52 protein-coding genes, 4 tRNA genes and 1 pseudogene (1 of these 57 only partly in view) are annotated in these 57671 nt (G+C 52.6%); 20 read left to right on the forward strand and 37 right to left on the reverse strand.

The genetic code is table 11. The features are described 5' to 3' along the window. Positions 1-5 precede the first annotated feature (5 nt). The 9 genes from NA986_RS09390 (at position 6) to NA986_RS09430 (ending at position 6001) form a co-directional block, all read left to right on the forward strand. Positions 6-82 (forward strand) — tRNA-Arg (locus NA986_RS09390). A gap of 61 nt (positions 83-143) precedes the next feature. After that, positions 144-220: transfer RNA gene (locus NA986_RS09395), tRNA-Arg, on the forward strand. Between the two features lie 62 nt (positions 221-282). After that, a tRNA-Arg gene (locus tag NA986_RS09400) sits at positions 283-359 on the forward strand. 193 nt (positions 360-552) lie between these two features. Then, positions 553-629 (forward strand) — tRNA-Arg (locus NA986_RS09405). 369 nt (positions 630-998) lie between these two features. Further along, positions 999-1565: a fructose-1-phosphate/6-phosphogluconate phosphatase gene (yqaB, locus tag NA986_RS09410; RefSeq protein ID WP_000271296.1), complete on the forward strand. Its 567-nt coding sequence runs from the start codon at positions 999-1001 to the stop codon at positions 1563-1565. Continuing rightward, a complete protein-coding gene (locus NA986_RS09415) occupies positions 1562-1987 on the forward strand; it encodes a YqaA family protein (protein ID WP_001279499.1) in 426 nt (141 codons plus the stop codon). Before yqaB ends, NA986_RS09415 begins: the two co-directional genes overlap by 4 nt. Before the next feature lie 76 nt (positions 1988-2063). Next, positions 2064-3620 (forward strand): glutamate--cysteine ligase, encoded by a 1557-nt coding sequence (gene gshA / locus NA986_RS09420; RefSeq protein ID WP_000611821.1) that lies wholly within the window; start codon positions 2064-2066, stop codon positions 3618-3620. Between the two features lie 149 nt (positions 3621-3769). Then, entirely contained in the window at positions 3770-4285 is a 516-nt protein-coding gene (gene luxS / locus NA986_RS09425) for an S-ribosylhomocysteine lyase (protein ID WP_001130194.1), read from the forward strand. A 345-nt stretch (positions 4286-4630) separates the two neighbouring features. After that, positions 4631-6001 carry a carbohydrate porin gene (locus NA986_RS09430; RefSeq protein ID WP_023216124.1) on the forward strand — a complete coding sequence of 457 codons (1371 nt, stop codon included), beginning with the start codon at positions 4631-4633 and terminating at the stop codon, positions 5999-6001. 48 nt (positions 6002-6049) lie between these two features. On the opposite strand, the gene emrB is transcribed toward NA986_RS09430, so the two are convergent. The 12 genes from emrB to NA986_RS09490 all read right to left on the reverse strand — a co-directional run bounded on the left by emrB (position 6050) and on the right by NA986_RS09490 (position 19401). Beyond that, positions 6050-7588 (reverse strand): multidrug efflux MFS transporter permease subunit EmrB, encoded by a 1539-nt coding sequence (emrB, locus tag NA986_RS09435; RefSeq protein ID WP_001187297.1) that lies wholly within the window; start codon positions 7586-7588, stop codon positions 6050-6052. Positions 7589-7604: 16 nt separating this feature from the next. Beyond that, a complete protein-coding gene (gene emrA, locus NA986_RS09440) occupies positions 7605-8777 on the reverse strand; it encodes a multidrug efflux MFS transporter periplasmic adaptor subunit EmrA (protein ID WP_001275602.1) in 1173 nt (390 codons plus the stop codon). A gap of 126 nt (positions 8778-8903) precedes the next feature. Further along, positions 8904-9434, reverse strand: coding sequence for a transcriptional repressor MprA (mprA, locus tag NA986_RS09445; RefSeq protein ID WP_000378431.1), 531 nt, complete (start codon positions 9432-9434; stop codon positions 8904-8906). Between the two features lie 496 nt (positions 9435-9930). After that, positions 9931-11115 carry an MFS transporter gene (locus NA986_RS09450; protein WP_000165769.1) on the reverse strand — a complete coding sequence of 395 codons (1185 nt, stop codon included), beginning with the start codon at positions 11113-11115 and terminating at the stop codon, positions 9931-9933. A gap of 164 nt (positions 11116-11279) precedes the next feature. Beyond that, positions 11280-12275, reverse strand: a complete 996-nt coding sequence (proX, locus tag NA986_RS09455) for a glycine betaine/L-proline ABC transporter substrate-binding protein ProX (protein ID WP_023216125.1) — start codon at positions 12273-12275, stop codon at positions 11280-11282. Positions 12276-12344: 69 nt separating this feature from the next. Next, positions 12345-13409: a glycine betaine/L-proline ABC transporter permease ProW gene (gene proW, locus NA986_RS09460; protein ID WP_000775021.1), complete on the reverse strand. Its 1065-nt coding sequence runs from the start codon at positions 13407-13409 to the stop codon at positions 12345-12347. Further along, positions 13402-14604, reverse strand: coding sequence for a glycine betaine/L-proline ABC transporter ATP-binding protein ProV (gene proV / locus NA986_RS09465; RefSeq protein ID WP_000985529.1), 1203 nt, complete (start codon positions 14602-14604; stop codon positions 13402-13404). Before proV ends, proW begins: the two co-directional genes overlap by 8 nt. Positions 14605-14958: 354 nt before the next feature. Further along, positions 14959-15918: a class 1b ribonucleoside-diphosphate reductase subunit beta gene (gene nrdF, locus NA986_RS09470; RefSeq protein WP_000777901.1), complete on the reverse strand. Its 960-nt coding sequence runs from the start codon at positions 15916-15918 to the stop codon at positions 14959-14961. A 10-nt stretch (positions 15919-15928) separates the two neighbouring features. Continuing rightward, complete coding sequence (gene nrdE / locus NA986_RS09475; protein WP_024147168.1) at positions 15929-18073, reverse strand: class 1b ribonucleoside-diphosphate reductase subunit alpha; 2145 nt, start codon at positions 18071-18073, stop codon at positions 15929-15931. Beyond that, positions 18046-18456 carry a class Ib ribonucleoside-diphosphate reductase assembly flavoprotein NrdI gene (nrdI, locus tag NA986_RS09480; RefSeq protein WP_001275401.1) on the reverse strand — a complete coding sequence of 137 codons (411 nt, stop codon included), beginning with the start codon at positions 18454-18456 and terminating at the stop codon, positions 18046-18048. Before nrdI ends, nrdE begins: the two co-directional genes overlap by 28 nt. Next, positions 18453-18698 carry a glutaredoxin-like protein NrdH gene (nrdH, locus tag NA986_RS09485; RefSeq protein WP_000028870.1) on the reverse strand — a complete coding sequence of 82 codons (246 nt, stop codon included), beginning with the start codon at positions 18696-18698 and terminating at the stop codon, positions 18453-18455. Before nrdH ends, nrdI begins: the two co-directional genes overlap by 4 nt. Before the next feature lie 271 nt (positions 18699-18969). After that, positions 18970-19401, reverse strand: a complete 432-nt coding sequence (locus NA986_RS09490) for a carboxymuconolactone decarboxylase family protein (RefSeq protein WP_023193597.1) — start codon at positions 19399-19401, stop codon at positions 18970-18972. A gap of 88 nt (positions 19402-19489) precedes the next feature. Between NA986_RS09490 and NA986_RS09495 the strand changes: the two genes are divergently transcribed. Then, positions 19490-20824 (forward strand): PLP-dependent aminotransferase family protein, encoded by a 1335-nt coding sequence (locus NA986_RS09495; RefSeq protein WP_001138466.1) that lies wholly within the window; start codon positions 19490-19492, stop codon positions 20822-20824. Positions 20825-20907: 83 nt separating this feature from the next. On the opposite strand, the gene NA986_RS09500 is transcribed toward NA986_RS09495, so the two are convergent. Then, positions 20908-21234 carry a DUF883 domain-containing protein gene (locus NA986_RS09500; protein ID WP_001519557.1) on the reverse strand — a complete coding sequence of 109 codons (327 nt, stop codon included), beginning with the start codon at positions 21232-21234 and terminating at the stop codon, positions 20908-20910. Positions 21235-21395: 161 nt separating this feature from the next. Here NA986_RS09500 and NA986_RS09505 point away from each other — a divergent pair, with 161 nt between their 5' ends. After that, positions 21396-21746 carry a DUF2002 family protein gene (locus NA986_RS09505; RefSeq protein ID WP_000281305.1) on the forward strand — a complete coding sequence of 117 codons (351 nt, stop codon included), beginning with the start codon at positions 21396-21398 and terminating at the stop codon, positions 21744-21746. Between the two features lie 34 nt (positions 21747-21780). Here the strand turns inward: NA986_RS09505 and alaE are convergent, their stop codons facing one another. Then, positions 21781-22230, reverse strand: a complete 450-nt coding sequence (gene alaE / locus NA986_RS09510; RefSeq protein WP_023216127.1) for an L-alanine exporter AlaE — start codon at positions 22228-22230, stop codon at positions 21781-21783. Positions 22231-23128: 898 nt separating this feature from the next. On the opposite strand from alaE, the gene stpA reads away from it, so the two are divergent. Continuing rightward, positions 23129-23530: a DNA-binding protein StpA gene (gene stpA / locus NA986_RS09515; protein ID WP_001051100.1), complete on the forward strand. Its 402-nt coding sequence runs from the start codon at positions 23129-23131 to the stop codon at positions 23528-23530. 89 nt (positions 23531-23619) lie between these two features. Here stpA and NA986_RS09520 read toward each other — a convergent pair whose 3' ends face one another. The 3 genes from NA986_RS09520 to NA986_RS09530 all read right to left on the reverse strand — a co-directional run bounded on the left by NA986_RS09520 (position 23620) and on the right by NA986_RS09530 (position 24714). Next, positions 23620-23799, reverse strand: a complete 180-nt coding sequence (locus NA986_RS09520) for a hypothetical protein (RefSeq protein WP_061383880.1) — start codon at positions 23797-23799, stop codon at positions 23620-23622. 78 nt (positions 23800-23877) lie between these two features. Then, on the reverse strand, positions 23878-24405 hold the full coding sequence (locus tag NA986_RS09525) for a rhodanese family protein (RefSeq protein ID WP_000022010.1): 528 nt from the start codon (positions 24403-24405) through the stop codon (positions 23878-23880). 9 nt (positions 24406-24414) lie between these two features. Beyond that, positions 24415-24714 (reverse strand): ArsR/SmtB family transcription factor, encoded by a 300-nt coding sequence (locus NA986_RS09530; RefSeq protein WP_000137432.1) that lies wholly within the window; start codon positions 24712-24714, stop codon positions 24415-24417. A 182-nt stretch (positions 24715-24896) separates the two neighbouring features. On the opposite strand from NA986_RS09530, the gene NA986_RS09535 reads away from it, so the two are divergent. Both NA986_RS09535 and lysM read left to right on the forward strand, forming a co-directional pair. After that, positions 24897-25055: a YqaE/Pmp3 family membrane protein gene (locus NA986_RS09535; protein ID WP_000508175.1), complete on the forward strand. Its 159-nt coding sequence runs from the start codon at positions 24897-24899 to the stop codon at positions 25053-25055. 99 nt (positions 25056-25154) lie between these two features. After that, the gene (gene lysM, locus NA986_RS09540; protein ID WP_000522406.1) at positions 25155-25604 is read left to right on the forward strand and encodes a peptidoglycan-binding protein LysM; all 450 of its coding nucleotides are present in this window, start codon (positions 25155-25157) and stop codon (positions 25602-25604) included. 21 nt (positions 25605-25625) lie between these two features. Here lysM and csiR read toward each other — a convergent pair whose 3' ends face one another. From csiR to NA986_RS09585, 9 genes are all read right to left on the reverse strand, one after another. After that, entirely contained in the window at positions 25626-26303 is a 678-nt protein-coding gene (csiR, locus tag NA986_RS09545; RefSeq protein WP_000126152.1) for a DNA-binding transcriptional regulator CsiR, read from the reverse strand. 41 nt (positions 26304-26344) lie between these two features. Then, positions 26345-27745 (reverse strand): GABA permease, encoded by a 1401-nt coding sequence (gene gabP, locus NA986_RS09550; RefSeq protein WP_000531282.1) that lies wholly within the window; start codon positions 27743-27745, stop codon positions 26345-26347. A 129-nt stretch (positions 27746-27874) separates the two neighbouring features. Further along, entirely contained in the window at positions 27875-29158 is a 1284-nt protein-coding gene (gene gabT / locus NA986_RS09555; RefSeq protein WP_001095558.1) for a 4-aminobutyrate--2-oxoglutarate transaminase, read from the reverse strand. A 14-nt stretch (positions 29159-29172) separates the two neighbouring features. Then, complete coding sequence (gene gabD / locus NA986_RS09560) at positions 29173-30621, reverse strand: NADP-dependent succinate-semialdehyde dehydrogenase (RefSeq protein ID WP_023216129.1); 1449 nt, start codon at positions 30619-30621, stop codon at positions 29173-29175. Between the two features lie 21 nt (positions 30622-30642). Then, positions 30643-31911, reverse strand: a complete 1269-nt coding sequence (gene lhgO / locus NA986_RS09565) for an L-2-hydroxyglutarate oxidase (RefSeq protein ID WP_000271918.1) — start codon at positions 31909-31911, stop codon at positions 30643-30645. A gap of 25 nt (positions 31912-31936) precedes the next feature. After that, entirely contained in the window at positions 31937-32914 is a 978-nt protein-coding gene (gene glaH / locus NA986_RS09570; RefSeq protein WP_000993096.1) for a glutarate dioxygenase GlaH, read from the reverse strand. 302 nt (positions 32915-33216) lie between these two features. Continuing rightward, positions 33217-34731 (reverse strand): tripartite tricarboxylate transporter permease, encoded by a 1515-nt coding sequence (locus tag NA986_RS09575; protein WP_000382034.1) that lies wholly within the window; start codon positions 34729-34731, stop codon positions 33217-33219. Positions 34732-34741: 10 nt separating this feature from the next. Further along, a complete protein-coding gene (locus NA986_RS09580) occupies positions 34742-35176 on the reverse strand; it encodes a tripartite tricarboxylate transporter TctB family protein (RefSeq protein ID WP_001574835.1) in 435 nt (144 codons plus the stop codon). A gap of 11 nt (positions 35177-35187) precedes the next feature. Continuing rightward, on the reverse strand, positions 35188-36165 hold the full coding sequence (locus NA986_RS09585) for a Bug family tripartite tricarboxylate transporter substrate binding protein (RefSeq protein ID WP_000744413.1): 978 nt from the start codon (positions 36163-36165) through the stop codon (positions 35188-35190). 154 nt (positions 36166-36319) lie between these two features. Between NA986_RS09585 and tctD the strand changes: the two genes are divergently transcribed. From tctD to NA986_RS09600, 3 genes are all read left to right on the forward strand, one after another. Beyond that, positions 36320-36994, forward strand: a complete 675-nt coding sequence (gene tctD / locus NA986_RS09590; protein WP_001237934.1) for a transcriptional regulator TctD — start codon at positions 36320-36322, stop codon at positions 36992-36994. Next, positions 36981-38396 carry a sensor histidine kinase gene (locus tag NA986_RS09595; protein ID WP_023216131.1) on the forward strand — a complete coding sequence of 472 codons (1416 nt, stop codon included), beginning with the start codon at positions 36981-36983 and terminating at the stop codon, positions 38394-38396. Before tctD ends, NA986_RS09595 begins: the two co-directional genes overlap by 14 nt. A gap of 132 nt (positions 38397-38528) precedes the next feature. Further along, on the forward strand, positions 38529-39542 hold the full coding sequence (locus NA986_RS09600; RefSeq protein WP_001059354.1) for a HoxN/HupN/NixA family nickel/cobalt transporter: 1014 nt from the start codon (positions 38529-38531) through the stop codon (positions 39540-39542). Positions 39543-40261: 719 nt separating this feature from the next. Here the strand turns inward: NA986_RS09600 and NA986_RS09605 are convergent. Then, positions 40262-41158, reverse strand: coding sequence for an antimicrobial resistance protein Mig-14 (locus NA986_RS09605; RefSeq protein WP_000701504.1), 897 nt, complete (start codon positions 41156-41158; stop codon positions 40262-40264). Positions 41159-41451: 293 nt separating this feature from the next. Further along, a complete protein-coding gene (locus tag NA986_RS09610) occupies positions 41452-42381 on the reverse strand; it encodes a VirK family antimicrobial peptide resistance protein (RefSeq protein WP_070793838.1) in 930 nt (309 codons plus the stop codon). Positions 42382-42898: 517 nt separating this feature from the next. On the opposite strand from NA986_RS09610, the gene pipB2 reads away from it, so the two are divergent. The 3 genes from pipB2 (at position 42899) to NA986_RS09625 (ending at position 47163) form a co-directional block, all read left to right on the forward strand. Then, positions 42899-43951: a type III secretion system effector PipB2 gene (gene pipB2, locus NA986_RS09615; protein ID WP_023216134.1), complete on the forward strand. Its 1053-nt coding sequence runs from the start codon at positions 42899-42901 to the stop codon at positions 43949-43951. A 174-nt stretch (positions 43952-44125) separates the two neighbouring features. Further along, a complete protein-coding gene (locus NA986_RS09620; protein WP_077248411.1) occupies positions 44126-44458 on the forward strand; it encodes a hypothetical protein in 333 nt (110 codons plus the stop codon). A 530-nt stretch (positions 44459-44988) separates the two neighbouring features. Continuing rightward, entirely contained in the window at positions 44989-47163 is a 2175-nt protein-coding gene (locus NA986_RS09625; protein WP_001747679.1) for a TonB-dependent siderophore receptor, read from the forward strand. A gap of 41 nt (positions 47164-47204) precedes the next feature. Here NA986_RS09625 and NA986_RS09630 read toward each other — a convergent pair whose 3' ends face one another. From NA986_RS09630 to NA986_RS09670, 9 genes and pseudogenes are all read right to left on the reverse strand, one after another. Beyond that, positions 47205-48140, reverse strand: a complete 936-nt coding sequence (locus NA986_RS09630) for an alpha/beta hydrolase (protein ID WP_023216136.1) — start codon at positions 48138-48140, stop codon at positions 47205-47207. A 31-nt stretch (positions 48141-48171) separates the two neighbouring features. Beyond that, the gene (locus NA986_RS09635; RefSeq protein WP_023216137.1) at positions 48172-49416 is read right to left on the reverse strand and encodes an esterase family protein; all 1245 of its coding nucleotides are present in this window, start codon (positions 49414-49416) and stop codon (positions 48172-48174) included. Positions 49417-49525: 109 nt separating this feature from the next. After that, positions 49526-53182, reverse strand: coding sequence for a salmochelin/enterobactin export ABC transporter IroC (gene iroC / locus NA986_RS09640; RefSeq protein WP_070793839.1), 3657 nt, complete (start codon positions 53180-53182; stop codon positions 49526-49528). 80 nt (positions 53183-53262) lie between these two features. Beyond that, on the reverse strand, positions 53263-54378 hold the full coding sequence (iroB, locus tag NA986_RS09645) for a salmochelin biosynthesis C-glycosyltransferase IroB (protein ID WP_023216370.1): 1116 nt from the start codon (positions 54376-54378) through the stop codon (positions 53263-53265). 575 nt (positions 54379-54953) lie between these two features. Next, positions 54954-55820: pseudogene (locus tag NA986_RS09650) on the reverse strand (phage tail protein); the annotation flags it as partial. After that, positions 55817-56422: a phage tail protein I gene (locus NA986_RS09655; protein WP_065348320.1), complete on the reverse strand. Its 606-nt coding sequence runs from the start codon at positions 56420-56422 to the stop codon at positions 55817-55819. The pseudogene NA986_RS09650 and the gene NA986_RS09655, both read right to left, overlap by 4 nt. Continuing rightward, a complete protein-coding gene (locus tag NA986_RS09660; protein ID WP_000268275.1) occupies positions 56415-57323 on the reverse strand; it encodes a baseplate assembly protein in 909 nt (302 codons plus the stop codon). Before NA986_RS09660 ends, NA986_RS09655 begins: the two co-directional genes overlap by 8 nt. Beyond that, positions 57310-57669, reverse strand: coding sequence for a GPW/gp25 family protein (locus NA986_RS09665; RefSeq protein WP_065348319.1), 360 nt, complete (start codon positions 57667-57669; stop codon positions 57310-57312). The genes NA986_RS09660 and NA986_RS09665 overlap by 14 nt, the downstream gene beginning before the upstream one ends. Further along, positions 57666-57671, reverse strand: partial view of a phage baseplate assembly protein V gene (locus NA986_RS09670; protein ID WP_065348318.1) — the 3' end only. It continues 573 nt past the right edge of the window; 6 of the gene's 579 nt are visible here — the last part of the coding sequence; its start codon lies off the right edge, out of view — the gene reads right to left on this strand; it ends in the stop codon at positions 57666-57668. Before NA986_RS09670 ends, NA986_RS09665 begins: the two co-directional genes overlap by 4 nt.

A 57671-nucleotide genomic window follows, 5' to 3' on the forward strand; every position in this document is an offset into this window, starting at 1 on the left:
CCGTTGCATCCGTAGCTCAGCTGGATAGAGTACTCGGCTACGAACCGAGCGGTCGGAGGTTCGAATCCTCCCGGATGCACCATCTCTTACTTGATACGGCTTTCCCGCGGTATCAAAATCTGCAGTAAAGTAAGTTTCCCGATGCATCCGTAGCTCAGCTGGATAGAGTACTCGGCTACGAACCGAGCGGTCGGAGGTTCGAATCCTCCCGGATGCACCATCTCTTACTTGATACGGCTTTCACCGCGGTATCAATATCGGCAGTAAAGCAAGTTTTCCGATGCATCCGTAGCTCAGCTGGATAGAGTACTCGGCTACGAACCGAGCGGTCGGAGGTTCGAATCCTCCCGGATGCACCATATTCTCCGTACTTTCAGTGATGAAGATACGGATAAGATAGCGGTAATCACCGCTGGCACCAGGAAGGATAACGTTGCGTCAGCAACGGCCCGAAGGGCGAGCCGTAAGGCGAGTAATCCTCCCGGATGCACCATCTTATTTAGTGTGGCAGTAAATGCGACATCAAATCTTGTAGTAAACATCATTTCCAATGCATCCGTAGCTCAGCTGGATAGAGTACTCGGCTACGAACCGAGCGGTCGGAGGTTCGAATCCTCCCGGATGCACCATATTCTCCGTACTTTCAGCGATAAAGATGCGGATAAGATAGCGGTAATCACCGCAGGCACCAGGAAGGATAACGTTGCGTCAGCAACGGCCCGAAGGGCGAGCCGTAAGGCGAGTAATCCTCCCGGATGCACCATATTCTCCGTACTTTCAGCGATGAAGATGCAGATAAGATAGCGGTAATCACCGCTGGCATCAGAAGGATAACGTTGCGTCAGCAACGGCCCATAAGGCGAATAATCCTCCCGGATACGTCACTGCCCTGCAATCGCTTTTCCCCTTATCCTGAATATACCTCTTCATCTCTATTAGCGACAAAATCAACCAATTGCGATAAAGTACTGTCTGGTTATTCGGTTTGCGAGAACACGATGTACGCACGTTATGCTGGTTTGATTTTTGATATGGACGGTACTCTCCTGGATACCGAACCCACGCATCGCAAAGCGTGGCGTGAGGTTTTGGGGCGCTATGGTCTTCGTTTTGATGAACAGGCAATGGTCGCGCTTAACGGTTCGCCAACCTGGCTTATCGCCCAGTCAATCATTGAGCTTAACCATGCCGATCTTGATCCCCTGTCACTGGCGCGTGAGAAAACCGACGCGGTAAAAAGCATCCTGCTGGACTGCGTAGAACCGCTGCCGCTGGTTGAGGTGGTCAAAGCGTGGCATGGGCGGCGTCCCATGTCGGTCGGTACCGGTAGCGAAAGCGCTATCGCGGAAGCCCTGTTAGCGCATCTGGGGCTGCGTCGTTATTTTGATGCGGTTGTGGCGGCAGATCACGTACAGCATCACAAACCCGCGCCTGACACCTTCCTACTGTGCGCCCAGCGGATGGGCGTCATGCCGACGCAGTGCGTGGTATTTGAAGATGCCGATTTTGGTTTACAGGCGGCGCGGGCGGCGGGAATGGATGCCGTGGATGTTCGACTATTGTGAGTGACGGACTGTCGCTCCTGTCTCTGTTTGCCAGTAGTTTTCTCAGCGCGACGCTGTTACCCGGTAATTCTGAGGTGGTTTTGGTTGCTATGCTGGTCTCCGGCGTCAGCCATCCCTGGGTCTTAGTCTTAACAGCAACAATGGGTAATAGCCTTGGAGGGGTAACTAACGTTATTCTTGGGCGTTTCTTTCCGCTGCGCAAAACGTCGCGCTGGCAGGAAAAAGCGACTGGCTGGCTAAAGCGTTATGGCGCAGCCACACTATTATTAAGCTGGATGCCGGTCATCGGTGATTTGTTGTGCCTGTTAGCGGGATGGATGCGCATCCCGTGGGGGCGGACGATCTTTTTTTTGTGTCTTGGTAAGGCGCTGCGCTATGTTGCGCTCGCAGCGGCGACGGTTCAGGGCATGATGTGGTGGTAATAATTGTAGGTTTGGCATGTATGGCCGCCATTACAGTTATGCTTATTAAAACGATTTGGACAGGCGGGAGGTCAATTTGATCCCGGACGTATCACAGGCTCTGGCCTGGCTGGAAAAACATCCTCAGGCGTTAAAGGGGATACAGCGCGGGTTAGAGCGCGAAACGCTGCGTGTCAATGCTGATGGCACGCTGGCGACAACAGGTCATCCTGAAGCGTTAGGTTCAGCGCTGACCCATAAATGGATTACCACGGATTTTGCGGAAGCCCTACTGGAGTTTATTACGCCAGTCGATGGCGATATCCAGCATATGCTCACTTTTATGCGCGATCTCCATCGGTATACGGCCAGGAAACTGGGCGATGAGCGGATGTGGCCATTAAGTATGCCCTGCTATATTGCGGAAGGGCAGGACATAGAGCTGGCGCAGTACGGCACATCTAATACCGGGCGCTTTAAGACGCTCTATCGCGAAGGGCTGAAAAATCGTTATGGCGCTTTGATGCAAACCATCTCCGGCGTACATTACAATTTTTCATTACCGATGGCGTTCTGGCAGGCGAAATGCGGCGTTACGGAAGGCGAAGCGGCAAAAGAAAAAATTTCTGCCGGCTATTTTCGTCTGATTCGCAACTATTACCGTTTTGGCTGGGTCATCCCCTATCTGTTTGGCGCGTCTCCGGCCATTTGTTCCTCTTTCCTGCAAGGAAAGCCAACCACATTACCGTTTGAAAAAACGGACTGCGGTATGTACTACCTGCCGTATGCGACGTCGCTGCGTTTGAGTGATTTGGGCTATACCAATAAGTCGCAAAGCAATCTCGGAATTACGTTTAACGATTTGCATGAGTATGTGGCAGGTCTGAAGCGGGCGATTAAAACCCCTTCCGAAGAGTACGCGCGGATTGGTGTGGAAAAAGACGGTAAGCGGCTACAGATTAACAGCAACGTTCTGCAAATTGAAAATGAGCTGTACGCGCCCATTCGTCCCAAGCGCGTGACGCGCAGCGGCGAATCGCCTTCTGACGCGCTTCTGCGTGGTGGTATTGAGTATATTGAAGTTCGTTCTCTCGATATTAATCCGTTCTCACCGATCGGCGTAGACGAGCAACAGGTGCGCTTCCTCGATCTGTTTATGGTCTGGTGCGTATTGGCCGATGCGCCGGAAATGAGTAGCGATGAGCTGTTATGTACGCGTACTAATTGGAATCGCGTTATTCTGGAAGGGCGTAAGCCGGGCCTGACGTTAGGCATTGGCTGTGAAACTGCGCAGTTCCCGCTGCCCAAAGTCGGGAAAGATCTCTTCCGCGATCTGAAACGCGTGGCGCAAACGCTGGACAGTATCCACGGGGGAGAGGAGTATCAAAAGGTGTGTGACGAGTTGGTCGCCTGCTTTGATAATCCTGAACTGACATTCTCCGCCCGGATCCTACGGTCTATGATTGATGAAGGCATTGGCGGCACCGGGAAAGCGTTCGGTGAGGCTTACCGTAATCTGTTACGCGAAGAGCCGCTGGAGATTTTACAGGAAGAAGAGTTTATTGCTGAACGTGACGCTTCAGTACGTCGTCAGCAGGAGATTGAGGCGGCGGATACCGAGCCGTTTGCCGCGTGGCTTGCAAAACACGCCTGACCCAAAAGAAAAAGGCCACTCACGGAGTGGCCAAAATTTCATCGCTGAAAACAGGGATGATGATAACAAATGCGCGTCTTTCATATACTCAGACTCGCCCCGGAACAAAGAGTTCAGTTTATTTTTAAAAAATTATCGGAGGTGACTAAATGCCATTATTAGATAGCTTCGCAGTCGATCATACCCGGATGCAAGCGCCGGCGGTCCGGGTTGCAAAAACGATGAACACCCCGCATGGCGACGCAATCACCGTGTTTGATCTGCGTTTTTGCATTCCGAACAAAGAAGTGATGCCGGAAAAAGGGATTCATACGCTTGAGCATCTGTTTGCTGGCTTTATGCGCGACCACCTCAACGGTAACGGCGTTGAGATTATCGATATCTCGCCGATGGGCTGCCGCACCGGCTTTTACATGAGCCTGATTGGCACGCCGGACGAGCAGCGTGTTGCCGACGCCTGGAAAGCGGCGATGGCGGATGTGCTGAAAGTGCAGGATCAAAACCAGATCCCGGAGCTGAACGTTTACCAGTGCGGTACGTATCAGATGCACTCGCTCAGTGAAGCGCAGGACATTGCCCGTCATATTCTGGAGCGTGATGTGCGCGTGAATAGCAATAAAGAGCTGGCGCTGCCGAAAGAAAAACTGCAGGAACTGCATATTTAGTCTTATTGGTAAGCGTTTCCAGTATTTAAATTAACCCCGGTTTATGGCCGGGGTTTTTTATTGCTTAATATAATTTGCGTTTATTATATTTGCGGCGAGAATACATTTTAAATTAAGTAATGCCTGGCCTGTTAAATAATAAAATGTGATCTGGCAAACAGAAAAGGCGGATAACTCACGATGCCAGAGTGTATTGATCACATAAACTAAAAATCATAAATAATTAATAGAAAAACATAATGGAATGCGCCAGATATCCAGGTAATAACAAGACTCTACTAATAGCCGGTCGATGGGGTTTTTAGCAAATCTTATCTGGTATACATCAAACTTAAGGGATAAAAAATGAAGGCTAAATATTTGGCGCTGATGATCGGTGCTTGCTTTTCTCATAACCTTTGGGCAGCGAATAATATCACTATTGAGCAGCGTCTGGCTGAACTGGAGCAACGTGTTGTTAATGCTGAAAAACGGGCATCCGATGCCGAGGCGCAAATTCGCTCGTTGAAACAGCAGCAGGTCGCCGCTACGCCGACGGTGAATGTCCAGTCTGCCGAGCCCATTGCAGCAGGTAAAACGCCGCCGAAGCTGACCTTATCCGGATTCAGCGATATTAAGTTCTATGGCGATGTCGAATTTAATATGGATGCGGCAAGCCGTTCCGGTAGTCTGACATCGACGAGAACGTCAGCGAATAAAGATTGGGCACCAGGAACCAATGAACGCTGGGATATTAACGGACGCCTGTTGCTGGGCTTTGATGGCTACCAGCGGCTGGACAACGGTAATTTTGCCGGGTTCTCTGTACAGCCTCTGGCGGACCTGACCGGAAAAATGAACCTTGATGATGCCGTTTTCTTCTTTGGTCGTGAGAATGACTGGAAAATTAAGGTTGGTCGTTTTGAAGCCTACGATATGTTCCCGCTGAATCAGGATACCTTTATTGAATATTCGGGGAATACAGCGAACGATCTTTACAGTGACGGTTACGGCTATATCTATATGATGAAAGAAGGACGGGGACGTAGCGACAGTGGGGGTAACTTCCTGCTGAGTAAAACCATCGACAACTGGTATTTCGAAGTTAACACATTGCTGGAAAATGGCAGTACGTTATATACCGAGAAGCAGTACCACGGAATGGATTTAACCAACGATAAAAACGTGGCTTACGTCCGTCCGGTTATTGCCTGGCAAAACGGGCGTTTTTCAACGGCGATAGCGATGGAAAGTAACGTCGTTAACAACGCCTATGGCTATTATGAGAATGGGAAGTGGATCGATCAGTCAGATCGTACGGGCTATGGTTTTACCATGACCTGGAATGGTCAAAAAACTGACCCGGAAGATGGCGCGGTGATTAACCTGAATACCGCTTATATGGATGCGACCGATGAGACAGATTTTACCGCTGGGGTGAATGCGCTGTGGCATCGATTTGAACTGGGTTATATCTATGCGCATAACAAAATCGAAGCCTTCAATGCTACTAATATCGATGCCGTTTGTGAGGACGATTGCTGGATCACCGATCCCGGCAATTATGACATTCACACTATTCATGCCTCATATTTATTCCCCAACGTGATGGATATGAAAAACTTTAACATCTACCTCGGTGCCTATGCTTCATGGGTAGAGTCCAATCCGAATAATGGCGATAACAGTGAAGATGCGCGTTACGGCGGGCGTCTGAGATTCAAATATTTCTTCTGATTGTTGGTCTACTAAAAAAGGGATCCGCAGATCCCTTTTATCAGATAGTTAGTGCGCGCCGCCACCGCCGCCGCCCGCACCGAAGGGCGGTTTGGCGAACCACACCAGGCCGAGCAGCACCAGGAAGATCCCCGCCGACATCCAGAAGATTTCGTTGGCGGAAATAATCAGCCCCTGATTCGTGATTTGCTGGGCTATCCAGCCTGACGCCTGTTGGTGCGTCATCCCTAAGCCTTCCAGTTTATCGTACATAGCCTGAGCGTTTGGATTATACGCCGTAATCGACTCCGTGAGCTGAGCATGGTGTAGCGACTCACGATCGGTCCACATAGTGGTGGTAATCGAGGTGCCGATGGAGCCTGCCAGCGTTCGCGTGAAGTTCGACAGGCTTGATGCCGCCGCCAGCCGTTCTGGCGGTAACCCGGAGAGCGTAATGGTGGTCAGCGGCATAAAGAAGCAGGCGACGGCAAATCCCTGAATAAACTGCGGCCATGCGGAAGCGCCGAAATCCATACCCGGTTCGAACGTCCAGGCGCGCCAGTAAAAACAGACGGCGTACATAATGAAGCTGAACGTGACCAGCCTGCGCATATCCAGTTTATGCGCGAAGCGTCCGATAATCGGCGACAAAATTACCGGAATAATGCCGACTGGCGCCGACGCCAGACCTGCCCACGTTGCGGTATAGCCGTACACCTCTTGCAAAAGCTGCGGCAGTAGAACAATGGCGCCGAAATAGAGCATATAGGCAAGGCTGATGCACAAGCAGCCAATCGTGAAGTTACGCGATTTAAAAAGAGAAAGATCGACGATAGGGTGATCGTCGGTCAGTTCCCAGACGATCAGGAAACTGATGGCGATGACGGCGACCACGGTCAGGATGATAATTTCCTGTGAGGAGAACCAGTCCAGCTCTTTACCGCGATCGAGCATAATTTGCAGGCTGCCGATGCCAATCACCAGTAACGCCAGCCCGACGGCGTCAATACGTCGCCGTTCGGTATGCGTTTCACGTCCGCGCAGCGTGTGTAACGTCATCAGGACGACGGCGATGCCAATCGGCACGTTGATGAAGAAAATCCATCCCCAGTGGTAATTATCACTGATATAGCCCCCCAGAATCGGGCCGCAAATCGGCGCGACAATGACGGTCATTGACCAGAGCGCCAGCGCAATGGAGCGCTTTGCAGGCGGATAGTTATTCAGCAACAGGCTTTGCGAGAGCGGAATCAGCGGCCCGGCGACCACGCCCTGCACCACGCGGAAGAAGATCAGCATATTCAGGCTGCTGGATACGCCACAGGCCCAGGAGGCCGCGGCAAAGGCGACCGTCGACCACATGAACAGTTTGACTTCGCCAAAACGTTTCGCCAGCCAGCCGGTTAAGGGAATCGAGATAGCGTTCGCCACCCCGAAAGAGGTGATAACCCATGTCCCCTGGCTTAGGGAAGAACCCAGGTTCCCGGCGATGGTCGGAATCGCCACGTTGGCAATGGTGGAGTCCAGCACCTGCATGAATGTCGCCAGCGACAGCGCGATCGTCATGATGACGAGCTGCGCGCCCTCCAGCGGTTTTTGCTGTTGCATCACACGCACCTCAGGATTAACCCGCGTTAGCCTGTACGATGTCGTCGATCAGTTTATTGACCGGCGCGAGATTAATTTCGCGTGCGTTACTTTCGGCAACCGGCGTCGTTCGTACCTGGCTGGCCAGTACCTGACCGTCGCGATTAGCGGTATCCACGGTGACCAGCGTCGATAAACCAATACGCAGCGGATGTTGTTCTAACTGGCGGGCGTCCAGTTCGACGCGTACCGGCAGACGTTGAACCACTTTAATCCAGTTACCCGTCGCATTTTGCGCGGGCAGCAGGGAGAAGGCGCTGCCTGTTCCCATATCCAGACCGACGACTTTACCGGTGTATTTTACGTCGTCGCCATAAATGTCAGTAATAATCGTCACTGGCTGCCCAATGCGCATATTCGCTAATTGGGTCTCTTTAAAGTTAGCGTCCACCCACAGATCGGTTGCAGGCACGACGGCCATCAGCGGCGTGGTGGGGCTGATTTGCGCGCCAGGCTGGACGGCGCGGCGGGAGACATAACCGGTCATTGGGCTGACGATGCGAGTACGCTCCAGCGCCAGCCAGGCGTTACGCACTTCGGTCGCCGCTTGTTGAACCGCGGGCTGATCTTCCAGATTACTGTTGAGTATCATTGCCTGGTTGGCATTGTACTGTTGAATGGCGACATCCAGCTGTGCCTGCGCGCTGGCGACGGCATCGCGGGCGTGTTGCAGCTCTTCACGGCCAATAAGATTGGCGTTACCCAGCGGCACACGACGGTTAAGGTCGCTTTGCGCTTGCGCCAGGGCGGTTTTTTGCACGTCGATATTCGCCTGCAACTGCTTGCTGTTAATCATCAACTGGTGCGTCTGGCGCACGCTGGAGGCCAGCGCCGTTTTGGCTTTTTCAAACGCTTGTTTGGCGTCAGTCTGATCGAGCGTGACCAGGACATCGCCCTCTTTTACAAAGTCGGTGTTATCAGCCCAGACTTTCGTCACGCTGCCTGACACCTGCGCCATGATTTGAACCTGGTTCCCTGCCACGTAAGCATCATCTGTCTCTTCAATATGACGCAATACTAAAAACCAATAAATTCCATATGCCACGGCAATAATAACAAAGAGCAAGGTAAGAAGTAGCAGCGCTGTTTTGCGTTTGCCTTTCTTCTTAGCCGGTTGCTGCGGGGTTTGGATCTCCGCATTTGCGCTCATGTTGTTCTCCACGATCTTATTATTCACATCGGCTGAGCCGACCTGTTGTCAGAAAGGCCAGCAGTAACGCGTGCCGGCCTGTCCGCTTTCCTGTTATTAATCTGGATTTTTGAGCGGGTCGGCGCTTTAGCGCAGCGCCTCAAGAACAGTGCCTTCCTGCTCCATTTGATCAAGACGCGTCAGGAGTTTACGAGTGATGTGCTCAAGTTGATCTTTTTCGGCAGTGCTAAGTGATGACCAGAGTTGATGCAGACAATGATGCTGAGGCGGAAGCACTTCTTGCAAAAATGCCTGACCTTTCTCCGTTAATTGCAGATGCAGGCAACGGCGGTCGTTATCGCTCTCACGACGCTCAATCCAGCCGCGTTTTTCCAGCTCATCTGCAATGCGTGTCGCATTGGTGCGAGATGAACCCAGCGCGCAGCTTAATTCAGACGGCTGAATACTGTGGTTTTCCTGAGACTCCAGCGTAATCAACGCCATAAACAACGTCTCGTTAATCCCTTGAGCCTTCAGCATCTTATTGCGGTTTTCCAGGAGCTTGCCTTGCATGTGCATACAAAGACGAGTCAAAAGAATTTCCTGATAAGGAAAGTCTTCGTGACGGCTGGCGCGAAATTTTAGCATTTGTTCAATGGGCGTAAACGAACTATCCATTTGGGCATGACCTCATTAATTTCAGCCGATATAGTAACGACAGTGACAAATAAAGTAAATGTATTATTAATACAAAATCATTCTTTCAGGCTATAAAGCAACCAATGATACGCAGACTGAGACGCCAGCGGGAACATTGGGCCCGGTAAAGCGCCGCCTGCGGCAAATCCAGGAATGACGAGAAAAGCGTGAGTGCCTGCATGAAAAAATCAGGAGAGAACGATAAGCGGGAGGGGCGAAAGCCGGGTAAACGGCCTTACAACCCGATGCAAAAGCCACCGGAATATCACGGATAGCTATCGGTGAACGACCTTCGAATCCTTGAACGGGCGCTATTGGCCTGGGAGCAGATGGGGATGCAGGGCTTTCCATAGAATTATATTATTCTTCACCGGTATAAAAATAACCATGATAAATGAATAGCATAACCTTAACAGACTGGGGAGCTCCTTAACACCCTAAGGAGCTTAAACAAAGGTAAACGCTCACTATCCGCTTAATTTACGGCTTCCTGTCGGTGAAAACCTCGCCACCAGACCAGTAAATTAAGTAAGGCTACCGTGACACCCGCCAGACAAACGCCGGCCCAGCCGGCATGTTGCCAGGCGGAGGCGGAAATCAGCGACCCCGCGGCGCCACCGATAAAGTAGCTGGTCATATAGCCGGCGGTGAGCCGGTTACGCGCATCCGGATGCAAACGATAGATGACCGTCTGATTGGTGATATGTACCCCCTGAACGGTGAGGTCCAGTACCAGAATGCCAATAATCAGCGCCAGTACCGAGGTGTGCCCAAGCCAGATAGCCAGCCAGGAGAGTAACAGCAGCAGTAAGCCGAACGTGGTGGTGAGGTGAGATTTACCTTTATCGGCAAATCCGCCAGCCGGACGCGCGCCTAAAGCGCCGGCGGCCCCCGCCAGGCCAAACAGGCCAATCATCCCCTCGGAATAGCTAAACGGCGGCGCGGCGAGCAAAAAGGCCATTGACGTCCAGAGGATGCTGAAATTAGCAAAGGTCAGACAGCCCAGCAGCGCGCGGGTACGCAGCAGCTTATCGTGAATAAACAGGCTGAATACAGAACCCAACAGCTGCGGGTAGTTAAGATGGGTGTCGGATTTGAGCTTTGGCAGTCCGCGCCACAACGCGACGGCCATCAGCGCCATCAGCGCCGACGCTACCCAAAATACGGTGCGCCAACCGCCGAGGTTTGCCAGCAGTCCGGCGACCGTTCGCGCCAGCAGGATCCCCAGCAACAGGCCGCTCATAATGGTGCCGACCACTTTACCGCGGGTGGCGGGCGTCGCAAGCGTGGCGGCCAGCGGAACCAGAATCTGCGCCACCACGGAGAACAGTCCGGTTAAGGCCGTTCCGAGTATCATCATGCTAAGCGACTGACTGCTGGCGGTGATCAGCATTCCGCCAGCCGCCAGCAACGTCATGGAGACAATCAGCGTTCGGCGTTCAAACATGTCGCCGAGCGGCACCAGAAACAACAGGCCAGCGGCATAGCCCAACTGCGCGGCGGTAACGATAAACCCTGCGGAGCTGGCGGAAAGCGAAAAGTGATGCGCGATGGTATCAAGCAGCGGCTGGGCATAGTAGTTGCTGGCGACCGCCAGACCCGTGGCCACAGACATTAAAACGATCAGCGCCGGGCTAAGCCCATGAGTGGGTTTCGTCATTATGGTAATCGTGATTCAGATAATTATTTCCTGGGAAAACAATCATAGCGGATGTTGATGAATAAAGGGGAACAGTGACGTGATGAATCGTGCGCTTTGAGGAGAGATTGCGTTGGCCGGATAGCGGCGCATGAACTGCGCCTTATCCGGCATAAAAAACGATCTTATTTCTGCGCGGCCAGCGCTTCTTTCACCCAGCCGTCAAACTGCTGCTGGTGGGCGTTGATCCAGCCGTCTACGTGGCCCTGAACATCGGCTTCAGACGATTTACCGGCATGCATCATGGCGTTCTGCGCGTTGATATCCGCCAGCGGCAGCTTCATGATGGCGAACAGTTTCGCCGCCGCCGGGTTTTTCTCCGCCCATGCCTTATTGGCGACAATATGCATGGTATTAACCGGGAACCCATAGTTCGCGCCGTTCGGCAGTTTAGTATCAATATTTTTCTGTTCGCCCGGCAGAGAGGGGAACGGCACCTGTAGCCAGACGACATCTTTACCCGGCTTCATTACGTCGCTCACCCAGTACGGGGTCCAGGTGTAATACAGCACCGGCTTGCCTTCTTTAAAACGGGTAATGGTATCAGCCATCATCGCCGCATAGTTACCGTGGCTGACCTCAACGGTTTTTTGCAGATCAAACGCTTTATTCTGGTGATTGATCACGGCTTCGCAGCCCCAGCCCGGCGAGCAGCCCATCATGTCCGCTTTTCCGTCGCCATTGGTATCGAAGATTTTGGCGATTTTCGGATCTTTTAGCTGAGCGATATTGGTGATGTTGTACTGCTCGGCGGTTTTTTTATCGATCAGATAGCCCTGCGCAGCGCCGGAGACGAAGACGCCCTCGCGGTAAAACTTTTTGTCTCCGCCTGCTGCGGCATACATATCATCATGCAGCGGCTGCCAGTTCACGGCGGTAAACGTCGCATCGCCAGAGGCGATAGAGGTGTAGCCTACGTTGTAATCGACTTCACTCGGCTTATTTACGGTATAACCCAACTTTTCCAGCGCCCGGCTGACCAGTAACGTCTGGAAGGACTCTTCAGAAATCGTGCTTTGGATAGGTTGGACGGTAATGCCTTTGCCAGGCAGGTCGGCAGCGAAAGCGCTGGCGGTGACAAGGGTGGCAAACGCTGAGGCAAATATCACAGTATGTCGCATCGTTGTTCCTTTAATTATGGTAGGGAGTTGTAAGCCCGGTAAGCGCAGCGTCACCGGGCGTCAGGAGAGTTACTTAACGAAAGGGCGGGTGATTAGCCCAACAGGACCGGTGGTATACCAGCGACGGTTACCGCGGCTACGCGAGTCGCGCCCGACGGCCTGCGTCAGACGGTCCAGAATAATGGCGAGAATCACAATGCCGACGCCGCCCACGGTTGCCAGCCCCATATCAAGACGACCAATGCCGCGTAGTACCATCTGGCCAAGCCCACCGACCGCAATCATCGAGGCGATGACGACCATTGAGAGAGCCAGCATCAGCGTCTGATTAACGCCTGCCATAATGGTGGGCATCGCCAGCGGTAGTTGCACTTTGAACAACATTTGGCGCGGGCTGGCGCCGAACGAGCGCGACGCTTCAATTAAGTCGGCAGGCACCTGGTTAATGCCCAGGATCGTCAGGCGTATAATCGGCGGTAGAGCAAAAATAATCGTCACCACGACGCCCGGCACGTTACCGATGCCGAATAACATGACAATCGGCACCAGATAGACAAACGCGGGCGTGGTCTGCATCGCATCCAGCAGCGGACGAACTATTTTGGCCGCGCGCGGGCTGCGCGCCAGCCAGATTCCCATCGGTAATCCGATCACGACGCAGAACAACAGGGCGGTCAATACCAGCGCCAGGGTAATCATCGCCTGCGACCAGGCGCCGATCGCGCCGATGGCGATCAGCGATATCAGCGTTGCGATCCCCATGCCCACGCCGGAAACCTGCCAGGCAATCAGCGCAAAGAGAATAATCGCCACAGGGGCGGGCATTCCCAGCAGCAGTTGCTGAAAGCCGTTGAGGATGTAATCCACCGGCACACGAATCCCCTGAAAAAGGGGACGGAAATGGGTGACGACCCAGTCGATTCCCTCTGTGACCCAGCTATCCAGCGGGATCAGCGTCTTATGGAACGGGTCCAGAAGAGAAAAGTGTTCAGGGGCTGGCGCGGGCGCGCTGTTCAACCAGTCGGTACTGCCGCCGTCCGTGGCTACGCCTGCCGGTGTTCCCCAGGCATCAGCCGTTTGCGTCGTCGTATCGGCCACCTGTGCGGTATCCCACGGATTCGTTTGATCAGCCATTGTTACCCCCCTCGCGATCTAAAGCCTGTAGCAACATACGTTTTGAAATAATGCCAACATACTGGTGTTCTTCATCGACAACCGGCACCGCGCAGGGCGCCTGGCCGACGTGAGAGAGCAACTCGCTGAGTGGGGTTTGCGCATCAACGACTAAAGGGTCGTCGATAAGCGCCGCTTCAATCCCTTGCGCCTGGCTTAATGCCGCTTTTAATGAGTCGATGGACACGACGCCCACGAATTTATTGCCACGCTCAATGACGTAACCATATTCACGGTCTTCGTCCTGTAATAATTTCAGTGCCGAACGGGGACCGAAACCTGGCGTTTTACGAATTAAGCCGACCGGACTGCGACGGGCAATATCTTTGGCGCTAAAGACCTGACTAATATCCACGCCACGGAAGAACGTGCGGACATAATCATTTGCCGGATTATTCAGGATCTCATCCGGCGTACCAACCTGTACGACCTCGCCATTTTGCATAATGGCAATCCTGTCGCCAATACGCATAGCCTCATCAAGATCGTGGGAAATAAAGACAATGGTGCGCTGATGTTTCGCCTGTAATTTCACCAGCTCATCCTGCATTTCGGTACGAATTAATGGATCGAGGGCGGAAAACGCTTCATCCATTAATAAGATATCAGGGTTGATTGCCAGCGCGCGGGCAAGCCCAACACGCTGACGCATCCCACCGGAAAGTTCATCCGGGTAGGCGTGAGCGTAATTCTCAAGCCCCACCTGACGCAAGGCGTCCAGCGCTTTTTCGCGACGCTCTTGCGCCGCGATGCCCGCTAATTCCATACCGAATGCCGTATTATCCAGCACGGTCATATGCGGCATGAGCGCAAATGACTGGAAGACCATCGCAATCTTTTTCCTGCGCACCTCGCGAAGCTCAGCGTCTGATATTTTGGCAATATCAACGCCGTCGATCAGTACCTGTCCGCGGGTGGGTTCAATCAGGCGATTGAGAAGGCGTACCATTGTGGATTTACCCGAACCGGATAATCCCATGATGACAAATATCTCGCCTTCTTCAATGGCCAGACTGGCGTCTTTAACGCCAAGCGATAGCCCCGTTTTTTCCAGTATTTGCTCTTTCGATAGTCCCTTTTCAATATATTTGAAGGCACGCTGCGGATGCTCTCCAAATATTTTATACAGATTCTTCACTTCTAATTTAATTGCCATGCAATAGAATGATTCCTGTTATTTACTTATGTCGATATGTTACCTGATAGAAATAGTTACCTTTTTCTACCCTAACATACTCAGAATCTGAGACAACCCTGAATTTGCTTCTGGCATGAATATTGCCAGGTGCTATTGGCTGTGATTTCCCATGATATAAGGGCTGAACGCGAATGGGGAGAGAGAGATATTTTTTGAGACAACCAGCAAAAATCCACCTGAATTGGAGGAATCCAGGTGAATAATGTCACTCGTATTGAGTGTAGGACATGTTGTAATATTTGCGCGATTTAACCCGGTATTGCTTGTAATAAAGGCATGGAAAATGTAACGTTATTTCCCATGCCCGCAAGGTTAAAAATTCCAGTCTTCGTCTTCGGTTTCGACTGTTTTCCCCATCACATAAGATGAACCTGATCCGGAAAAGAAATCATGATTTTCGTCGGCATTCGGCGAGAGCGCGGCAAGGATTGCGGGATTCACGTCTGCCATCTCCGGCGGAAATAACGCCTCATAACCCAGGTTCATTAAGGCTTTATTGGCGTTGTAGCACAAGAAGGCTTTGACGTCGTTAACCCAGCCGGTTTCCGCATATAACGCTTCTGTGTAGCAGATTTCGTTGTCGTACAGTTCCATCAACAAATCCAGCGCGAAAAGCTTTAACTCTTCACGCTCGATTGCCGATAGTTTTTGTAGCGCTATCTGATATTTATAGCCAATATAATAACCGTGAACCGCTTCATCGCGAATGATTAAACGAATCAGGTCGGCAGTGTTCGTGAGCTTACCGCGGCTGGAGAAATACATCGGCAGCCAGAAGCCGGAATAGAACAGAAAAGACTCTAAAAAGACGCTGGCAATCTTTTTCTTTAGCGGTTCATCGCTGACGTAATGAGCCAAAATAATCTGCGCCTTACGCTGAAGCGGCGGGTTTTCTTCGCTCCAGGCGTAGGCGGCATCAACCTCTTTCGTCTGGCACAGCGTGGAAAAAATAGAACTGTAAGAGCGGGCGTGTACCGCTTCCATAAAGCTGATGTTCGACAGCACTGCCTCTTCATGCGGCGTGATGGCATCTGCCATTAACGACGGCGCGCCTGCGATGTTCTGGATAGTGTCGAGCAGCGTAAGACCCGTAAACACGCGAATAGTGAGCTGCTGTTCGGCGGCGCTCAGCGTCTGCCAGGCCGGAATATCATTCGACAACGGCACTTTTTCCGGCAGCCAGAAGTTACTGGTCAGCCGGTTCCACACCTCCAGATCTTTGTCGTCCTGGATCTTGTTCCAGTTGATGGCGCTAATACGAGATAATTTCATATGGCTTTCCTTATAGCGCGCAGGATACGCAGCCTTCAATTTCAGTACCTTCCAGCGCCAATTGGCGAAGCCGGATGTAATACAGTGACTTAATACCTTTTCGCCAGGCATAGATCTGCGCTTTGTTGATATCGCGGGTCGTGGCGGTATCGGGGAAAAACAAGGTGAGCGACAGCCCTTGATCGACGTGGCGCGTGGCCTCGGCATAGGTATCAATAATTTTTTCCGGACCGATATCGTAAGCATCCTGATACATGTCCAGATTTTCATTGGTCATAAACGGCGCGGGGTAATACACACGCCCGGTTTTGCCCTCTTTGCGAATCTCAATTTTGGCCACAATCGGATGAATGCTGGAGGTCGCATGATTAATGTAAGAAATCGAACCGGTCGGCGGCACCGCCTGTAAATTTTGGTTATAGATGCCATAGCGCATCACATCGTCGCGCAGCTTTAGCCACATTTCTCGTGTGGGCAGCGTAATGCCGCTGCGGGCAAATAGCGCCCTGACTTTCGCTGTTTTCGGTTGCCAGTCGTCCTGTAAATACTGCGTAAAATAGTCGCCGCTGGCATAGCGCGACTGCGCAAATCCGGCGAAGGTTTTGCCGCGTTCGCGGGCCAGCCGCATTGAAGTATGCACGGCATGCCAGGTAATGGTGTAAAAATAGAAATTGGTGAAATCCAACGCCTCCGGCGAACCGTAGGCAATGCCTTCTCTCGCCAGATAGCCATGCAGATTCATCTGGCCCAGACCGATGGCATGAGAGGCGGCATTACCGGCGGCTATTGAGGGCACGCTGCGTATATGGCTCATGTCCGACACCGCCGTCAGGCCGCGAATAGCGGTTTCTACGGTACGGCCAATGTCCGGTGAATCCATGACGTGAGCGATATTCAGCGAGCCGAGATTGCAGGAGATGTCATGCCCGATGTGGGTATAGTCAAGGTTATCGTCGTAACGGGAGGCGCTATTGACCTGTAAAATTTCTGAGCACAGGTTGCTCATATTAATGCGACCAGCAATGGGATTCGCGCGGTTTACCGTATCTTCAAACATGATGTAGGGATACCCGGATTCGAACTGAATCTCCGCCAGTGTTTGAAAAAAGTCACGGGCGTTAATATAGGTTTTACGCACGTGCGGATCGGCAATTAATTCATCGTACCGTTCGCTAATGGCGATATCGCCAAACGGTTTGCCGTAGCGTCGTTGTACGTCATAGGGCGAAAAGAGCGCCATTTTCGCGTTTTCTTTCGCCAGCCGGAAGGTGATATCCGGGATCACCACGCCGAGAGAGAGCGTTTTGATCCGGATTTTTTCGTCAGCGTTTTCCCGTTTGGTATCCAGAAAACGCAGAATATCCGGGTGGTGCGCATGGAGATAAACCGCGCCGGCCCCCTGGCGCGCGCCAAGCTGGTTGGCATACGAAAACGCGTCTTCCAGCATTTTCATCACCGGGATCACGCCGGAAGACTGATTCTCAATGCGTTTGATCGGCGCGCCCGCCTCGCGCAGATTGGAGAGTAAAAACGCGACGCCGCCGCCGCGTTTGGAGAGTTGCAGCGCCGAATTCACCGCCCGCCCGATCGACTCCATGTTGTCTTCGATACGGAGCAGGAAGCAGGAGACCAGTTCCCCACGCTGCTGTTTGCCGCAATTTAAAAAAGTCGGGGTAGCGGGCTGAAAGCGACCAGAAAGCATTTCATCGGTCAGTTGGGTGGCCAGCGTTTCGTCACCCTGCGCCAGCGTCAACGCCACTATTGTCACCCGATCTTCAAAGTGTTCCAGATAACGTTTGCCGTCGAAGGTTTTCAGCGTGTAACTGGTATAAAACTTCCAGGCACCAAGAAACGTCTGGAAGCGAAAGCCGCTGGCGTGGGCGTGCTCGAACAGGCGGAAGACGAAGGCGCGGTCGTAACGCGCGAGGACGGCGTCATCGTAATACCCTTCCCGAACCAGCGTCTCCAGACGTTCATGCTGGCTGGCAAACGTCACGGAATGCGGGCGGACGTGGGCGGCAAAAAAGGCGTCGATCGCCTGCTGGTCCTTGTCGAACTGAATATGGCCTGCTTTATCATAAAGATTCAGCATCGCGTTCAGGGCGTGGTAATCCATGGTTTCCTGCATTACGCGCTCCGGGGTAGTTGTTGCCAAAATTCATTTACTCCTTTTCGGACGTTATCGATGTCGCGTTGTGTGCCCATGAGCTCAAAGCGGTACAGCCAGGGTACGCCGCATTTTTGTGCTATCACATCGCCAGCGCATCCCCAGGCATCGCCGAAATTGCGATTACCGGAGGCAATGACGCCGCGAATGCGCGCCCGGTTGTGTTCATCATTTAAAAAGCGGATCACCTGTCGCGGCACCGCACCGGCCATCCCGCCGCCGCCGTATGACGGCACAACCAGAATGTACGGTTCGTCTACCTGAATTCGCTCCCGTTCATTGAGCGGAATACGCGTGGCAGGCAGCCCCAGACGCTGCATAAAACGGTGCGTATTTTCAGAGCTGCTGGAGAAGTAGACGAGCGCGCTCATGCGTTTGCCGCGTGGGGTGTCGGGTGCAGACGGTTAATCATGTCCGGGCGGAAGCCAGACCAGCTCAAATCGCCCGCCATCACCACCGGTAATTGACGAAATCCTTGCGCCCGGAGCGTATCCGCTGCATCCGGCACCAGATCGACGTTCACCATCTCAAATTCAAATCCACGGCTTTCCATCGCCCGCTTTGTGGCGTGGCACTGAACACAGTTATTGCGAGTGTAAATAGTAATGCTCATGATTCGTATTTCCATTTAAAATGAGAAAACGGCGCGATGAAACGCGTCGGATTGTCGTGTGTTGATACAGGAAATACTAGATGTAGTTGAATTAAGATTCAACCATACAAGATATGGGAATTTTCGATTGATTTTAACGCCGCTGATGAACGCAGCGGGGTAGGGGCGGCATGGCTAATTTTTGCCGGATGGCGGCGTGAACGCCCGATCCGGCCTGCAGGTTGACGCATAACAGAGTTGGCTGACATCTGCGCCATCCGGCAACAATGCGTCACATTCGCATACCGATCGCCAGACGGTTAAAGCAGTTCATTAAACCGATGGCGAAGGTCAGATCGCTGATTTCACGCGCGCTGAAATGATTGAGCAGCGGCAGGTAAACATTATCTTCGGCGTGGGTTTCAGCAATGTGCGTCACCGATTCCGCCCAGGCTAACGCCGCGCACTCTTGCTCGCTGAAATGGTGGCTTACCCGCCATCCTGCCAGCGCATCTAATTTAGCTTGATTTACGCCAGCCTTACGCAGCGCTTTACTGTGCATCTCCAGGCAAAATGCACAGCCATTTATTTGCGAAACACGCAGGTAAATCAGCTCCATCAGAGTGAGGTCAAGCGTGCTCTTTTCCAGCGCGTTTTTCGCCTGCACCAGAGCGCTATAAACCTCCGGGCTCAGTTCATAATAGGGTTGGCGTAACGTCGTCATCATGTTTCTCCTCGTGTTGATGACGAGCACTGTAGCACTATAATGGTCTGTAAAAGAGAGCCATATTTTTACAGAAAAAGCAGACCATATGCCGCGCTATCAGCACATCGCTCGTCAGTTAAAAACGGCCATTGAGCAAGGAGAACTCGCTCCAGGAACGCGTTTGCCTTCCAGCCGAACGTGGGCGCAGGAACTGGGTGTTTCTCGCGCCACGGTGGAAAATGCCTATGGCGAGCTGGTGGCGCAGGGCTGGCTGGAGCGACGTGGCCAGGCAGGCACGTTTGTGAGCAACGCTCTACGGTTTGAGACGGCGCCGCCGATACCCGCCGTTTTTGCCGGAGAAAGTCCGGAGCCGAAACCCTTTCAGATGGGGTTACCGGCGCTGGATCTCTTTCCGCGCGAGAAGTGGGCGCGAGTGATGGGGCGTCGGTTGCGCACGCAGACACGCTTCGATCTGGCATTAGGCGACGTCTGCGGCGAGGCGATTTTGCGCCAGGCGATAGTCGATTACCTGCGGGTTTCGCGTAGCATTGAATGTCTGCCGGAACAGGTATTTATTACCTCCGGATATGCGGATTCTATGCGGCTAATCCTGCGTACATTGTCTGTGCCGGGAGACAGCATGTGGGTGGAAGATCCCGGCTTTCCGTTAATTCGCCCGGTGATAACGCAGGAGGGGATTACGCTGGCGCCGATTCCGGTCGATGCCGATGGGCTGAATGTCGCGGCGGGGATGCGGGATTGCCCGCAGGGACGCTTTGCATTGGTGACGCCCGCCCATCAAAGTCCGTTGGGGGTGGCGCTGTCGTTAACTCGCCGACGGCAACTTCTGGCATGGGCGGCGAATGTGCAGGCCTGGATTATTGAAGATGACTACGACAGCGAATTTCGTTATCACGGTAAACCGCTTCCGCCGCTCAAGAGTCTGGATGCCCCGCAGCGAGTGATTTACGCCGGAACGTTCAGTAAGTCGCTCTTTCCGGCATTACGTACCGCATGGCTGGTGGTGCCGATAAAGCAGATTGAGCATTTCCGCCAGCAGGCGTCGCTGATGCCCTGTAGCGTACCGTTGTTATGGCAGCACACGCTGGCTGATTTTATCCGTGATGGCCATTTCTGGCGGCATCTGAAAAAGATGCGTCAACATTATGCTCAGCGACGGTTATGGATTGAAGAGGCGCTGGCAGAACAGGGATTTGTCGTGACATTACAGAAAGGCGGTATTCAATTGGTTATTGAGGTTGAAGGTGATGATAAAGCGCAGGTAGCAAAAGCGAATCAGGCCGGACTGGCGGTACAGGCGCTAAGCCGTTGGCGAGTGGTTTCGTCAGGAAAGGGGGGCATTTTACTGTCGTTTACCAATATTACTTCCGCTGGCATGGCGAAACAGGTCGCATGGCAGCTTCGACAGGCGATACAGTAACCGTTTCGCCGAATGGCGCGACCTGGGCCTGCGGCAATGATGCAGGCCCAATAAAGTATGTCGCCATCCGGCAGCGCACGTCGTTAGCGACGCAGGCTAAGCAGCGCCCCGATAAAAATCCCTACCGCTGCGGCGGTTCCTACGCTACACCAGGGTTTTTCACGCACAAACGTATCCGCGCACCCCATCGCATCACAGGCGGCTTGTTTTACGCGAGTACGACCCTGCATCCGCGCCCGGGTCTCTTTCAGCAACGCCTGTGCTTTACGTCGCGCAGCCTCGGCTTCGTCTTTCGCATCGCTTCCCCAGGATTTAAGGACATCTTCCAGACTGTCGGCTAATCGATTGACATCATTCTGAATATCCTGAACACCATCATCGACGTCGTTTCGGTTCGGTTTGTTAAGCATATGATCCTCCATTGATTTCGATGTAGCTTTCAGTGTAGTTCATATTTTTACCTGCTGAGGCTTGTTACGGCGATATCATGCGTTTCTGGACTTTTCTGAAAGCGTTGATAACGCGCTATCGGGTAAGGTAAGCCCGCAGTAAAAGAGAATGAGGATAAAATATGTATTTACGACCTGACGAGGTGGCGCGGGTACTGGAAAAGGCAGGGTTTACCGTCGATGTGGTGACGAATAAGACGTATGGTTATCGACGCGGCGAGAATTATGTTTATGTTAACCGCGAGGCGCGTATGGGGCGTACCGCGCTGATCATTCATCCCAGATTAAAAGACCGTAGCTCATCACTGGCTGACCCGGCTTCGGATATTAAAACCTGCGATCACTACCAAAATTTTCCGCTCTATTTAGGCGGCGAGACCCACGAACATTACGGTATTCCCCACGGCTTTAGCTCCCGAATAGCGTTAGAACGTTATCTGAATGGGCTTTTTGGCGACGAAAAAACCGACTAAAAGCGCGACTGGCAATGCCAGTCGCGACGCTAACTTACGCCTTAGCCTGATGATAGCTGCTCACTTTAAACAGGCGGCGACAATAATCCAGGAAGTAGCCATAAACCGCGCCCATTAACATTGAAACAACAATGTTTGAACTCACGGCGGCCACTATCTGATGCGAGCCGGCACCGACGGTCAGCAAGATGATAATATAAACGGGTGACTGAAAGGTGACATAAGCCAATACATCCGCCAGGTTTTTGGCCCATCCCGCCGGGCTTGCCTTACGCGCGACGCGCATAATCAGATCGCGGTAAACGCCGTATGGCCATGCAATCAAAATGTTGACAGGTATCGCCACCAGCCTGGAAGAAAGCGACTGCTCAAAGCTCATTCCGGAGAGGAATATCTCGATCAACATGTTCACAACAGAACAGTAAACAACCATCGCAAACGTGTCTGCTACGGCATGACGCAAGCGTGACTGTGGAGAGAACATGTTAATGCTCCTTGTAGCGTATCGATCAGAATGAGGTGATGGTTGGTAGTGAAATCATAAAGCACTTTTGTCTTTGCATAGAGTATATCCCTATATAATAACTATCAACTAGTGTAATATTTTTATTTATAGGCTTTTTGTCGATAAAATACTCTGTGATTGTTTATTTTTTGCTCGCGGCGAGATTTTCGTTGTTGTTAGTCATTAATTACTTTTAAATCAATGCATTATAATGCATTGTTTTTCTGGCGATTTTCAGCCACATTCCAAATGTTGTCAGATGCGATGTATTCTCGGCTAACGGCACGCGCTCTACTTTTCTCAGCATAATTATAGCTATTGCAGGGTCATTTTTAGCATAAAGCTCTGATGATAATTTTTGAATGGTTAATCTATTATTGTGATGAAATATTCACTTCTGTATAAGGTCAGCCACCGTGAGGGTCACCGCGGTTACTGAGATACGCAATACGCTATATACGCTATGGATTTCGAGTTGCTTAAAGGCGGCAAGGGAGTGAATCCCCAGGAGCATAGATAACGATGTGACTGGGGGGAGCGACAAATCTGCGGGGAGCAGATTTGAACGTCGCGTGCGACGACCCGTCAGGGCGAGGCCCATGGATGAGCCGGGTAATCCGTAGCCAACACATAAGCAACTTGAAGAATGAAGGGTATAAACAGCCGAACGGGAAACCTACAGATATACCGTAGGCAGAATAACCTGAAACACACAGGGGGTAATGAATATAACCTTCTGGTTAACAGATTAATATAATTAATCGAGTTATACTGAGTATATCTGTATGAACTTTAAGATCTGGAAATATAATCAATAATCGCATACAATACCGCCTGTAATAGTTTTTGTTTTCTGCGTTAAAAGGTTTTTATTGATATGAATTTGATGTTACAGAACTTAAATAATATCCGCACGCTGCGCGCTATGGCTCGCGAATTCTCCATTGACGTTCTTGAAGAAATGCTCGAAAAATTCAGGGTTGTCACTAAAGAAAGACGCGAAGAAGAAGAATTGCAGCAACGCCAGCTTGCCGAGAAGCAGGAGAAAATTAATGCCTTTCTGGAGCTGATGAAAGCAGACGGTATTAACCCGGAAGAGTTATTTGCCATGGATTCAGCAATGCCGCGTTCTGCTAAAAAGCGCCAGCCGCGTCCGGCAAAATATCGTTTTACTGATTTCAATGGCGAAGAAAAAACCTGGACCGGACAAGGTCGTACGCCTAAACCGATTGCCCAGGCGCTGGCGGCGGGGAAATCTCTGGATGATTTCTTAATCTAATCACGGATAGCTTTTAACAGATGGCGCTTCGTTTCCTGTCTCTATTAATCGGGACTCCGGGAACGTTGCGCCATGCTCATTCTGATAAATCAGCACACGCCAAAATCGCCCTCTTCGCAATAGGGGGTGACATCTGCCGCTTTGAGGATCAATTTTTCGCCCGGCTCATTACCGACCTGTACCGCGACAATATGATCCTCGTTGACTTCAATCACTTTCAGTTTCGGCCCCCCCATTCGGGGCTGTACAAAATCGCCTGGTGTGAACATCACGCCCTCCTGTTGAACAATGCTATAAACCTGCCTTCAGTCTACTACACACTTACCGACGCGTGGTGAAGGTACCGCTTAATGAGTACGGGTATTCCAGGGCATTTTTTCCAGTAGTCGCGCCATTCCGCAGAAGCCGGTTATGCCTGCCAGCATTAACCCGGCCCCGACAAAACCGCTAATGAGGAAAAAGCCGCCGTGGACCGTATAGCCCAGAATTACCCCAAGCAACGTCAACCCGCCGGCGGCGATTTGCACCTGACGCATCAGCGGCAACGGTTGCGATTTGTCTTCTGTGACGGGCAATCCTGCCGCTTTCCATCCATCGATACCGCCTTCCAGTAGACTGACCTGAGCAGGGGCGGCAATGGCCTGTAGTTTTGCTGCATTGCTGCTGGTTCGTTTACCTGACTGACAGTGAAAAATAATCTGTTCCGCTCGCAGGTTGGCGGGCAAATCGCCCTGTTCAAGCCGGGAGAGCGGCGCCAGTTGCGCATGTGGAATATGCTCGCGCAGATATTCATCGGCGTCGCGCACATCAATCAGTTTCGCGCCTTGCGCTATCAACGCTTGCGCCTCACGGGGGGAAACTATCCCAATGGACATCGTGCCTCCTTATGGACAATAGAGATTCTTTAACGTGGCGATAATCGTATTAACCGCCTCATTTTTAATGAAATAGTGAATGCGCTGGGCATCGCGTTGACTATCAATCAGTCCTTCTTCCCGCATCCGCGCCAGATGTTGCGACGTCGCGGAGGGGCTTAGCCCGGTAATGCGCGCCAGTTCGCCTGCGCTGGTTTTTGGCGAACCGCAAAGCATACATAAAATCAGTAATCTTTTTGGGTGGCTCATCGCTTTGAGCAGGGCCGCCGCCTGTTCTGCGCTGGCCTGAAGTTGTTCAAGCTCTGTCATAGTTATTTAAGCATTTTCTAAATTTAGTTAATTCTAAAATAAACGTCAACCTAATGCCAGCGTAAAGAGCGTAAAGGAGGGTAAAAGCGCGGTGCGTGACTGGCAGGCTCAGGTAAACTGACTATGCTTAGAGATAAAATCTCTTTTTAAACAATGACTAATTTTGCTTGTATGGAGTGTATATGGGTTTCTGGAGAATTGTATTTACGATTATTTTGCCTCCGCTCGGCGTACTTTTAGGAAAAGGGTTCGGTTGGGCATTTATCCTTAATATCCTGCTGACATTACTCGGATATATTCCGGGACTTATCCACGCATTTTGGGTTCAGATGCGTCATTAATTACCGGCCACCGGCGGCGCATAAGCGCCGCTTATCAGGATAACCTCATTCCCTCTGCTACACTTTTCTTTGTGTGTATTTTTGACAAGCGAGGTGAATATGGGACTTTTCAATTTTGTAAAAGATGCAGGTGAAAAACTCTGGGACGCGGTAACCGCTAATCATGATAAGGACGATCAGGCGAAAAAAGTCCAGGAACATTTAAATAAAACGGGAATACCCGACGCTGACAAAGTGAATGTGCAAATTGCTGATGGAAAAGCGACAGTGACGGGTGATGGGCTGAGTCAGGAGGCAAAAGAAAAAATTCTGGTTGCCGTGGGGAATATCGCCGGGATTAGCAGCGTTGACGATCAAGTTAAAACCACGACGCCGGCGGCTGAAAGTCAGTTTTATACCGTAAAATCAGGCGACACCCTGAGCGCTATTTCAAAGCAAGTGTATGGTAACGCCAATCTGTATAATAAAATCTTCGAGGCAAATAAACCGATGCTGAAAAGCCCGGAAAAAATATATCCGGGACAAGTGTTGCGTATTCCTGAAGAATAATGGCTATCAGGTCGCGCCAGGCTACATTTTTCCTGCCATCGCCTGGCGAATAATGGGAATCGGCGTCAGCAAATGCTGACGCATTAATTCGCTGGCGCGTGCCGCCTCGCGCGCCAGTATCGCTTCGGTTAGCGTGTGATGCTGGATATGTTTATCTTCCAGCATCTCGACGGACAGAACGGTTTCACGTAACCAAATAAAGCGGTAGCGGGCCGCCAGGTCAAATAAGCGTTCGCGCATCTGTAGCAGATAGTGGGAGCCGCACCCGGCGACAATGGCGGAATGGAACGCCTGGTGGCGCTGATCCCATTCATCGAGCATATGTTCACTGGCATCGCTGGCTTCCAGTTTACTGAGCATATGCGCTCGCGCCAGGATCTCCGCCTCCCACGCATCATCGCCGCGTTCAATCGCCAGGCGTACCAGCATCGCTTCCATATTGGCGCGCGCGTCAAAAATATCGAGGAGTTCCGCCTCTGACATGGATGCCACGCGATAGCCTTTTTGATTCACCACGGTGACCAGCCGTTCCGCCACCAGTTGCGACAGCGCCTCACGCAGCGGCCCTACGCCGAGCGCATAGCGGGCGGTTAATAAACTCATCCGCAGTTTCTCATCCGGCTGATAAGTGCCGCGAATAATGTCATTTTTAAGCCAGCGATAGCCATCTATGGCCGTCGGTTGGGAAAGGGCGGTCATCTTTTACTCCTGAGAAGCTTCCCGGCTGACGCCGGGAATAACTAACGTAGGTTTTGCAGGGGGGCTTTTTGCCACCTTATCAGTTTTTTCCAGCGAGACATAATGGGGACAGTACCTATTATGCCCAGCCCTAACAGCCCCGTTGAAATGACTTCTAGTTGCTGTGCCGGTCGAAATAGCATCACCACCAGAACAAAGCAGATAAAGCCGATAACCAGCCAGGTGAGCCACGGATAAAGCCACATTTTCAACTTAATTTCTCCGCCCTGCGCCAGCAGAATTTTACGCATCCGCAATTGCGAAATCGCAATCACCAGATAGACCAGCAGCGCGATGGCGCCGGAACTGTCGATAAGAAATTTAAACACTTTTGCCGGGGCATAATAATTGACGATAACAGTTAAAAAGGCCGCGCCGGTAGAGAGGAGAACCGCTACCCAGGGCGTTTTGCTACGGTTAGTTTTTCCCATTATCGCAGGCGCATCGCCGCGGCGGCTAAGGGAATAGAGCATCCGGGAGGCGGTATATAATGCGGAGTTCAGACAACTGGTCACCGACAACAAAATCACGCAGTCCATAATGAATTTTGCGTGCGGAATATGAAGCAGCTCCAGTACCGAGCGGTACGAACCTACGCTTTTCAGACCCGGCATATTCCACGGGATCAGCGCCACCACCACAAAAATGGAACACAAGTAAAAGATGGAAATTCGCCAGATAACAGAATTGGTGGCGCGTACGATATGTTTATCCGGCGTATCGGATTCCGCGGCAGCAATAGTGACGATTTCCGCGCCCATAAAAGAGAACATGGTGATCAACATGGCGCTTAACACCGCACCGAAGCCGTTAGGCATAAAACCGCCGTGATCCCAGAGCCGGGAGATACCGCTTACCTCGGCATACGGATAAAAACCGCTAATCGCCGTCGCGCCCAGCGCGATAAACGCCAGGATAGCAATCACTTTACATAGCGCCAGCCAGAATTCGAATTCGCCGTAATTTTTGACGCTCAATAAATTGCTTCCGGTTAAGGCAAGCGTAATCACTAATGAAAATAGCCACACCGGAATACCCGGTATCCATGAATTCAGAATAATGGCGGCAATATTGGCCTCCAGCGGAATAACCAGTACCCAAAACCACCAGTATAACCAGCCGATGGTATACCCGGCCCAGGGGCCGATCGCTTTATCCGCATAGGTGGAAAAAGAACCGGTATCCGGCGTGGCGACGGCCATTTCAGCCAGCATTCGCATAATCATGACGACTAAAAGTCCTGCGAACAGATAGGCCAGCAGTACCGCAGGGCCGGCCTCCGCAATCGCCACGCTGGAACCGACAAACAGGCTGGCGCCGATGACGCCGGCGATCGATAACATGGTGACGTGGCGTGATTTCAGCCCGCCCCCTAATGCATGTGATTCTGACAATTGCCCCATCCTAAAACCTCTTTATTGTTATTGCGCTCGTTTACCGGATGGCGCCTGGCTTATTCGGCCTACAATCGAAACGGTTTTTGTAGGCCGGATAAGACAGTTACGTCGCCATCCGACGCTGCTTATTGGACATTACGCTTGTTTCGCCTCATCAAAGCACTGGGCGATAATCTCCAGGCCTTGCCGAATCTGCGAGGCCTCAATAGTGAGTGGAACGAGGATGCGCAAGATGTTGTAGTAAGGACCGCAGGAGAGCAGAATTAACCCTTTCTCGCGGGCGCGGGCCACAATGTCGGCGGTCAGAGTCGCGTTCGGTTTGCCGGGGTCGCCATTTTCAAACAACTCAATGGCGATCATGGCGCCCAGTCCGCGCACGTCGCCAATCTCACGGTGCGTTTCCGCTATCTCCATCAGGCCATCGCGCAGCGTTTTGCCAAGCGTATTTGCCTTTTGCAGTAGATTTTCCTGCTCGAAAATGTCCAGTACCGCCAGCGCGGCGGCGCAGGCAATCGGGTTTCCGGCATAGGTGCCGCCCAGCCCGCCCGGCGCGATAGCGTCCATCACGTCTGCCCGGCCGGTAACGCCTGCCAGCGGAAAGCCGCCGGCGATCGATTTCGCAAACGTGGTAATATCTGCCGCAACGCCCATCTGTTCCATGGCGAACAGCGTACCGGTCCGGCCCGCGCCGCTTTGCACTTCGTCGGCAATCAACATAATGCCGTGTTGGTCGCATAGCGCGCGCAGTCGCTGCATAAACGCGGGAGAGGCGGCGTAAAATCCGCCTTCGCCCTGTACCGGCTCAATAATAATGGCGGCGATATCTTCCGGCGCGGCATCATTTTTAAAGATGCGCTCAATGCTGGCGATCGCGTCGTCGTCGCTGATGTTGTGTAGCGGGCAAGGATAAAGCGCGCGGTAGACATGGCCTGGCATCAATCCCATACCAGCAGAGTACGGGTGTACTTTCCCGGTCAGAGAGAGCGTGTAGTGGGTACGACCGTGGTAAGCGCCGCTAAACGCGATAGCGCCGCTGCGTTTTGTCGCCGCGCGGGCGATTTTCACGGCGTTTTCAACCGCTTCTGAACCGGTCGTGACCAGCAACGTTTTTTTGGCGAAATCGCCCGGTACCTTCTGGTTCATGCGTTCGCACAACGCCAGATACGGTTCATAGGCCAGCACCTGAAAACAGGTATGCGACAATTTCTTCAGCTGCGCTTCGACCGCTGAAACAATGCCCGGATGTAAATGACCGGTGTTCAGGACGGCAATGCCGCCCGCGAAATCGAGATACTCACGGCCTTCGACATCCCAGACCCGACAATTTTCCGCCCGCTCGGCGAAAATTGGGTGAATCTGGCCCACGCCGCGAGGAACGGCGTTATGACGGCGCTGCATTAAAGCGTTATTGGTATTCATTAGCGACTCTCCTGTTAAAGGCCGATGCACATATATTTGATTTCTAAATAATCTTCGATGCCGTATTTGGAACCTTCACGGCCTAATCCGGAGGCCTTAATACCGCCGAAAGGCGCGACTTCGTTGGAGATAATGCCGGTATTAATACCGACGATGCCGTATTCCAGCGCTTCACCGACGCGGAAAACGCGGCTTAAATCGCGTGCATAAAAATAGGCTGCCAGGCCGAACTCGGTATCGTTAGCCTGTCTGATGACATCCGCCTCGTCGCTGAAGCGGAACAGAGGCGCGAGCGGCCCGAATGTCTCTTCTTTGGCGACTTTCGCGTTATCAGGAACATCCGCCAGAATGGTCGGTTGAAAGAAGTTGCCGCCCAATTTGTGCGCTTCACCGCCCGTAATGACGCGGGCGCCTTTTTCCAGCGCGTCGGCGATATGCTCCTGGACTTTCGCCACGGCTTTTTCATCAATCAGCGGCCCGATAGCGACGCCGGCTTGCAGGCCGTCGCCGACCGAGAGCTTATTTACCGCCTGGTTGAGTTTTTCCGCAAAACGATCGTAAACTCCGTCCTGAACATACAATCTATTGGCGCAGACACAGGTCTGCCCGGCGTTGCGAAACTTCGAAGCCAGCGCGCCTTCGACGGCTTTATCCAGATCGGCATCGTCAAAGACGATAAACGGCGCATTGCCGCCCAACTCCAGCGACACTTTTTTAATGTCTTTGGCGCATTGTTCCATTAGCTGGCGGCCAATCTCCGTCGAGCCGGTAAACGACAGTTTGCGTACCAGCGGGTTGCTGGTCAGCTCGCCGCCGATATCGCCTGCCGAACCGGTAACGACGTTAAATACGCCTGCGGGAATTCCGGCGCGCTGGGCCAGTTCCGCCAGCGCCAGCGCGGAAAACGGCGTCTGGCTGGCGGGTTTGAGTACCATTGTGCAGCCTGCGGCCAGCGCGGGGCCGGCTTTACGGGTGATCATTGCCGAGGGAAAGTTCCACGGGGTAATCGCGGCGGTGACGCCGATGGGCTGCTTAATCACCAGCAGCCGTTTATCGGCCTGATGACCTGGAATCGTGTCGCCATAGATACGCTTCCCCTCTTCGGCGAACCATTCAATAAACGAGGCGGCGTAGCTAATTTCGCCTTTCGCTTCCGCCAGCGGTTTACCCTGTTCCAGCGTCATCAGACGCGCCAAATCGTCCTGATGTTCCATCATCAGATTGAACCAGCGACGCAGGATATTGGCTCGCTCTTTGGCGGTGAGCGCGCGCCAGGCGGGCAGGGCGCGATTGGCAGCGTTGATGGCGTCGCGCGTCTCTTCCGCCCCCATTTTGGGCACATTGCCGAGCGGTTTCCCGTTGGCGGGGTTGCTCACGGGGATGACATCGCCGCCGCGCGCGTCGCGCCAGTCGCCATCGATAAAGGCCTGCTGGCGGAACAGGGTAGAGTCGTTGAGTTGCATAATTGCTTCCTGTCTGAAGGGTTAACGGGTAAATGCGGCGTGTAGTGCGTCCACGCTGCGTGCCGCACGCAGCGTACGTCCGGGGTTGCTCTGGCTTGCGCGTAGCGCCTGAACTTTACTGACGATATGCGCGCCGATAGGTATCGCTGATGTCGCCGCCGGGGAGGGGGCGTTACAGGTGTGAATGGAACGCGGCGTCGTGACAAACAGAAAATCATCAATCAGTTTGCCGTCCGGTGAAACCGCCTGCGCCCGCACGCCTGCCGGCCAGGGCTGGAGATCGTTGACGGTCAGGCTGGGGCAATACTTTTGTACTCGCCGCAAATAGCCGCTTTTGCACAGCGAGTTTTTCATCTCGCCCAGTCCGGAAAGCAGATGGTTTTGCAGTACGCGGCGAATGCCGGCGGAGCGGAAAATCTCCAGGGTGTCGGTGAAGGAAACGTCGCGCTTACGGTAGCCTTCGCGTTTAAGCGCCAGCACCGCATTCGGCCCGACCGTGACACTGCCGTCGATCATGCGGGTAAGATGGACGCCGAGAAACGGCATTGCCGGATCGGGGATCGGGTAGATCAAATGGTTAACGATCCGGTTGTGTCGCGGGGCCAGACGAAAGTACTCGCCGCGGAAAGGGCAGATAATAAAACCGGGCTCCACGCCCAGCATTTTGACCAGCCGATCCGCCATCAGTCCTGCACAGCCGATAAGCGTAGCGGTTTCTATTTCCCGACCTTGCGAGGTGCGAATAACAATGCCAGCGGCATGTTCTGTCAGCGCGCTGACCTCGGCATGGTAGATGATCTCGCCGCCTTTGGCCTGAAAGCGGTTCGCCATGGCCGTCGCGACATCGCGATAGCTGACAATCCCGCTGGAAGGGACAAAAATCCCGCCCAGGCCAATGATATTGGGTTCGCGTTCACGCAGCTCCGCCGCGCTTAACCACTCGCGCTCTAAGCCGTTGGCCGCCGTCCGCTCCCATAGCGCGCGCATCCGCGCCATTTCCAGCTCCGAGGTGGCGACCAACATTTTGCCGCAGGTGTCGTAGCGGATGTTGTTTTGATCGCAAAAGGTTTTGGTCGCCTGATTGCCCGCCAGACAAAACCGCGCTTTGAGGCTGCCGGGCGTGTAGTACACCCCGGCATGGATCACGCCGCTGTTATGCCCGGTCTGGTGGCAGGCTGGCGCGGACTCTTTTTCCAGCAACGCGATGCGCGCATCCGGGTAGACATCAATAAGTTGCATGGCGGTCGACATGCCGATAATGCCGCCGCCGATAATCACAAAATCATACATCCGCATAATTCCTTCGCCGTGGCGCTTATTGGTGAGTTTGATAATGGCTGGCGGCGTAGGCGAAGTAACCTCGCTGGCGCATCAGCTCGCGACGCAAGTCAGGATGCGGCGTAAAACGATCGCGTCCATGTAGCCAGAATAGATTGTTAATCAGCAGGAATTTGCCGACCGGTACCGGCACGGAGAGGATGTTTTGACTGGTTTCCAGCGCGTCTGAAAGCTCGCTGAGCCAGACGCCTTCTTCAAAGTCTTTTGGCTGGACGAACTGGTCGATATAACGCATGACCGGGCGGCCTTGTTGGTCGACATCAAACACCGGGTGCCAGACGTCATGGCTAACATTCTTGCTTGGCGGCGCCGCCCAGCGCATGACGCGACGCGCCAGCGGATGGGTAAAAAACGACTCCAGATGTTCCCAGTCATCAAGGTGCAGCAGCAGCGAATTACCGCCTTCCATATTTTGTTCGTCGATTTTCATCATCAGCACGTAGTCGGTCACCTCCTCAACATAGGTACCGTCATTGTGCAGTTCCATTACGCGGTGGGGCTGGCGCAGATAACTGTCGGAGTTGTCGACGTTTTTGACCACGAAACGCGCGTAATACTGGCCGCTCATCGCATCGTAGTTGGAGCGACCAATAAGATGCGCCACCGCCGTCGCCAGTTTGACCATCTCTTCTGCCTGTGCGACATCATCGATCCCTTCGGCGCTGATCAACAGCGCGCCTTGTGCACGGTTGAGGAGCGTTTTGATCAACAGCGGTTGTAGCTGATTGCCGCACAGATCGTCGAGGATCTTGCCGATTTTAAAACGTAAGAAAGATTTGTATTCCAGCGCCTGCACCGGCCACTGCGCAACCTGATGAAGAAATTGTTTTGTGGTATCCGCCGTAAACGTTAACGCCAGCAGGCGCGGCGACTGCGCCGAAGGGGCAAGGGTGAAACCAGTATGGCGTTGGGCTAAATCATCTGTGTTCGCTTTTACGGCAGTCAGTGCATTCATCAGAATCATTCCTCTCGGTAGATGGTCAGGGAGACATGGCGATGCTCATTTCGTAGCCATAAATTAAAAATATCGACATTTTCCAGAAACGCGTATGAAATAACCGCTTTTGTTTAATTATTGTGATCAAAAACAACAAATATTTAACAATGCGAAGGGGGAGGTTAACGGCGCCACGAGCCTGACAACGGCAAGAAGGGGTGTAAAATGAGCGAGTTATGGAAAGAGTGATGCTGGCGGGGTTGCCCGGCCTGGCACATGAGCGCGTAGGCCGGACAAGTACAACGTATTTCAGCAGTCAATTAACCGGCGTCAACCTGCGGTTTACGGCTGTGTTTACGGATCAGACGTAACACTGGCGGTACGACAATGACCATGATCGCCATGATCAGCAGGGCTTTGGCAACGCCGCTTTGCCACAAAATCGCCATATTGCCGTTACTGATGGAGAGTGCGCGACGCAGGTTTTGCTCCAGCATTTCCCCCAGTACGAATCCCAGGATCAGCGGCGACATGGGGAAGTGCATTTTACGTAAAATGTACCCTAACACGCCAAGTGCGACCATCAGCACCAGATCGAAGGTGGTGCTGTGTACCGCATACACCCCTACCGCCGATACGGCAGCGATGGCGGGTACCAGGAACCACAGCGGAATGGTGAGCATACGGGTGAACAGACCGATCAACGGGATATTCATGATCAGCAGCATCACGTTCGCAATCAGCAGCGCAGCGATGAGTCCCCAGACGATATCCGGCTGTTCGGTGAACATCGCCGGGCCTGGCGTGATGTTGTACAGCGTCAGCGCCCCCATCATCACTGCCGTAGTGCCGGAACCGGGAACGCCCAGCGTCAGCATCGGGATGAAGGAGCCGCAGGCAGAGGCGTTGTTTGCCGCCTCCGGCGCCGCGACGCCGCGAATATCCCCTTTGCCGAAGCTATCGCTGTTGCCGCTGAGTTTTTTCTCGGTCATATAGGTAATGGCGCTGGCGATGGTCGCCCCGGCGCCGGGCAATACGCCGACAAAAAAGCCGATTACCGAAGAACGCAGGGTGGTGCCGATACACTGCGCGCCTTCTTTCAGGTTGAACAACATTCGACCCGTTTTGCGGACCATTGTTTGCCCGCTGCTGGTATGTTCCAGCATTAAAAGTATTTCTGATACCGAGAACAGGCCGATCACCACGACGATAAACTGTACGCCGTCGGAAAGATGAACGCTGTCAAAGGTAAAGCGATAAACCCCGGTGTTGGCGTCCACGCCGACGGTCGCAAGGCCAAGACCGATCAGCGCTGCCAGAAATGATTTAAGCGGATTTTGCGCCATCATGCTGCCAAGACAGGCGATGGCAAAAACCATTAAGGCGAAATATTCCGCCGGACCAAAGGCCAGCGACCATTGCGCCAGTAAAGGGGCGAACAGAATGATGCCGCCGATAGCGATTAATGAACCGAAAAATGAGCTGACTGCGGAAATCGACAGCGCTACGCCGCCTTTCCCTTGCTGCGCCATCGGGTAACCGTCCAGCGCCGTCATGATCGCCGCCGCATCGCCGGGGACGTTGAGCAATATGGAGGAGATCCTGCCGCCATACTCACAGCCAATGTACACCGTCGCCAGCAGAATTAGCGCCGACTCCGCAGGCAGATGCAACGCAAAGGCCAGCGGCAGTAAGATTGCCACGCCGTTGATCGGTCCCAGGCCCGGCAGCAGACCGACGATCGTGCCCACGAAGCAGCCAATCAACGCGATAACCAGGTTTTCCGGCGTCATCGCCACCGCAAAGCCCTGAGAAAGATATATCCAGGTATCCATCGTTGCTCCGTTAACTCAGCCAGGCGCCGAGAGGTAAGGTGACATCAAGCAGCCGGTCAAAGGCATACCACAGCAGAATGCCTAATACCGCGCCGGAGATACCCGCCGCCGGAATCGTGGCGCCGAACAGCATCCCGATAACCATGGTGAGAAGCGCGGTGGCGATGGGAAAACCCAGCCATTCGAATCCCCAGGCATACATCAACAGGATGATGATCATGGTAATTAGCTTTTGCAGCACATGGCGGCGCGGCCAGCTAACCGTGTCGGGATGGCGCAATAACAGCGCCAGCGCGCAGAGCGCCATCAGGCCGATAATCCCCAGCGGAAAAGGGCGGGGGCCGACGGGTTCATAGCTGTATTCGCTTTGGATCTGCCAGGCGATGAATAGCCCGGCGATACAGAGCAACAGCCAGATACCCGCAAAGATACGATCGCTCATCATTGCCTCCGCGATTATTTCGCGAGTCCGAAGGCTTTCGCCTGTTCACGGTAATCAGTAACCTGTTTTTTCACGTAGTCATCGAGCTGCTGGCCGGTCATGTCGAACTCAAACAGGCCGCGCAGATCGCGCTGTTTTTTAAACTCGTCGGTTTGCTGGAGCTTCTTGAAGGTATCCACCCACCACTGGTAATCGGCATCGCTGACTTTTGGCCCGACGTAGAAGCCGCGAATAATCGGCCACACCAGGTCGTAGCCCTGTTCTTTAGCGGTAGGGATATTGGCAAGCTGGCCCGGCAGCCGATTTTCTGAAAAGACGGCCAGCACGCGGATTTTGTCGCCGCCCAGATAAGGCACCATTTCACTGAGATCGCCGGAGACAACCTGAACATGGTTGCCCATTAATGCCGTCACCGGCTCGCCGCCGCCCTCAAAGGCAACGTAGCGCATCTTGTGCGGGTCGACGTTCGCCTTTTGCGCCAGCAATGCCGACTTCATCCAGTCCTGGCTGCCAATAGAGGCGCCAGCGCCAATGACCACGCTGTTGGGATCTTTTTCCATCGCCGTCATCAGATCTTTCAGCGTTTTCCACGGGGAATCCGCACGCACGGCGATCATGCCGTAATCAGTGCCCACGCTTGCCAGCCAGCGCACATCATCCACGCCGTAGCGACCAAATTTCCCCTGCGACAGGTTGAGCAGCGAACCGCCGGAAAAGGCGACCACAGTCCCGGGTTCGCCAGGGCGTTGGGCGACTATCGCGTTATAGGCCACAGCGCCGACGCCGCCGGGCATATACGTTACCCGCATGGGTTTCTCGATAGCGCCAGTCTCCAGCAAACTCACCTGAATCAGCTTACAGGTGAGGTCGAAACCGCCGCCAGGTTTGGCTGGCGCGATACATTCCGTTCGCGACGGTGCCTCCTGCGCCAGAACAGAGGTACTCATTAATAAAATGCTTGCAGTAAGGGTACGAAGTAATTGTTTTTTCATTTTTTATCCTCACGCCGGACGTCCGGATTTTTCAGGTTCGGAAGAAGATTTTTGTGATTATGTGAGCCGACATGTAGCAGTTCGGTTGCGTGATTGTTAAAACAATAACCTTTCAATTCCCTTTCAATGCGGCAGAAACTTTACAGGATGTGATATGCGTCTCTTATTGGCGGAAGATAACCGTGAGCTGGCTCACTGGCTGGAAAAAGCGCTGGTGCAAAACGGCTTTGCCGTGGACTGCGTATTTGACGGCCTGGCGGCTGACCATCTTCTGCACAGTGAAATGTACGCGCTGGCGGTGCTGGATATCAATATGCCGGGAATGGATGGACTGGAGGTGGTGCAACGGCTGCGTAAACGCGGTCAGACCTTGCCCGTTTTGCTGCTCACGGCGCGAAGCGCGGTGGCGGATCGTGTAAAAGGTCTCAACGTCGGCGCCGATGACTATCTGCCGAAACCCTTTGAACTGGAAGAGCTGGATGCTCGTTTACGGGCCTTGCTCCGACGCAGCGCTGGGCAGGTTCATGAAGTTCAGCAACTGGGTGAATTGATCTTTCATGATGAAGGGTATTTTCTGTTACAGGGACAGCCGTTAGCGCTGACGCCGCGTGAGCAGGCGCTCTTAACCGTATTGATGTACCGACGAACGCGACCAGTTTCGCGTCAGCAGCTTTTTGAACAGGTGTTCAGCCTGAACGATGAGGTAAGCCCTGAAAGCATCGAACTTTATATTCATCGACTGCGTAAAAAACTCCAGGGAAGCGATGTACGAATTACGACGCTGCGCGGCCTGGGTTATGTGCTGGAGCGCGGCGATGAAGTGGGTTAAGCCGCAATCGTTGTACCTGCAACTCTTGCTGTTCCTGGGGTTGCCGCTGATTCTGCTATGGGGGCTGTCGGCGTTTAACAGTTATGTCAATGCGCTACAGGCCGCCACTCAGGCTTATGATCGTACGTTGCTCTCCTCGGCGCGAACGGTATCGGAACGGCTGGTGGTGCGCAATAACCATCTGGAAGTTAACGTGCCCTGGGTGGTGCTGGATAGCTTCGAGCTTAATATGAATGATCGACTCTATTACAAAGTCGTCGACCCTTCCGGAAAGGTCATTTCCGGTTATGACGATCTGCCTGCCATGCCGCCCGCTACGCCTCGTACCCGGCTTTATCCGGCGCTGGCGTGGTTCTATCATACCGAGTATCGCGGCGAGGCGATCCGCGTGGCGCGTTTGCTACAGCCGGTCAACGAAGGCGGCATTATCGGCATGGCGGAGATTTATGTCGCAGAGACGCTGCAGTCCCGTCGTTATCTGGCGGGCCAACTGCTGTTCTCTTCCTGGATCTCACAGGGTCTGCTGGTGCTGCTAACCCTGGTGCTGGTTGGCTGGTTATTACGCCGGATCCTGCGCCCTATGCGTCAACTTTCGTCATTAATGGTACGCCGCGAACCGGGTCTGTTAACGCCGCTGCCGGAACTGCTGCCGTGGTCGGAAACACGCTTGTTAATCGTGGCGTTTAATCGCTACATTGACAGGCTCCGCGGCATCCTCTCCCGGCAGGAACGCTTTAGCGCCGATGCTTCTCACCAGTTAAAAACGCCGCTGGCGGTGTTAAAAACGCAGGCGGCGGTGGCGTTAGCCAGCCAGCACCCTCATCACTGGTACGAAAGTCTGCAGGCGATGAGCGTAACGCTGGATAGCACCATTCAGCTCACGGAAAGATTGTTGCAACTTTCTGCGGTAAAGCATAAAGAGCAGGGCGAGCGGCGTTTTTCCCCGGTGAATCTGTACGGTATCGTACAGAGCGGCTGTTTTACCCGCCTGGCGCAGGCACGGAGTAAACATATCGACCTGGGCTACGAAGGCGAACAGGAAGCGATGTGGATCGAGGGGGATGAGGTACTGCTTAGCGAGCTGTGCGGAAACTTGCTGGATAATGCGCTGAAATACACGCCTGAGCAAGGCATCGTCACCGCGCGGCTTGAACGGGATGGCGATGCTGTGACGCTGGTTGTCGAAGATAGCGGCCCCGGCATTGATGATGAACATATCCATCTGGCGCTACAGCCGTTCCACCGGCTCGATAACGTAGGAAATGTGGCCGGGGCGGGTATTGGTCTGGCTTTGGTCAATGATATCGCACGCCTGCACCGTACTCATCCCCATTTTTCCCGTAGTGAAGCGTTGGGAGGGTTATACGTTCGGATACGCTTTTTAAGCCTTGTTCCGCAGTAATGCGCACAAATGTGTCAGCGGTAAAGCACGTTTACAAAAAGTCGCATCTTGAGGTGTGACGTTTTAATCAAATGATCATACATTCCCCCTACAAACCGTAGCGTTAATTAAAAATATAGTGGGTGCAGGGGCATGAATAATCATACTAAACGACGGGGAATAGCATTAACCGTCTTTCTTGTCGGGGTTAACATCCTGGCCTGGATTTGGGCGTTCTGTGTTTTTCATCACCATGCAGTCATGCTAAGCGCAGCCATACTGGCGTATAGCTTTGGGCTGCGTCATGCGGTTGATGCCGATCATATCGCAGCCATCGATACCGTCACCCGTAAACTGATGCAGCAGGGTAAAACGCCTTTAGGCGTGGGGGCGTTTTTTTCATTAGGTCATTCGACCATTGTCGTTCTGGCATGTCTGGCGATTGTTGTGACGTCGATGGCATTTCGCGATCGTATTGATGTTTTGCATCAATATGGTTCGTTGATTGGTACGGCTGTTTCCGCTTTTTTTCTGCTGGCGATGGCCCTGCTTAACCTGTTTATTTTGTTCAACGTCTGGCGGCAATTTCGCTCGGTTACCCGCGGCGAGTCAGTGAGGGCGCATGACGAGGCCATACCTGGCGGGCTGATGACGCGTATATTTCAGCGTACGTTTCGTTTGGTCACTTCCAGTTGGCATATGTATTTTGTCGGTTTTCTGTTTGGTCTGGGATTTGATACCGCAACCGAGGTTGGATTGCTGGGCATTTCCGCTTCAGCAGCTAACCAGGGGCTATCTCTCTGGTCAATGATGATTTTTCCTGTGCTGTTTACCGCCGGGATGGCGCTGGTGGATTCCCTGGATAACTTTGTCATGGTCGGCGCTTACGGTTGGGCTTTCTCGCGTCCATTACGTAAGCTTTATTATAATATGACCATTACCGCCGCATCCGTCATTGTCGCGCTGGCGATTGGCGGGCTTGAGGCGCTGGGGTTGATTGATGATGCGTTACAGTTAAGCGGAACATTTTGGCAGACCGTAAGCACGCTTAACGATCATATGGGGAATGTGGGCTTCTGGGTAGTGGGCGCTTTCGTGTTATTCTGGCTGCTCTCGTTGTTGAATTATCGCTGGCGCGGCTATGATAAAATCACCCTCAATACCTGATTGATTTCTGTAAAAATAGCATTTCGGCAGTGGTGTCATATCATTGCCGAAGCATTTTATCTCCTGAGAGTATATTCTTCCCGGTAAGTGCGTTATTTTTCATGCTTGCCTTTCGTTATCAATTTAAGCAATCCGATATAACATACAATACCAAAAATAATAATAACAGTTGTATACCCAAGAATCAGCCAGTCTGCATGTGTCATAATATAATCCAGTTATCAGGTATCCCGTGTTAAGGCGATCTTTAAGCCTGTTGTCAGCAAGAACCACTGTACCCGTTCAGTGCTGTTGGCAATAACGTATTGTTTATGCACAAGAGCGTTGTTACAAATAACGTATACATTGAGCATAGACCTCACCTACATTTTTGTAATGCCATAAAGTAAGGCTACACCTTTAATCTACTGACGGTATGCCAGGCCAGAAGAGATAAAAGGGTAGTTGTCATCATCATCTGTTCTTGACGCCAGGTTAATGACACACACATATGAAAATGTATAACCGCTGCACGCTTTTTAGCACGTTATCTGTAACATACCGTGTTAATCAATTCCATAAAACCGAGTATAGTGTAAGTGAATTTCGAGTAATTGTCATTATGATTATATGGTGGTTAACTTATTTTTTAAATTCTGATTAAATTTCGTTTTTTATCAGTTCATCAGGATTTATGAAAAACCCGGGCGTAAAAACATATTTACGTCCAGGCTTTCTTCTTAGCAAATCGATTTCCCGGTAAAATAGGGGGTCGACCACATGCGCTTATATTCCCATTCAGGCCTTAGTATGCCGATGGAAAAAAGCAATTTTTTTTGTCTTTCCTGGCAGTAATGTCTGGCACGGTTAATATTTAGCCACATTAGTATGCTGCCGGGACTGAGTGGCCTGAACTCATTTTTAATTGCACCATTAGATACGTCAAAGTAGACGTTCATCTGGCTTTCAGATTTCAATACGATATCAAATGCACAGGGTATCCCTTCAATATAAAGAATATGCCCAAACAGAAGGTGATGCAGTTGACTAAAAAAGGTGGCAAGGTTATCAGCGGGATAGCAAGATAACGTATTGCCGAAACGAGACTGAAATAACTCGATAAAAATATGAGTCAGTTCATCAGAAGAACAATCAGCAACGCTTTTTACACTACCGCCTTTTTTAAGAAATTGCTGATATTCATTACGGCGTCTTTTTTCAAACTTAGAAGAGAACGTTTCTTTGACCAGACAATTTTGTTTTTTTCTGGTGAGTTTCCATATGGCATTGCGTATTTGTGGCTGATGCAACGCCGAAAGCCGGTTAGTACGATCGGGTAAGAAGCAGCGTAAATCTGGTGCCATCGGAATAAGTATCTCATCTGACGATAGCGGGAAGGTTCTGCGCGTCAGTATGCCAATATTCTGATCATTACAGATAAAGTAGGCGCCTTTAATCTTATCATCTTCTTTATAGTGGAAGAATTTAAAATGCCAGTTATGGCGCTTCATAAAATAATCCACAATATCTGGGTGCATATTGATACTACCGCCGTATTGCGTAAACACCTCCCGGTATAGGGCAAAGGAAGACGGCTGCCAGCGGGTTAATATACGCTTAACTTCTTGTATTTTCACCAAAACTCCTGACTTAGCTTACTGAAAATTCTATTTTGTATTATTTTTTTGCTCAACCAAATAAAAATGTGACAAATGTTTAGCTTGTATTTAATGGTTAACATGCTAATCGATGACGTTATGGTGAAGGGAATAAGATTAAGATGTTGATCATAGCATGAGTGAAAGCGACGGTTTAATGCCGCGCTTTTCACTCGCAAGCCATTCTGTATTTAACCATCCAGTAGCGATACAGATTTCAAAGAGATCCGCTGAACGGTAGCAGGATCTGCGCATCCGCGTATGAAATAGTTCTACCGGGAGAGGCTGTTAACCTCTTGTATTATTGTATCCAGAATATGATAGCGCTTCCGATACTCTGCGCGTTTTTTGCTGGGGATACTTTCAGGCGCTTTACGCATCACCTGTGATGGCAGATGATATAAGGCACCTTTCTTAACGCCGTTTAGCGACTCCCAGAATTCACTATAGCTGGCCACAAAAGTTTTTTTCTTCTGGAATAAGTACCTGAGTTGACGATAAACATGGTTGTTTTCACTTACCGCGTAAATCTCGTCGACATTACAGGCCTGCATCAATGTCGCAAATGCTTCATACAGCATCCGTTTAGGAAAGAGACCGTAACAATCTTTGGTGGCGTTACGTATGACTTGTGGGCCGACATGTTTACTGGGCCCTTGTAACCCGGCAACCAGCGCTATTTGCTTCCCTTCATGGCGGATAAAGGAAAATGATAAACGTGCCAACGGCGTATCATTGAAGCACAGCGTTAATGTCAGTTCACCTTCTCTGTCATAGCCACAGGGACCGCAGTAGATATCCACCAGAGCGCCGTTTTTTCCTTCCAGGTGAGCGAGTAAGATTTGTTCCTCGGACAGAAGGACCTTTTTAATTTTATTTTCCGGAAAGGACTGAACGAACTGATAGTGTTCCAGAATAGCCCTTGCCCGGCAACGTATGCTAAGTCCGGTATACAAATAGGGCCGCTGGATTTTTGCCGGCAACAGTGGACGATGAGTGATCAGCGTTCTGGGCTGAGACAGATGGCATAATTCATTGAAGTATTTAATTGTCGTTATGGGGTTAATAAGGCAACGTAATACAAATTTATAGCGAAACTTACGCTCTCCCCAGCGTTTATGGCGATAAGGCGTCTGCGCCATGACTTCTTTTAACATTAATAATGGATTATATCTTTCCATATCACTTTGCTGCATCGTCATACTACGTCCCTACTACTCGATAGACTTATAACCGAGACGGTAGCCTGATTGAGTTAAACGTAAAGGCAACGAAGAAGACCTGTACAGACGACGTTGTTAAACAGTTTATCAATGGCAGCAATAAAACGCCTGAACACGCTTTTTAATAGGTTTTCTGCTAATGAGTGGGATGAGTCCTGAACGTAGTATTAAAACGAATGCCGTGTTTATTATTTTAAATAATGTTTATACTCTAAATAATTCGAGTTGCAGGAAGGCGACAAGCGAGCGAATCCCCAGGAGCTTACTAAAGTAAGTGACTGGGAGGAGGGAACGCAGCCGCAGCACATGCAACTTGAAGTATGACGAGTATAAGCCAATATATTTATTTGGCTGCTATTGTGTAAGCCAGACAGCAAAGCGTCGTGATACGTTATTATGTAACCAGACGCAAAGGGGGTATTCACCTTATATCTAAATGCAAATCTATATGATAAATTTTATCATGTACTGTGTTGCTCTCTCTGGGAGAAAATATATGCAGCGTTCACTCGGTAGTCTGGCCGGTATGGCTACATCTGCTTTTGGCGCGGGGACTTCTGCTGCTATGCGGCAAGCTACCTCTCCCAAAACTATTCTGGAATATATCATCAACTTTTTTACCTGTGGTGGGGTACGTCGGAAAAATGAAGCACAATATCAGGAATTGATAGACACTATGGCTGATACATTGAAAAGTTCAATGCCTGACAGAGGTGCTCCGTTGCCAGAAAACATCATACTGGAGGATATGGATGGGTATCGTGTCGAATTTAATCTTCCTGGTGAGAATAACGAAGCTGAACAAGTTATTGTACGGGTCAGTAAAGGCGACAATTCTGAGACAAGAGAAATCCCGTTTGCCTCTTTTGAAAAAATATGCCGAGTTTTACTATTCAGATACGAATTTTCTCTCCCTCAGGATTCTGTAATGTTAACTGCCCAGGGAGGCATGAATCTTAAAGGCGCTGTCCTTACCGGAGCAAATCTGACGGCAGAAAATTTATGTGGCGCAGACCTAAGCGACGCAGATTTAGGGGGGGCAGTACTGTTTATGGCGGATTGTGACGGTGCAAATTTTAAGGGTGCAAATCTATCGGGAGCATCATTAGGCGACAGTAATTTAATGAACGCCTGTCTGGAAGATAGTATTATGTGTGGCGCTACCCTCGATCGCGCTAATCTTACTGGCGCCAATTTACAATACACAAGTCTGTTAGGCTGTAGCATGGTAGAATGTCTTTGCTCCGGTGCAAATATGGATCACGCTAATATTTCAGGCGCAACCCTTATACGTGCTGATATGAGCGGTGCGACATTACAGGGTGCTACTATAATGGCTGCTGATATGGAAGGCGCTATCTTAACCCGGGCAAACCTGCGAAAGGCGAGTTTCATTTCTACGAACCTGGACAGGGCTGATTTGGCTGAGGCTAATTTAAACAATACCTGTTTTAAAGATTGTACACTAACCCATTTGCGTACCGAAGACGCCAGAATGTCTACAAGTACACAAACACTCTTTAACGAATTTTATAGTGAAAATATTTAGCCCTTTTTGACGTGAATCTGAAATAAAAGCAATGTAAGAATGACAATCTGCTACTGAATAGTAGCCGAGAGTTAATTATTTACAGTATCTTTTATTATTACAGGAGTATGCGACGATCAAAATATCTGAATAACTATTTCTATTTTCTCAAGTAGAACTTCCAACTAAAGCGAATTGTTTGAAAAGGAAAACGTTATGCCTGGATGTATAAGTGCCTGTTCGTGCGTTGCCAGCCCGACGCCTCCCGATCCTAAGGCCCCCCCTAAGCCTAAGTGGATAGAGTTAAAAGGTTATTGTGTTACATGTACTAGTCAGGAGGATATTCGTCCACCTAAGGAGGGTGAACCAAAGCAAAAAATGACACCCAGTGAGTTAGTGCTGTTACGAGGTCTTTTAAAAGACCTGGGGGTAACACAACATCCCTGGCAAGACCCGACAGTAAAATCCACTAACTGTGGGTTGCCATATTTTCCAGTAGTTCCTGGAGAACGAGAAACCGATGTTTAATGGTTTTCAGTCTGCAAAGCGCCTGATAAATATTACCAGGCGCTTTGTATTTTGGCGCCAACATCACTTTCATCATCAAATATCGAATGACTACAATCGTATCCGATCCCACCATTACCCAGCGGGAAAGTCGCTGGCAAACTGTAAGAACGGTTCGCCGTCGGCAGGGAAGCGCCGGTGAACCCTGAACCGTGCTATACCATCTTACCAGGGTGTTTCTTGTCATTAACCCTTTGAAAAATAGTTTTATTTCTCTACTCCTATTTTGTAAAACCTCCGTTCAGTAGGCGCATTCTGCCCCCCTTCCCGGATTTACTGGCAAAGCGGAGCCCGGACAGAGAGTCATATTGCAAAATCCCGTTTCCGTTTTTTTATTACCAGATTTTTGTGGTCGAAAGATTGCCTTTTTCTTAATTGAATGATAATTATTATCATTAGCATATGATAATAATTACTATATAGACGTAACCTGGCAAGGATGTGAGCTTGAGGGCAACAGCGCTACTTTAGACATTATTTAGGGAATGGGTATGAGAGTTAAGAAGTTCATCTGGTTAATAACCGTGGTTTCTACAGGGGTTAATAGTCCATTATCAGCAGCAGAATCTACTGACGACAACGGCGAAACGATGGTGGTTGAATCCACCGCCGAGCAAGTATTAAAGCAACAGCCGGGCGTTTCGATTATTACTCGTGACGATATTCAAAAGAATCCTCCCGTTAACGATCTTGCCGATATTATTCGTAAGATGCCTGGGGTTAATCTTACCGGCAATAGCGCCTCGGGAACGCGCGGAAATAACCGACAAATTGATATTCGTGGTATGGGGCCGGAAAATACCTTAGTGCTGATTGACGGCGTGCCGGTGACGTCGCGAAATTCGGTTCGCTATAGCTGGCGCGGAGAACGCGACACCCGTGGCGATACAAACTGGGTACCGCCGGAGATGGTAGAACGTATTGAAGTGATCCGTGGGCCCGCCGCCGCGCGCTATGGCTCCGGTGCCGCAGGCGGGGTGGTGAATATCATCACCAAACGCCCCACTAATGACTGGCACGGCTCGCTGTCGCTCTATACCAACCAGCCGGAAAGCAGCAAAGAAGGTGACACCCGGCGGGGTAACTTTAGCCTTAGCGGCCCGTTGGCTGGAGATACGTTGACGATGCGCCTGTACGGTAATCTCAACAGAACCGATGCCGACAGCTGGGATATTAACTCCTCCGCCGGTACCAAGAATGCCGCTGGACGGGAGGGGGTCACCAATAAAGATATTAATAGCGTCTTCTCATGGAAAATGACCCCGCAGCAAATCCTTGATTTTGAAGCGGGATACAGTCGGCAGGGGAATATCTATGCCGGCGATACGCAAAACAGTACTTCAAACGCGGTTACCAAAAGTCTCGCGCAGTCCGGGCGGGAGACCAATCGCCTGTACCGGCAGAATTACGGTCTAACTCATAACGGCATCTGGGACTGGGGGCAAAGCCGCCTGGGGTTCTACTATGAAAAAACCGATAATACCCGCATGAATGAGGGGCTCTCCGGCGGCGGCGAGGGGCGTATTACCAACGACCAGACGTTCACCACTAACCGCCTGACCTCGTATCGCACCAGCGGCGAGGTGAATGTCCCGGTGATATGGCTATTTGAGCAAACGCTCACCGTCGGCGCGGAGTGGAACCGCGATGAGCTGAACGATCCTTCCTCTACCAGTCTGACGGTTAAGGATAGCAATATCGCCGGGATTTCCGGTTCGGCGGCTAACCGTAGCAGCAAAAATAAATCGGAAATCAGTGCGCTGTACGTTGAAGATAATATCGAACCCATGGCCGGTACCAATATTATTCCGGGTCTGCGTTTTGACTATTTGAGCGAATCCGGGAGTAATTTTAGTCCCAGTCTTAACCTTTCCCAGGAGTTAGGTGAATACGTCAAGGTGAAAGCCGGTATTGCCCGTGCCTTTAAGGCACCGAACTTGTATCAAACCAGTGAGGGGTATTTACTCTATTCGAAAGGCAACGGTTGTCCAAAAGATATTACGTCGGGCGGCTGTTACCTGGTCGGTAATAAGAACCTCGATCCTGAAATTAGCATTAATAAAGAGATTGGGCTGGAATTTACCGTAGACGATTACCACGCAAGCGTAACGTATTTCCGTAACGATTATCAGAATAAGATTGTCGCAGGTGATAAGATTATTGGCAGAAGCGCATCTGGCGCTTATGTATTGCAGTGGCAGAACGGCGGTAAGGCGCTGATTGAAGGTATTGAAGCCAGCATGGCTGTTCCGCTGATGCCGGACCGTCTGAACTGGAATACCAATGCGACTTATATGATCGCTTCTGAGCAAAAAGATACCGGCAATCCCTTATCGATAATCCCGAAATATACGGTGAATACCTTCCTCGACTGGACTATTACCAGCGCGCTCTCCGCTAACGTCAACTGGACGTTATACGGCAAGCAAAAACCGCGAACACATGCGGAGTCGCGTAGTGAAGAGACCAAAGGATTGTCCGGGAAAGCGCTGGGGGCTTACTCACTGGTCGGCGCTAACGTTAACTACGATATCAATAAGAACCTGCGTCTTAATGTCGGTATCAGCAATATCTTCGATAAACAGATCTATCGCTCCGCCGAAGGGGCAAATACCTATAACGAACCGGGTCGGGCTTATTATGCCGGTGTGACGGCCTCGTTTTGATGGATTATGCCCGTCGCTGGCGGGCATATTCTGGCGGCGGGTTAATGACAGCGTGGTTTTTGGCTTGCCGGTTCGCGACTGATATCCAGCAATGCACTGCGAAAAGAGGCGTTAAACATGGGCCCGTGGCCCAGGCCCGGGTAATGCTGCAGGGCCGCGTTAACGCCGTTGTTCTCAAGCGTTCTCACGGTCTCCTGAACTTTTTGCAGGAGCTCGGCCATCTGGCATTGCCTGCTATCCCCATTCGACGCTGAACCTTCCATTATAATGAGTTTTTTATGGCAGAACGGCGACGGCTTCACTGCCGTAAGGCGATTCAACAGGGCAAAGTTATCCCTGCTGAGTGACGGGCTGGCGCTGTAATAGATATGAAAGAAGGATGACGACAGCCAGGAGTCCAAAACGAACAGGCCGCCATAAGAATGTCCCCATACCCCGCGCCGTTCGGGGTTGATGGTTATTTCTTGTTCCACCTGCGGCGCGATATGTCTCTCCAGTAGCTGGCGGAACGCTGGCCCGCCGCCGGTTTTACGATGAAAACGCGGGTTATTTTCACTGCCATCGCGCTTGATTCCCGGTGCCGGCGTATAGTCATAAGCTCTGCCGTTAAGATCAAACGGCAGGTTAGTCTGATAGCCAATCGCCACAATCACCGGCGGCGAGTGGTCTGCCAGTTGTTTGAGCAGCGTCTCCGGCAGTCTGTCCATCACTGCGTTGCCGTCCAGCATATATAAGACAGGATAACCCGACGGCGGGGCGGCTTTGTTGGGAATAGCGGTCCATACCCGGTAATGTCTTGCGCCATCGGCAGATTGAAAGTCATTGACCCTAAAATGGTAATATCCCGAACCTTTATCAGCAATATTCGGCCCTAATGGCTGCATATCCGGCTGCGCATAACTCAGCGCGCTAAAACAAAAACTCACTAAAAATAGCGCCATGCGATAGCACTTGTTGTGATACTGGCGACCATACATCGGATGTGATTCCTTTTTGGCAGGTGAAGTTTTATCGGGGCAGTAGACGTAATCCGTCAATCAGCGCGCCGCGCCACCAGGCATAATCGTGACCGCCGGTGTACACGCTGCAATGGCTTTCAACGCCGGCGGCGCGCAATTTTTCATGCAACTGTTTGACCTGCGGGACCGTCGAACCTTCTAACGATCCCACGCACAGATGCGTACGTACGGCTGGCGAGGGCGCGGATAACACATGTTCGCTGACCCATGAGCGCTCTTCTGCGCTGAAATGGTCCGGGCGGTTGCGGTTGTCCGGCGTCCACCACATTGAGGGGGAGTGGCTCAGCACCAGGCCGAAGCTCTCTGGCGCGTGGCGGGCCGCCATCAGCGCGGTCACGCCGCCGAGGCTTTGCCCTGCCAGCACCGTTTGTGTACGGTCAGCCCACCGCCGTTCCGGGTATTTGGCGCGAAGGGTTGGCAGCAGGCGTTCGGCAATGTCGAGCACCAGCTCGCGGCGACCGCCGAGGATTGCGACGCGTTCACGCGCATTGATATTATCAACGCCGAGTACGGCCACCGGCGCGATGCGTCCGCTGCGGATGGCGGCGTCAATGGCGGCGCTTACCCCAAGATGGTCGAACCAGATCTCGCCATCCGTGAGTACCAGCAAGCCCAGCGGTTGTTCGACAGGAACGTCAGGAAGATACAGCCGCACACGGCGACGTTGTCCGGCGAGCCGATGCTCTGAGGTGAAAAGCTGCCCGGCGTAAGCGCGACAGCCTGACCACTCCTCCTGTGCCGGGGCATGATCCAACGCCAGAACGGACTCCTGCGCATTGCCCCGAACATTTATTCCCGGCGTGCTGTTCAGCGGGTCCGCCTTCCCGACAAGGGAGGCGAAACGGCTTCCAAGCTGCAACACCGTCTCGTCCGGGGTTTCCGGTGGTATTTCGACCATCGTATAGGAACCGCAGTAGGACGCCGGTAAGCGAAGTGTCAGATGCCAGATATCCGTTGTGGGCAGTTGCGTCATCATACCTTTCGCCACGTTATCTTTATCGGTGACACGGTTCAGGCGAACATAAACCCCCCGCAGAGGAGAGGCGGCACGCCACAGGAAGGTGACTTCCCGTTCATCGTCTGCGCCGTTAATGGCTGTCACCAGCGGCAGTGCGAGCGAGTTTGCTTCTCGCCAGAAGTGAGAAGCGTCAACCTGGCTTCCGGCGGCGAGTTGACGGCGAAGGCGCGTAGCGGTCTGTATAGCGACAGGAGCGACGGGCGGGCTCAGTCTCATTCTTTGTATTCCATCTCGTTTATATTTCGGTCAGTATCAATAGTTAAAGCGGCTGTTACAGGAACAGCCGCTTGCGGGCTTTCTTTTGCGTAAATCGTGGCGATAAAAACTATCCTACGACCTCTCCTTGCGTATCGCGTGTCTGGCCGACGCTGGCCCGCCACAGACGAGCATACAGGCCATGAGCCGCTATCAACTGCTCATGGCTGCCATATTCAGCGATACATCCTTTATCGATTACGACAATAACATCGCAGCGGCGAGCGGTGGTCAGTCGGTGCGCGACGATAAGCGCGATGCGTTTCTCGGTATGCGTCACTCCGGTAAGCGAGGTTATTAAGCGCTCCTCGGCGCTGCGGTCGATACGTGCTGTCGCCTCGTCGAGCAGCAGAATGTGCGCCTGTGCCAGTTGGGCGCGCGCGAGGGCAATCAACTGACGCTGGCCCGCGGACAGATCCGTGCCGCCGTTATTGACCGGAGTACGAAACCCCAGCGGCAGATGTTGCACAGTTTCAAAGAGTCCCGCCCGTCGCGCCGCGATCTCCACCTCCGTGTCGCTGCTGTCTGGCCGCGAATAGCGGATATTTTCGGCAATATCGCCGCTAAATAATGCGACATCCTGAGTGACCAGCCCCGTCTGGCGACGATAATCACTAAGCGACGCGGCATCAATTAGGCGCTCACCGACACGGATTTGCCCGCTGCCGGGAGAATAGAGCCCGGCCAGCAGCTTGATCAGCGTCGATTTGCCGGCGCCGCTACGTCCGACCACCGCGACTACCGTTCCTGGCGGAATGGTGAGCGAGAGATTATCAAGCACAGGTTGCGTTTTTTCGGGATAGCGGAATGTCAATGCCTCCAGACGTAGCGCGCCGCCAGTGCCAGGCGTTATGGAGGACGGTTCAATATTCTCCGTTTCCTCAGTCGCCAATAGCGCATTGATATGTTTGCCGCTGGCGGTCGCCTGCTGCCAGGAATCGACAATGCCTGACAACTGCTGTACCGGGCCATAAAATTGTCCCAGTAGCAGGAAGAACGCCGCCAGTATCCCGGGCGTCATTTCGCCTCCGGCGACCCGGGTCGCTCCGATTAAAAGCACGGCGGCATAGGCAGCCTCGGTGCAGAAGGTCAGGAACGGAAAATAAACGGCAAGGTATTTTTGCGCCCGCACGCGGGTGGCGCGGAAGTTGTCTGATAACGCCCGTAGCCTGGCGGCTTCCTGCTTCTGTTGGCCGTGTGACTGCACTACCCGCATACCGGAGACCTTTTCCTGAAGCGTACTGTTCACCTTACCAATTTCCAGCCGTGCCTGGGCGTAAGCAGGCGAGCTCAAACGGCGGTAAATCCACGTCGCCAGCATTACTACAGGTACGGCGCTTAATGCCGTTAACGCAAGAATGGGGTCAAGCCAGAACATTGCCGCGGCGATAGCGACCATCGTCACGATGCTGGTGGCCGCGCTGGCAAGACCGTTTTGCAGAAATCGGGCGAGTGAATCAACGTCGACGGTCATGCGAGTAAGACGCGAGTCGATGTGCTTCTCGTGCCAGGGAAGACTCAGGCGTAGCAGGTGGCTGAAGCTGCGTAAGCGTACCGTATGCTGTACCGACTCTGCCGCGCGGGCGGCGAAGATCGTTTGCAGCGCATAGCAGCACCAACCGATCGCTACCAGACACAGCGCGAGCAGGGCGCATATGCCAATAGTCGACATATCCCCTGCGGCAACGCCTGAGTCAATACCGCGCTGCAAAAGCACCAGCACGCCAACGCCTGCGGCGGAATCAAGCGCGATAAGCAGGGCGGCGATGACGAACATCCAGGCTACTGGCGTCAGCAGCGATGAGACTTGACGCCCGTGGCCTGCCAGCGCCATCTGTACGGCGCGTTCCGGAACGCGCGTCATCCGGTCGACAAAACCTTTTCCGGCGGTTGTCTGGCGCTCATGCGCGTCGTCGGATTTTACCGCCTGCGTTGTTGGCCATAGCGTACGTTGTTCTGCCGGGGCAAGGGCGAGAAAATCCCCCTCGCCGCTCATCAGCGAGCGAAACGTCGGACACCTTGCATCCAGCTCCGCCTGGGTACCGATATCCACGACGCGGCCTTTATCCAGCACGACGATCCGATCGGCTAACTGCAGTGTTGAACGGCGGCGTGCAATCACCAGCAGCATATGCTCATTATCGGCATAACGACCAAGAGCCGTGTTAATTTCCGCTTCAGTACCGGCATCGACCGCCGAGGTGGTGTCATCGAGAATCAGCAGTTCCGGCGCGGTAATCAGTGCCCGGGCTAGCGCAATACGCTGGCGTTGGCCGCCGGAGAGGTTGCTTCCGCGTTCGGTCAGTCGGGTGTTGAACCCCTGCGGTAGCGCATTGATGAACCCGCTGGCGCCTGCGGCATCGGCGGCGCGTCGAATGTCGTCCTGAGTCGCTTGCGGGTGCCCATAGGCGATGTTTTCCGCCACCGTACCGGCAAACAGAAACGCGTCTTCAAACACTACGCCAACGCGACGACGAAGCGCCGTCAGTTTCAGGTCGCGAATATTCTGTTGACCCGTAGTAGTGTTGAGCCACACCCCGCCGGAGGTAGGATCGTAAAAGCGCGCCAGCAACATCAGCAACGTTGATTTCCCGGAGCCGGAGGCGCCAACCACTGCCACGGTTTCACCGGCGTGAATGGAAAACGAGATCTCATTGAGGATACGGTTACCGTTGTCGTAGTGGAAACTCATCTTCTCCACGTCCAGCCCGATAATCTGACCTTCAACCGACTCAGTACCGTCTTCCATGCGAGAACGCGTGTCGATAAGCGCGAAGACGCGCTCCACCGACGCCTGTGTGCGCTGTGCGATAACCAAAAACGATGCCAGTACGCGGGTAGGACCGGTCAGCATAGCGAGAAAACTCGCGAACGCAACGAAGGTTCCCAGATCGATGCGCCCATTCATTACCGACCAGCCGCCATAGCACAGCAGGACGATTTGCCCTATCACCGGTAGCGCCAGCATGGTTGCGCCCGGCATCGCCTGCGAGATAGCGGCGCCGATGCGTACCCGCACCATCTGCCGCGACTGACCATCGAGCCAACGCGTTTCGCGCAACTCCGCCACGCAGGACTTCACCACTGAGATCTGTTCCAATACTTCGCGCATATGTTCCGTCATGTGCGCCAGCCGGTCTGAGGCAAGCCCCGTTTGCGCGAAAACACGGCGACGGGCGCGCAGGGCGGTAATGGCAAGGGCGGCCAGTACGCAAATCACGATAAGCGTCATGGATGGCGACATCCATAGCATCACCGCGATACCGGCCACATAGTAAGTGAGCACCGCCAGCGGCACCGGACACATCTGTAGCAAGGTGTGTACCTGTTGAAGATCGCTGTTGGTACGCGAAATGACCTGCCCGGTACGCAAGGCGTCCTGGCCTGCGCCGTCCAGTTTTTGAATACTGTCGAACGCACGGCTACGTAACGTATGCTGAACCCACAACGAGAGTTCTCCGGCATAGCCGCGGCGCACGTAATTCCCGATAAAATCAAAAAGGGCAATTAACAGCAGGCCGCAGGCAAGTAACGGCAGGTGGGTCGTATCGCCTGCTATCGCGTCATTGACGGCCTGACGCGTTATTAGCGGCGTCAGCGCAGCCAGTAAAATGGTCGATACTGATGCTACGATGACAATGATGCTCAGTGTTTTACGTTCCCAACACACGCGGGCAAGGCGAACTATCCAGGCACGAGCGGGCATGGGGGAATGAGTCGCGGGCATTAAGCCTCCTTATCGGTGAAAGATGAGATATGGCGACACACGCTGGGTTCAGCCGCCATATTGTCATTGCGCTGCCGCGGTTAGCCGTGTTGCAGCATGGCGATCAGTTTTTTTGCCACCTCGGTCGGGCAAGGCTGGGCCGCCATTTCCGCCGCGACCTCCTGCGACGCCTCGCGAAGCGCGCGATTACCGAGGAAGGTATTGATCATGCTGCTGGTAAGCCCGCTCTTACCGGGAATAATGCCGCATCCGCGCTCGACCACGGCGCGGGCATTGACGGGTCTGTCGGCACCCTGGCCAAAGACTATCTGCGGAATGCCGGCATGCAGCGCCGTCAGGGTGTTGCCTGCGCCGCCATGGTGGATAAAACCGTCGGCGCCGTTAAGGAAAACGCCCATCGGAAGCCAGTCGACCAGACGGACATTCGGCGGCAGTGAACGTAAATCCGAGCGGGCGTTTGCCGGAAGATGCAGGATGATTTCGGCATCTACTTCGCCGGCAGAATCCATTACCCAGGAAATCAGATCCAGGCCATCCACCATCGGTTTGACGGTGCCGAGGCTGACCAGAAGACGCTTGCGATCAGGTGTACGTTCCCACCATTCTTCCCAGACGGCGCCGCCGTTATACGGGACGTATTGCATGGAGATAACCGGCTCTCCGTCATTTTGCAGTATGCTCATGCTGGGCGGTGTGACGTCTATCCACGCCAGATCTCTTGGTGGCGCGCTGACCCCATGGCGGCGGTAGGCGTCAGAAAGTGATTTCGTCACGCCTTTGATGTGCCAGGGCGTATGACCGAAGCCGACGGTTTGCATCACTACCGGAATGTCATACTTAGCGGCAATCAGTGGTCCAACGACCCCAAGGGGAGGATAGACGATGAGATCTGGTCGCCACTGCCCGGCGAACGCGACCAGCGGGTCAGTCATCTCTTCGCTGAAGAATGAGAAGTTCCCCATTTTTGTTCCAATGTTATTTTCTTTTCGTAATGCCTCCTGACGGCGATAACCCGCTTCCGAATCGAAACCAGGCGCAGCGTCAAATACCACCAACCCAGCTTCGGCTGCTTTCTGTGCAAATTTTCCACCGCTTGCAATCAGCACTTCATGGCCATTAACACGAAACGCTTGCGCCAGGGACAGCACAGGGTATAGCAGTCCATACAGTGGTGGACCGACAAACAGAATACGCATGAGAAATCCTCTCTCTCCACGTCATAAATCTAACAAATTTTTAATGAGAATGATAATAATTACCAATATCATTTGTAAAATGCAATAACAAATACGACACTTGTTCATGTGATGATTTTTTGCGTAAAAATCGGGAAAGAGGAGAGCGTTAAGCGGTGAAGTTTGGTTTCAGACTTATTTACGCGCGTATGGTCGCGAAGGCAAAGCGCCAGGATTGGGGAACTGGATTCGCATACCAGACGCCCGTGGATTATTAATGATAACTTCGTAAATAACCTTTCAGACAATGAGGTAAACGTACCGACAGCAAGATAACGGGAAACGTAGGGAGTAGTATTGATAACACGTTGCCGGGCAATTTAACGGTGTCCGGCGGCGGATCGTGTTCTGTGTGGACTTTCCGGCGTTAAATCCCATATCACCTGCGAGCCTGGACTATCTCTGTGGTATCAACTCTGTAGTAATTTTGTCCCCTTCGTCTTCATTAACCAATGAAACCGGCTTTAACGCCACCGTTCGAATGTTGCGAACGAACAGCTCCTTATGCGGATATCGTCACCGCTCTGCGATTTTTATAGCGCATCAGCCACACGATTTATTGGTTCTTGAAAACCGAGGTATGTGAGAAGGCCGGCGATATCTTTTCCGCTTAAATTCGTCAGTGTATTGTCCAGCGGTTGCTTTCCAGCCAGAGCGTTTATCATCGTCGTGGCAAAGTTCGGGTCATTCCCCAGAGCCGCTGCCAGCTCGTTCAGCGTATCCAGTGCTGCAGGCGCAGAATCCACTATTGCCGCGATAGACGATGCCACAAATTCCGTGTTTGCAATCTGTTTAGTGCTGTTACCCGCCGCTGGCGTCGGTACCTTTGGAATCCCTGTGAGTGTCGGGCTGTCCTTCTGCGCATACTGTGAATGCGGGTCCGGCGCAGCAAGATGCTTTGCCATCAGGTCGTCTACATATACCTTCAGCTCCAGCGCCTTATCATCCACATATTTACGGGTTGCCAGCACTACTGCAGGGTCAATTTTCAGGGTGATGTTATCGGTGCTGCTGGTAATCAGTACCATGCGCACGGTCTGCGTACGTCCGCTCCCTTCTGTCAGCTGCGGCTTGTAGCTCTCAGGGCAGTTACCCACAGCGATCAGCGCACCGGTTTCATCAAACAGGCCGACCTCACGAATCCACCACCCGCCCTCAGTTTCCGGGATTACCTGCTCAGCAATAATCTGGCTGTTGTTCTGCGGGTCGATATACAACATATTCAGCGCTGCGCGGCGCCTCTCAGCAACTAACGCGGTCTGTTGTGCGCTGGGTGTGGGCAGCACACCGCCACCGTCTCCCACCGCCATATGGGTAATTTTCAGCGGGATACCGAGCGCGGTGGCGCTTGCCAGTTTCGCCGCGCCGATGTCCGTCAGCAGAGTATAAAATTTTGCGCTCATGGGCTCACTCTCATTGTGTCAATAACATGGACTGCTCCGCCTTCATATGCGGTGCCGCCGGAAATGATGGTTTCGTTGATATACGGATACACCGTGATTTCTTCGCCAAGGTAGCTGGCTGCGCCAACCCAGTAAGGGCCGCTGGTCTGCATATTAATGGACATACCTGTCATGTGGCGGCTGCATGGTTTGGCATCGCTTATCAGGCGCTCAAGCTCCAGATAGGTGTCTTCGGTGATACCATGATCCTGTACGCCAATATCCAGACGGAACGTCCCCGGCGTTTCGCCGGTCTGCCACCACTCAATGATGCGGATCAGGAAGCCGAACGGCTCAACCACACGCCGCACGGCGCTGGTTGTTCCTTTATGCTGATGGATATAGAAAGCATCCTGCACCACACGGCGTTTGACATTTTCTGTCCAGCTCTCATCCCAGCGGTCAACGGAAAACGCCCAGGCCAGATAAGGCAGGAATCTGATCGGGCAGGTTACCGGGTTCCACAAATCACGCAGCGATACCTGCAGATCGGAAATCCCGCTGCAGGTCTGCGCCAGTCGGCGCTCAAGCGGCGACGAACCCGGCGGCAACAGACTATTCATCCGTGCCCCCGTTGGTAACGCTCCATTCAGTACAGGATGCCGCCTGCGTCTTATCCAGCACCACATCCTCCAGAGGGGACGTTAGCTCCACACGCTGGACGCCCTCCACGTGCAGCGCGGCATAAATGGCGCTGCGGCGGATATCACGTCCCAGCCTCGTCTGACTGGCGATGTACTTCTGCAGGCTGGCTTTTGCCGCCGCCATAACAGGCTCCGCTTCCGGCCCCGGATAAAGAAAAATGGTAGCCTCCACCCGGTACGGTATGATCTCCGCACTACGAACCGTCAGACGGTCAGCCACCGGGCGTACACTCTCACTGTTCAGGGCTTTTTCAACCACATCCAGCAGGTCTTTTACTGCTGTACCGTCACCCTCCCGGCTCAGTACGGTAAGTACCACCTCTGCAGGGGCCGGACTGGTTGCGCTGGCATCTGCCACACGTCCGTCCGCACTTCTGGCGTGAAATTCATAGGCTCCCGTCGGGCCAGCAACGGACAGTCCCTCAAATGCTGCAGGGATGCGCTGGCGCAGCGCCTCATCATCTTCCATCACTGCGGCGACCGGCGGTACTGCATCATTATCAGCAGGCACTACCGTCAGACGTTTCACGTTGCAGTTGGCTGCCAGCTGCTCAAGATCATTTCCTATCGAATAGGCCACCATGACCGCCTGCGCAGCCTCGTTAATACGCTGGCGCAGCAGGATTTCGCGGTATGTGCTTTCCTGCAGCAGCTTGGTGACGGGTTCAGATTCCAGCGCCAGTGTGCGCCGCACCGCGTCCTGTTCATCCGCCGGATAAAGGAGCACAAAAGCGGCCTTGCGCTCAGCCAGCAGCGTCTCAAAATCCGGCACGTCCACTATCTGCGGCGCAGGCAACTGGGAAAGGTCAATCACTGCCATTGTCTGCTCCTGTTGATACGGAAAGGGAAACCGGCGCGCCGTTGTTGCGCTGCCCGGTAAGCTCAACCAACATGGAGCCATCAAAATTGCTGCTGATGGTGATGGAGTCCAGCGTGAGGCGCGGCTCCCAGCGGTTCAGCGCCACATAAACCGCAGACATAATCTGCAGGCGCAGCGCCGGGTTCTGCGGCTGGTCAATCAGGGCTGACAGTAGGGAGCCATATTCTCTGCGGGCAAGACGGCTGCCCTGCGGCGTCAGCAGAATATCCCGTACCGACTGGCGCAGATGGTCGGTATCTGCAATAACCTGCCCGTCATTCCTGCTCATACCGATATACAACGTCATAC

The sequence above is a fragment of the Salmonella sp. NW177 genome (genome assembly GCF_051811585.1).
In the GTDB taxonomy this organism is placed as follows: Bacteria; Pseudomonadota; Gammaproteobacteria; order Enterobacterales; family Enterobacteriaceae; genus Salmonella; species Salmonella enterica.

What these genes read in the sequence shown, in the direction of transcription:
- yqaB (WP_000271296.1), top strand. Translation starts at nt 999, where the DNA reads ATGTACGCACGTTATGCTGGTTTGATTTTTGATATGGACGGTACTCTC.
- luxS (WP_001130194.1), top strand. Translation starts at nt 3,770, where the DNA reads ATGCCATTATTAGATAGCTTCGCAGTCGATCATACCCGGATGCAAGCG.
- NA986_RS09430 (WP_023216124.1), top strand. Translation starts at nt 4,631, where the DNA reads ATGAAGGCTAAATATTTGGCGCTGATGATCGGTGCTTGCTTTTCTCAT.
- emrB (WP_001187297.1), bottom strand. Translation starts at nt 7,588, where the DNA reads ATGCAACAGCAAAAACCGCTGGAGGGCGCGCAGCTCGTCATCATGACG.
- emrA (WP_001275602.1), bottom strand. Translation starts at nt 8,777, where the DNA reads ATGAGCGCAAATGCGGAGATCCAAACCCCGCAGCAACCGGCTAAGAAG.
- mprA (WP_000378431.1), bottom strand. Translation starts at nt 9,434, where the DNA reads ATGGATAGTTCGTTTACGCCCATTGAACAAATGCTAAAATTTCGCGCC.
- NA986_RS09450 (WP_000165769.1), bottom strand. Translation starts at nt 11,115, where the DNA reads ATGACGAAACCCACTCATGGGCTTAGCCCGGCGCTGATCGTTTTAATG.
- proX (WP_023216125.1), bottom strand. Translation starts at nt 12,275, where the DNA reads ATGCGACATACTGTGATATTTGCCTCAGCGTTTGCCACCCTTGTCACC.
- proW (WP_000775021.1), bottom strand. Translation starts at nt 13,409, where the DNA reads ATGGCTGATCAAACGAATCCGTGGGATACCGCACAGGTGGCCGATACG.
- proV (WP_000985529.1), bottom strand. Translation starts at nt 14,604, where the DNA reads ATGGCAATTAAATTAGAAGTGAAGAATCTGTATAAAATATTTGGAGAG.
- nrdF (WP_000777901.1), bottom strand. Translation starts at nt 15,918, where the DNA reads ATGAAATTATCTCGTATTAGCGCCATCAACTGGAACAAGATCCAGGAC.
- nrdI (WP_001275401.1), bottom strand. Translation starts at nt 18,456, where the DNA reads ATGAGCGCGCTCGTCTACTTCTCCAGCAGCTCTGAAAATACGCACCGT.
- nrdH (WP_000028870.1), bottom strand. Translation starts at nt 18,698, where the DNA reads ATGAGCATTACTATTTACACTCGCAATAACTGTGTTCAGTGCCACGCC.
- NA986_RS09490 (WP_023193597.1), bottom strand. Translation starts at nt 19,401, where the DNA reads ATGACGACGTTACGCCAACCCTATTATGAACTGAGCCCGGAGGTTTAT.
- NA986_RS09495 (WP_001138466.1), top strand. Translation starts at nt 19,490, where the DNA reads ATGCCGCGCTATCAGCACATCGCTCGTCAGTTAAAAACGGCCATTGAG.
- NA986_RS09500 (WP_001519557.1), bottom strand. Translation starts at nt 21,234, where the DNA reads ATGCTTAACAAACCGAACCGAAACGACGTCGATGATGGTGTTCAGGAT.
- NA986_RS09505 (WP_000281305.1), top strand. Translation starts at nt 21,396, where the DNA reads ATGTATTTACGACCTGACGAGGTGGCGCGGGTACTGGAAAAGGCAGGG.
- alaE (WP_023216127.1), bottom strand. Translation starts at nt 22,230, where the DNA reads ATGTTCTCTCCACAGTCACGCTTGCGTCATGCCGTAGCAGACACGTTT.
- stpA (WP_001051100.1), top strand. Translation starts at nt 23,129, where the DNA reads ATGAATTTGATGTTACAGAACTTAAATAATATCCGCACGCTGCGCGCT.
- NA986_RS09520 (WP_061383880.1), bottom strand. Translation starts at nt 23,799, where the DNA reads ATGTTCACACCAGGCGATTTTGTACAGCCCCGAATGGGGGGGCCGAAA.
- NA986_RS09525 (WP_000022010.1), bottom strand. Translation starts at nt 24,405, where the DNA reads ATGTCCATTGGGATAGTTTCCCCCCGTGAGGCGCAAGCGTTGATAGCG.
- NA986_RS09530 (WP_000137432.1), bottom strand. Translation starts at nt 24,714, where the DNA reads ATGACAGAGCTTGAACAACTTCAGGCCAGCGCAGAACAGGCGGCGGCC.
- NA986_RS09535 (WP_000508175.1), top strand. Translation starts at nt 24,897, where the DNA reads ATGGGTTTCTGGAGAATTGTATTTACGATTATTTTGCCTCCGCTCGGC.
- lysM (WP_000522406.1), top strand. Translation starts at nt 25,155, where the DNA reads ATGGGACTTTTCAATTTTGTAAAAGATGCAGGTGAAAAACTCTGGGAC.
- csiR (WP_000126152.1), bottom strand. Translation starts at nt 26,303, where the DNA reads ATGACCGCCCTTTCCCAACCGACGGCCATAGATGGCTATCGCTGGCTT.
- gabP (WP_000531282.1), bottom strand. Translation starts at nt 27,745, where the DNA reads ATGGGGCAATTGTCAGAATCACATGCATTAGGGGGCGGGCTGAAATCA.
- gabT (WP_001095558.1), bottom strand. Translation starts at nt 29,158, where the DNA reads ATGAATACCAATAACGCTTTAATGCAGCGCCGTCATAACGCCGTTCCT.
- gabD (WP_023216129.1), bottom strand. Translation starts at nt 30,621, where the DNA reads ATGCAACTCAACGACTCTACCCTGTTCCGCCAGCAGGCCTTTATCGAT.
- lhgO (WP_000271918.1), bottom strand. Translation starts at nt 31,911, where the DNA reads ATGTATGATTTTGTGATTATCGGCGGCGGCATTATCGGCATGTCGACC.
- glaH (WP_000993096.1), bottom strand. Translation starts at nt 32,914, where the DNA reads ATGAATGCACTGACTGCCGTAAAAGCGAACACAGATGATTTAGCCCAA.
- NA986_RS09575 (WP_000382034.1), bottom strand. Translation starts at nt 34,731, where the DNA reads ATGGATACCTGGATATATCTTTCTCAGGGCTTTGCGGTGGCGATGACG.
- NA986_RS09580 (WP_001574835.1), bottom strand. Translation starts at nt 35,176, where the DNA reads ATGATGAGCGATCGTATCTTTGCGGGTATCTGGCTGTTGCTCTGTATC.
- NA986_RS09585 (WP_000744413.1), bottom strand. Translation starts at nt 36,165, where the DNA reads ATGAAAAAACAATTACTTCGTACCCTTACTGCAAGCATTTTATTAATG.
- tctD (WP_001237934.1), top strand. Translation starts at nt 36,320, where the DNA reads ATGCGTCTCTTATTGGCGGAAGATAACCGTGAGCTGGCTCACTGGCTG.
- NA986_RS09595 (WP_023216131.1), top strand. Translation starts at nt 36,981, where the DNA reads ATGAAGTGGGTTAAGCCGCAATCGTTGTACCTGCAACTCTTGCTGTTC.
- NA986_RS09600 (WP_001059354.1), top strand. Translation starts at nt 38,529, where the DNA reads ATGAATAATCATACTAAACGACGGGGAATAGCATTAACCGTCTTTCTT.
- NA986_RS09610 (WP_070793838.1), bottom strand. Translation starts at nt 42,381, where the DNA reads ATGACGATGCAGCAAAGTGATATGGAAAGATATAATCCATTATTAATG.
- pipB2 (WP_023216134.1), top strand. Translation starts at nt 42,899, where the DNA reads ATGCAGCGTTCACTCGGTAGTCTGGCCGGTATGGCTACATCTGCTTTT.
- NA986_RS09625 (WP_001747679.1), top strand. Translation starts at nt 44,989, where the DNA reads ATGAGAGTTAAGAAGTTCATCTGGTTAATAACCGTGGTTTCTACAGGG.
- NA986_RS09630 (WP_023216136.1), bottom strand. Translation starts at nt 48,140, where the DNA reads ATGTATGGTCGCCAGTATCACAACAAGTGCTATCGCATGGCGCTATTT.
- NA986_RS09635 (WP_023216137.1), bottom strand. Translation starts at nt 49,416, where the DNA reads ATGAGACTGAGCCCGCCCGTCGCTCCTGTCGCTATACAGACCGCTACG.
- iroC (WP_070793839.1), bottom strand. Translation starts at nt 53,182, where the DNA reads ATGCCCGCGACTCATTCCCCCATGCCCGCTCGTGCCTGGATAGTTCGC.
- iroB (WP_023216370.1), bottom strand. Translation starts at nt 54,378, where the DNA reads ATGCGTATTCTGTTTGTCGGTCCACCACTGTATGGACTGCTATACCCT.
- NA986_RS09655 (WP_065348320.1), bottom strand. Translation starts at nt 56,422, where the DNA reads ATGAATAGTCTGTTGCCGCCGGGTTCGTCGCCGCTTGAGCGCCGACTG.
- NA986_RS09660 (WP_000268275.1), bottom strand. Translation starts at nt 57,323, where the DNA reads ATGGCAGTGATTGACCTTTCCCAGTTGCCTGCGCCGCAGATAGTGGAC.
- NA986_RS09665 (WP_065348319.1), bottom strand. Translation starts at nt 57,669, where the DNA reads ATGACGTTGTATATCGGTATGAGCAGGAATGACGGGCAGGTTATTGCA.